This is a genomic window from Nonomuraea sp. NPDC005730 (assembly GCF_040630865.1).
Taxonomy (GTDB): Bacteria; Actinomycetota; Actinomycetes; order Streptosporangiales; family Streptosporangiaceae; genus Nonomuraea.
Window position 1 is genome coordinate 1 of record NZ_JBEXYK010000065.1, and the last position, 53,549, is coordinate 53,549.

The following is a 53,549-nucleotide window of genomic DNA, read 5'->3' on the forward strand; positions in this document are numbered from 1 at the left end:
CTGTAGGCCTCGTCGGGGCCTCTGCTGAGGTTGTCGAGCTGGCTGGAGACCGCCTTGTCGGCGACCGCCGCGGCGAGCGAGGCGGGGTCTGCCGCGGCTTGCGTGGAGGTGCCGGGGTCTTGCGCGGGGGTGGCTCCGGGCGGGGCGGCGCCGGCGGGGGACGCGGGGAGCGTCAGGGTCGCGGCCGTGGCCAGGCCGGCGACCGCCGCGAGTAAGGCTTTGGGTTTCACGCTGTGGTGCTCCTTTCGGCGGGCTCCCTTCGGGCCGTTGCCGCCTTTGGGCGTGCGCGGGTCACCACGCGGTCAGGGGTGTCCTGGATCGCGCGGAGGTGAAGGGGGTCGGGGGGGTGATAAAGGGTGACGGATACAGCAAGTGGACCGTTTCGCCTTGTTGCCGCCAGACGCTAAGCGTTGGTTGACTGCTCGAAAATACGTATGTTCATCGGTAGGCATACCGACATTTCTGTTACCGCTGGTCACACCCCTCCACGTGCGGAAAACGGCCGTAATGCCGGACAATCGGGCAGGGAAAGTCCGGCATTCCGGGCCCCTGGAAGGTGGTATCGGTCGGCGGCGACCGGCTCAGCGACGCCCGTTGGAGGCGGCGGCGTCACCGCTATTCGGCGGGACCGGAACCTGCGTCGGCGCGTCCACCTGCGTCCCCGCAACCTTCGTCTAACCGGCACCGGACGGAAACGTCACGCCCAGGATGCATTCGGCACGGCCGCACGGCGCTCCTGGGGGGCCGGGCTGCTGAACTCGGACTGCGCGGCGCTTCCGGAATGGACGACGGTGGTGACCGCGTCGATGACCCCGGCGGAGGAGGGCGCAGGCGCCGCGAGCTTCTCCAGCACCTCGGACGACGGGACCGCGCGTGCGTCGAGCGCTCCGGCGACGCGGCATCCGGCCGTCAGGCGAGCACGAGCAGGGTCGGTGCGATCCTCGGTCAACGCACCCGGTGATCATAAGGGCGACGGGCGCGGGGCCGCCCTTCAGGATCGTGTGCGGCGAGGCAACCTGATCGCGCCGGCACCGCGTCAGTACGTGTGTGCCAGACAGGAAGCTCTTTCACAACTTCGTGGCCTCGCGGTCCGACCGGTTACTGCGGACGGCGTACCTGCTGACCCGCGACTGGGGAACGGCCGAGGACCTGCTCCAGGAATGCCTGGCCAAGGCGTGGTTCGCCTGGCCGCGCATCGAGGAGCCCGAGGCGTACGTGCGGCGGGCGCTCGTGACGACCTACACCTCGTGGTGGCGACGCCGATGGCGGGGCGAGGTGCCGAGCGGCGCGCTGCCCGACGAGGGGGTGGCCGATGCCGAGCGGTCCGGGCAGGAGGAGCTGTGGGAGGCGGTGGGAAGGCTGCCCGCCAAGCAGCGCGCGGTGATCGTGCTGCGGTTCTACGAGGACCTGCCGGTGCAGGAGGTGGCCAGGATCCTCGGCTGCCATGACGGCACGGTCAAGAGCCAGACCGCCAAGGCGCTGGCCAAGCTGCGCGTGGACGAGTCGATCGTGAAGGAGTACCGATGAGCGTGCAGGACCTGCGGGAGATGTTGCGGGAGCGAGCCGAGGGGCCCGCGCCCGCGATCCCGGACCGCCACGAGCTCATCCGCCACCGCGTGCGCCGTACCTGGCGGCGCCGGGTCCTGGCGTCCGCCGCCGCGACGGTGGCTGCGGCCGCGGTCGTGCTCTCCCTGCTTCCCGGGGGCGCCGTGACGCGGCACGAGCCGGCGACCTCGGCCGACGCCGTCGCCCCGGCCCGCGAGCTGCCGGAACGGTTCACCGCCCACGACGGCACCGCCTACCGGCGACTGGCGACGGCGACGGTCAGGACGGAGGGCACGCGGAAGGCGTCGGTCACCATCCCGGTCACCGGCAGGCCGCTGGACGTGGCCGCGCGGTGCGACGGCTCGTTCGGCGCCACGGCGCCGAGGATCTCCGTGGCGGGTCGCGCCTCCGGGGCCTCCCCGTCCTTCTCCCCCTGTCCGAAGGGCATGGAGCTGGTCCCGTTGCTGGTGCCCGCAGGGGCCGGCCCGGTCACGGTGACGTTCGACACGACCACCAGGGGCGGGGGGTGTACGCGGCAGGAGAAGGGGGCGCCGTGCGTGACCCCGGAGCCCGTCAAGGCGGTCTGGAGCCTGGCCGTCTACGAATGGGACCCTCCCGCGCGGCCGGTCGATCCCGAACCGCTCAAGGCCTTCCCCGCACGGCTGGCGAGCTGGGAGCTGGCCGGCGCGACGCAGGACCGGATCTGGCCGCGGGACAGGACGGCCACGGTCACGGTTCGGGGCGACGGCGGCAAGATCGGCATCGAGGCGCTCTGCACCGGTGACCTGGCCAGGCGGATGTGGTTCACGTACCGGGTCGAGGGCGGCGACGAGATGACGGCCACCTGCGGCCAGTGGAAGAGCGGCCCGTACCCGATGGCGATGACCGAGCTCGCCGTGCCGGAGGGCAGGCGGGTCACCGTCACCGTCCGGGCGGGCATCTGGGGCCAGGACACCAACCGCCCGGTCCGCTGGGCCATGGCCGTCTACCGCAAGCGCACCTGATCGCCGCCATGCGGGTCAGTGACCGGGCGCCTCGGTGACCACCGGGCAAGGGAGCAGGGCCGACGGCGACGGCGCGGCCGCCTGCGTCCGCACCACACCGCAGCCGGCCAGGACGGCCGGCAGCAGGACGGCGACGAAGGCCGTCAAGATCTTCATCATGTGCCCCTCCCCCGGGCGGGCGGTCCCCACCTGATCTGGAAGATCGCGCAGGAGGCCTGTCCCTCGCCGAGCTCCCATCCGGCCACCACGTCGTGACCGGGCCGCTCGGCGATCCACCGCAGGGCGCCCGGGCAGCTCACGGTTCCACGCCTCGGGGACGGACCACACAGACGGATCCTCTGACCCCCAGGTCAACCCGGCGACTGCGACGGGCCGAGGTTGTTGAAGAAGCACGCGTCGGAGATCTCGGTCAGGTGCCCGAGCTTGTCCTTCGTCACCGCCTGCCGATACGTGTCGACGTCGTCGGCACGAAGCGCCTTGAGTGCCTTCTTGGCGGTGTCGACGTCGTTCCGGAGCGCGGTCTTGAGCGCCGGGCGAACCGCCTTGGCCAGATTGGCCTGCTGCAGGTCCACGATCTCGTTGAGGAGGTTCTCGGTCGGCGGAAGCGGCACCGTTCCGCTGACCGGGACCCGGGTCCACTTCTCCATGACGTCGGTCTGGTTCTCGCACCCCGGCGGCATCCCCTGATCTTTCTCGCCGGACTGCTCGGCGGCGGACGCCGTCCGCTCCGCCGCGCCGGACGAGCCCGCCTGCGGGGTCTGACCGCCACCTCCCGAGGTGGCCACGACGACGACGACCGCGGCGATCGCCACGACGAGCCCGGCGCCGCCTGCGATGAGCAGCTTGCGGTTCCGCGGCCCGCCGGGGCCGGGCCGTGACGGGTCGGGGAAGACGGGCGCCTGCTCCAGCAACGTGGGCGGCGGCGGAGGCGGGACGTTCTCGGTGCGGGCCGACGCGCCGGCCGGGGCGAGCGGCGACGCCGGCACACGAGGCTGCCCGAGGGCGTCGATCGTGGCCAGGGCCTGGGCGGCGGTGGGACGGTTGGCCGGGGCCTTGTCCAGCAGCCGGGTGATCAGCGTCCCGAGCCCGCCGGCGTCGCGGGGCACGGGCGCCTCCCCCAGCAGCACAGCGGTGAGCGTCTCCGTCGGGGTGTCCCGGTGGAACGGGGACACCCCCTCCAACGCCTGGTACAGCGTCACACCGAGCGAGTACAGGTCGCCCGCGCCGCCGCTGTCCACGCCGTTGAACCGTTCCGGCGCGATGTACTCCAGCGAGCCCATCAGCCCGCCGCTCTTGGTGAGGGCGGTGTCGCCCTGTTGCACGGCGATGCCGAAGTCGGTGAGGAGCACGCGGCCGTCCCGGGCGATCAGCACGTTCGCCGGTTTCACGTCCCGGTGCACGATGCCGGACGCGTGTGCCGTGCTCAGGGCCTCCAGCAGCCCCTTGGCGGCCGACGTGACGGCGCCGGGGGCCATGGGGCCGTCCCGGGCGATCAGATCGGCGAGGGTGCCGCCGTCGACGAGTTCCATGACGATCCACGGCGCCTGATCCTCGATCACCACGTCGTGCACGGTGACGATGTGCGGATGCGAGCGCAGCCGGGCGGCGTTGCGCGCCTCACGCTCGGCGCGGCGCAGCCGCTGCGCGTGCTCCTCGTCGGAGGTGGCCGACGGGAGCCAGACCTCCTTCACCGCCACGGACACGTCGAGGGACTCGTCGTGAGCCTTCCAGACCCGTCCGAAGCCCCCGCCTCCCAGAACGGACTCCAGCCGGTACCGTCCGCCGATCACACGTCCTGGTCGTGTCTGCGCGGCCACCATGCTCCCTCGTCGATGATCAAGTTGTGGCAGCCTATCCATGCGTGCTCGCGCGTATCTGCCGAATGTCCAGACTCGTGAGCCATTTGGGCGCTCCCGGAGCGGCAGGGCGCCCGCGGGGGCGGGCGCCCTCGGCCGCTGGCTATCCTGTGGCAGGTCGAGCCGGGCACGGCTCCCCCACCACGAGCCCACCGGAAGGCGACGACCGACCGTGACAGCCCCCCAGCGCCGGAGCGCCTGGCCGGCCACGACGGTGGCGGCGCACGCGGTCCCGGCCCTCCTGACGTTGATCATCCTGGCGGGCGCCCGGCACCTGGGCGCGGCCTGGTGGCAGGTCCTCGCCGCGGCGGGCGCCGCCGTCCTGCTCCATGCGGGAGCGGTGGTGGCCGCTCGACGGCCGTGGACCGGGTACGCGATCGGCGCGCTGGCCATGCTCGTCCTGGTGCTGACGCCCTTCCCGGGATGGTCACTGACCTTGCTGCCCTCGGCGGTGTGCTTCCCCCTGGCGTTGTGGCGGCTGACCGGCCTGGTCCCGGTCAGGTCCTCGGTGCCGGCGCTGGCGGTCGCCGCGCTCGGGATCGTCCTGACCGAGCTGGTGGGGTGGGCCCGGCTGCCCGCCGACCCCGTGTGGAGCCGTCTGGTCGAGGGCGGGCTGCTGATGCTCGTGGTCGGCGGTGTGTGGCTCGCGGCCCTGCTGGTACGGCGCAGGCGGGAGGCCGCCCGACGGGCCGAGGGCGAACGGCTGGCCGCGGCGATCGCCGACGAACGGGCCGGCATCCGCCGCGACCTGCACGACGTGATCGCCCACACGGTCACCGTCATGGTCGCGCGGATCGAGGCCGCGGCGGTGACGACGTCGGATGCGGCGACCCGGCGCGAGCTCGGCGACATCGCCGAGACCGGCCGGGACGCCCACCAGGGTCTGCGCGCGATGCTGGCCACCTTGGGCCCGGCCGGCGGGCGCGCGACCACGGTGGCGCCGGGCGCCGGTTCCCGGTCCGGCCAGGTCCCGATCTCGCTCGACGTGCTGCCCGACCTCGTCGCCTCGGCGGCGAGCCCGCTGCACGCGGTGTCCTTCGCCGAGGCGGGTGAGCGACGGCCGCTGAGCCTCAGTGCCGAGGTCGCGGCGGTCCGGACCGTGCAGGAGGGCATCACCAACGCGCTGCGCCACCTCGAACCGCCGGTCGCGGTGCGCGTCGACCTGCGCTGGAGCCCGGCCGAGATGGTGGTGGAGGTCCGCGACGACGGCGGCAGCGCGCTTCGCGGCGCCGGCGGCCAGGGGACCGGCTTGATGGGGATCGAGGAACGGGTGCGTACCGCGGGCGGCACACTGTCGATCGACGACGGGGACGACGGATGGGTGCTGCGGGCGCGGCTGCCCACGAAGGAGGGGGCATGAGCGCGATCCGGGTCATGCTCGTCGACGACCAGGAACTGCTGCGGGCCTCGCTGCGCACGGTGCTGTCGGCCGACGAACGCATCGAGGTCACCCACGACGTCGCCGACGGCGGCGCGGCGGTCGAGGTCGTCCGGCGGCACCGCCTCGACGTGGTGCTGATGGACATCCGCATGCCGCGCATGGACGGCGTCGCGGCCACGGCGGAGATCGTGCGGATCGCTCCGGCGACCCGGGTGCTCATGCTGACGACGTTCGACGACGACGAACTGGTCGTGGCGGCCGTCCGGGCCGGTGCCAGCGGCTACCTGACCAAGGACGTCCGGCCCGCCGCCCTGGCCCAGGCGGTGTGCGACGTCGCGTCCGGCACCTCGGCGCTGGCCCCGGGGGTGGCCGCGACGATCCTCGATCTCGTCCGGCAGACGCCGATGCGCAGGACGGCGGCCCTGGACGGCCTCACCCCGCGCGAGGTCGAGATCTTCGGCCTGCTCGCCCGCGGCAGGTCCAACGCCGAGATCCGCGCGGAGCTGGTGCTGAGCGAGAACACGGTGAAGTCGCACGTCCGGGCCGTCCTGCAGAAGCTGGGCCTGCGCGACCGCGTGCACGCGGTGATCCACGCCTACGAGAACGGGCTCGTGGGCCGCGACGATCTGCCCGGCTGAGATTCCATCCCTGCGGGTGGCGCCGGCCTCACCCCTTGGGGTGATGCGGCCCTGATGAGGGCCGCCCTAGGTTCGACGTCGTGTTCCTGCCTCCTGCGCGCCTTCCTCGCGTGACTCCCCTGCTCGTCCTCGCCGCCGTGGTGGCCGCCGGGCGTCGCGGCGGCCGTGATCGACGGGTCGTCGGCCGAGACGATCGTGCGCGGCCGGGACGGGAACGGCGACGCGGTGACGGCGCGGACCCGGTTCCGGATCGCGTCGATGAGCAAGTCGACGACGGCTACGGCGATCATGCTGCTGGTCGACCGGGACCGCGTCCTGCGGGACGACCCGGTCGTCACCTACCTGCCCGACCTCAGGATGGCCGATCCCCGCTGCACCGCCATCACCGTGCGCCGGCTCCTCAGCCACACCTCGGGGCTGTCGGACAGCACGAACGACGAGTACGTGTTCCCCCCTCCGCGCGGCACGCGGGCGGTCGTGGCCGGGCCGGCCGGCAAGACCCTGGCCGCCGCCCCGGACACCCGCTGGGAGTACCACAACACCAACTACTCGATCGCGGCCAGGATCGTCGAAGTGGTGTCGGGCCGGCCCTTCGACGCCTTCCTGCGCGCCGAGCTGCTCACGCCGCTGGGCATGACAGGAACCGGCTCGACGCCGGGGTGCTCCGATGGTGCCCAGGGCCTGCCGTCCGGGTTCGAGGTCGTGCTCGGGGTCGCCGTCGCGGTGCCGGAGATGCCGGGCACCTGCGTCGGCAACGGCGGGGTGATCTCGACGCTGGAGGACACGGTGCGATGGGTGCGTTTCAACCAGGGCACGTGGGGGGGCGGGCCTGCTGAGCGCCGGCTCCGGTGCTTCCGTCGTGACGGGAGGAAGCCCGTCCAGCTCACCGGCACGGCCCTGGCGGAACGTACCGGCGAGTAGGGGCGGGACGGCGGCCGCGCGGTGTCAGGGCCGGTATCCGATGTGGCGCAACAGATTCCGCAGTCGGTGCTCGATCTGTACGGCGGTCACATCGTCGGCATGCTGGAGCAGGACGGATCCGATCGAGCCGGCCAGGATGTCCTGGATGACGCCCGGGTCGGTGCCCGCCGGAAGGTGACCGGCGTCGACGGCCCGCTGCGCGACGTGGGCCACGGCGTTGAGCCGTGGCCGCAGGTAGCGCTCGGTGTAGGCGGCCACCAGCTTCGGGTAGTCGACCGAGGCGCCGATGACGCGGGCCATCAGCGCGCGGAATCGGGGGCGGCCGAGAAGCTCGGCGACGGACGAGATCAGTTCGTCGATCGACTGCCCGGCGGGGGCGGCGTCCATGTCGGGGGCACGGGCGTGCTCCAAGGCGGCCATCAGGAGGTCCTCCTTGGCTCGCCAGCGCCGGTAGACGGTCAGTTTCGCCACGCCGGCGCGCTGGGCCACCGCTTCCATGCTGGTACCCGCCGCGCCGCGTTCGATCAGCAGGTCCAGCGCCGCGTCGAGGATGGCGGCGTCGTTCTCCGGATCGCGTGGACGGCCGTGGCGTTCTACGCCGGCCACAGCACCTGGTTCAGCCATGCGGTCAGTCTGTCGGGTGCCGGATGGTCGCGCCAACCGATGTGCCCGTCGGGGCGGATCAGCGTCACGTCGGGCGAGCCGGGCTCCACCGGCGTGAGCGCGACGATCAGGTCGGCGCCCAGTTGCGCCGCGGCGGCCTCGGCGTGGCGGGCGGCGACGTGCTGATCACCGGCGAGCACGACCCAGCGTCTGCGGACGGCGGCGTGCAGGGTGGTGCTGCCGCCGTCGGGACGCCGGCAGGTGAGGTCGGGCATCCGGTCGCCGGGACGCAGTCCGGGCATCCACCGGTGGGCGGCCGAGGCCAGCGGTCCTCCTCGGTAGCTGATGCCGAGCTGGGAGGCGGCCAGCCACAGCCGGCGCTGCACCGCGGGCAGCCGGACGACCGGCAGGACGACGTTGTCGCGCAGCAGGCGCTTCCAGGGGGCGTGCGGCAACATGATGTCCACGGCGGTGCTGGTGGCGCGCAGGACCTTGCGGGCCAGCGGCCGTCGTTCGCCTTCGTAGGTGTCGAGCAGCCGCTGGTCGGCGCGGCCGCGGGCGACCAGCACCAGCTTCCAGGCCAGGTTCTCCGCGTCGCCCAGCCCGGTGTTCTGTCCCTGGCCGCCGGTGGGGCTCTGGATGTGCGCCGCGTCGCCGGCCAGGAGGATCCGGCCTCGCCGGTAGGCGTCGGCCAGCCGGCGGTGGATGCGGAACTCGCAGGCCCAGCGGACGTCCGTGACCGTGTCGAGGCCGATCCCGCTGCGGCGGGAGAACTCGCTCAGCACCCGGTCGCCGATCTCGCGTTCGGACAGCTGGTCCGGCAGCTGCGACGGTGGTTCGGTGAACACCCGCCAGGTGTCGTCGGGCAGCGCGGTGACCGACAGCATGTGACCGGCCTCCATCCAGGTCGTGCTGCCGTTCCTGTCCAGCGGCCACTGGGCCCGCACGTCGGCCATCAGCAGGCGTTCGAGGAGCTTGCGGCCGGGGAAGCCGATGCCGGCGAGCTTGCGTACGGTGCTGTGCGCGCCGTCACAGCCGATCAGCCAGTCGGCCTCGATGTGGCGCTCGGCGCCGTCGGCCGCCTGGACGGTGGCGGTGACGCCGGTGGCGTCCTGCCGGGCCGCGGCCAGCCGGGTGTCCCACTCCACATGGCCGCCCAGTTCGGCCAGACGTTGCCGCAGTGTGCCCTCGACCTCGGCCTGTGAGATCAGCAGGGTCTGTTTCGGCTGGTCGGCGACGGCTTGGCCGACGTGCAGGCGCAGCACGGTGCGCGTGCCCTCGTTGTAGGACATGTTGAGCGAGGACCGGGAGCGCCGGGGCAGGTCGCCGAGCGCGCCGATGCGTTCCAGGACCTCAATGCCGCGTGGTTGCAGGCCGAGGGCGCGGGAGGTGGTGGCGGGGGCGGGGGCGGCGTCGATGACGCGGACCGGGATGTCGTGTAAGGCCAGGTGGACGGCCAGGGCCAGCCCGGTGGGGCCGGCGCCCGCGATGAGTACGGCGTCAGTCATTTAGTAAACGATACGGTACCGATTACTAAGTCCGGAAGGGGGATCAGGGTAGGGGATCGCGGTGGGCGAACCACGGGAGCCACCACTGCGGGCTGGACCCCCCTTGAGCCCGGCGGCCGGTGCCCGGCCCTCGTCACGGGCACCGGCCAAGGGCTCGATTACGGAAGGTCCCCCGCGTCGTCGACGATGCCGACGGACACCCGGGCCCTGGAGGTGATCACTTCGCCCTCGGGCAACCCGCTGTAGTACGGGTCGGGCGACTTGGCGCCGCCGACGTAGACGCGGCGTGCCCCGAGCAGGTCGAAGGTGTTGGGGTCGATGATGACTTCCTGACGGACCCCGTCGTCGTCGCGCGTGTAGATCGCCACGCCCTGTCGGCCCAGCAGGTCGCGCACCGTCTCCACGCCGACGTCGTCCAGCTGGGACAGGACGGTGTAGAGGGCGGCCCGCAGGCGAGCCGCCGGAGCGCCTTCCTCCAGGATGCTCAGGATCTGATGGGACACCGCCCGCGCTTGCGGCAGATCGATCTCACTGGTGTCCTGCTTCAGGCGTTCGGCCAGGGCGGACGGCTCCAGCGGGAGCGAGCGCAGATAGGCGGGGTCGAACCGCAGACGGGGATCCGCGCCGCCTCGGCGTCGTTTGATCGTGTTGCTGTTCTCGTCCCGCATGGCCCTTTCTGCGCCGTCCCCCCGCGTCCATCTTTCGACGGTCTCCCGCGAGCGTGTCCTGCCTCCGCCGGCCGGTGGCGCGGTGGCCTTGGCCGTCAGCTTGGGTGAGGTGTAGCTGTCCCATTTGACGTAGACCCACTGGTCGGCCCGCGGATAGACGTCCGGCCGGCCGGCCGCCGCCGCCGTCGCGTGCCTGGCCAGGGTCTGCGCGTTCGCCACCGGCAGCCATGCCGGGGCGCCGGTGGTCCGCGTCCCCCGGTCATCCGTGCCGAGGCTCTGCACCACCGTGACGCCTGCCGCGATCGTGGCGCCGAACGCGCCCACGGCCGCCACGCGCAGCACCATGCGCCGGACCCGGCGGGCCGGTGGCTCCGGAGCCAGCGCGGCCATCATCCGCCGCCGGGCGTGACGCAGATCGCTCGCTTCGCTCTGCCGCACCTCGGACCGCAGGTCGCGGACCATGTCCAGATCGTTCATCAGGCCTCCTCGATCACGTCGGTGGGGTTGCTGCCGCCCAGTGCGCGGGCGATCTTGCGGCGGGCGCGGGACAGCCGGGACCGCACGGTGCCGATGGGCACGTTCAGCGCCTGCGCCGTCTCCTCGTAGCCGAGGTCGCCCCAGGAGATCAGCAGCAGGACGTCGCGCTCGCCCTTGCCCAGCTCGGCCAGGGCGGCCGCGAGCGGTCTGCGGGTCTGCGAGGCGGAGACGCGGGCGACCACCCGCTCGTCGAAGGCGACCGCCACGGGGTCCTCCCCGGTCCGGGCCAGCGCGCGATATCCGCGGGTCTCCGCCCTTCGATGGGTGCCGATGATGTTCGTGGCGATGCCGTACAGCCACGGCAGGGCGTCCTGGCGATCCAGGGCGTACTTGTGCCGCTTCTCGAACGCCCTGGTGAACGTCTCGGCCACCACGTCCTCAGCCTGATCGGGACCAAGACGCCGGACGACGTAGCGATGCAGGACGGCGGCATGCCGCTCGAACAACTCGGCGAAACGCTCCGGCTCGATCAGCGACGCTTCGATGACCGCCGAGTCCTGCGCGGGCACTTCGAAGGCTGTCGGGGCCATCGGCTGGACCGGTGCTGACACGTCCGCCCGAAGCGGCGCTCGCGCGTCCGCCGGAGGACCTGCCAGGACGGGTTCATCGTGTGGAAGGGATGTCACGACGGTACTTATCCGTATGCGGGAGAAAGGTTCCATCCAGCATCTCGTCGGGGCCGCCGGCCCGGATGACGGGGTGCGGTCACTGCTGCCGGTGGATCAGGTCGCCGCCCAGCCGGGTGAGCTGGTGGATGACCATGTTGGCGTGCCGGGTGCTGGTGATGAGCCCGGCCCGCTGCAGCACCTGGGCGTGCGCGCTGGCCGACGACAGCGAGGCGCCGGTCCTGCGGGCGAGTTCGCCGGTGGTGCAGCCGGTGGCGGCGGCGATGCAGCGCAGGACGCGGGCCCGGGTGGCGCCGAGCAGGTCGGGCAGTGCGTCGTCGGGTTCGGGGCCGGAGCCGGGCGTCTCGTGCTGGATGGGGAACACCAGGACGGGCGGCAGGCTGGTGTCGGCCATCGCGACCGGGGCGAAGCGCCCGAAGTAGGAGGGGATGAGCGTCAGGCCGCGGCCTCGCAGGTGGATCTCGTACCGGCCGGTGGCGTAGTCGGCCTCCAGCACCGGGGGCCGCCACCGCATCGACGGCCCGAGGGCGGCGACCGGTCGGGCCGCCGATTTGTGCGAACTATCACATTGATCACGAGTCGCGTGTAGCAGAAGTGAGCCAGTGGTACTCAAGATCACAACACTGGGCAACCGAAGGGATCTTCGTGCGAACACGCAAGCTGGCGACCCTCCTGGCCGGCGCGGCCCTGACCGCCGCGACCACGCTGGCGGCGACCGCCACCCCGGCCGCCGCGGCCGGCCCCTGCGGCAGCGGCTACACCCGGGTCGGCGTCTACAACATCGGCATCGAGAAGTACGGGTACCGTACCGGCATCCTGGAGGTGTACTACAGCTCCGGCACCGGCAAGAACTGCGCACTCACCTATGGCGACGGCCCCTACGCCAACACCACGAGCTGGAAGGGCGTCGTGATCTCCAGGGGCGACGGCAGCGGCAAGGACAGCGACGCCGGAAACTACCAGTACTACGCCGGCCCCGTGTACGTCTCGGCGGCCGGGCAGTGCATCGACGTCGAGGGCATCTCGCCGTCGTGGACGAGCGTCAAGCTCGACAACGTCCACTGCGGCTGAGACCGTCCCGACCGGCCGAGCCCGTACCCCAGGGTCGAGGGCACTGGCGTACACCACGGGCTCCGACGGCTCAGTGCGTCATCGCTGATGAACACGTCGATGACGCACTGAGCGCCGAACCGCACGACCGGGAGCCCGCCCCCGCGGGCTTCCCTCGTCGCGTCGGCTGCACGGCGAGTCAGTCCAGCGACGTCTCACCGACCGCCGCGAGCAGCAGAACGGGGAACTCCGGATCAGCCTGACCGACCGCGAGCGCGAGCCATCGGTCGGCGTCCGGGCGCCGCCAGACCAGCATCGTGTCGCTGAGCTGGCCGAGTTCGCCCAGCGGCGCGGGCGCCGGGTCCTCGTTCTCCACACGGCGCCAGAGATCGACCACCCGGGGAGCGCCCCAGCGCGCCGTCAGGGCGGTCACCAGCTCCTGGAGGGCGGCGTCGATCTCCGCCTGGGCCGCCTCGACGACCTCCTCGCCGCGGTCGTCCCAGAAGTCCCGGCTGGCCGCCAGATAGCACACGTGGTGGTCGGGGCCGCTGGAACGATATCCCTCCCACACGTCCCGCGACGCACTCCCCCGTTCCTCCGTCTCCGGGAAAGGGCGGGCCAGAAGGGCGTCCACGGCGGCGAGTCGATCTTGCAGAGCCATCCCATGAGGATAGAAGCCGGCGCCCATCCCCGCCGGACGAGCATGTACGGGCCCAGCGCCTCGTGCCGCTGGGTGTGCCGGCTCGCCCCGGCCGTCAGCAGGCGCCCGGTGAGCCGTTCAGGAGGGCTCTTCCGAGCGGCGTCAGGGTGTGCAGGACCGAGCTGCCCGTGCGGACGGTCGAGATGAGTCCGGCGTTGCGCAGGACCGTGGTGTGCTGGCTGGCGGAGCCGAGGGAGACACCGACGCGTTCGGCCACGGACGTGGTGGTGGCCGGGCTGCGCAACGTGGCCAGCACCGCCGCACGGGTACGGCCCAGCAGGGGCACGAGCACGTCGTCCGCGCCGGCGGACCGGCCCGTGGCGCGGATCGGGTACACCAGCACCGTGGCCGCGTCCGGCCGGTGCATCACCATCGGCCGGGGCGCGAAGTAGGACGGGATCAGCAGCAGCCCCCGCCCGCACAGCGCGACGTCGTGCTCGCCGTCGATCGGGATGTGCAGGGTCGGCGGCCGCCAACGGCACCCGGGATGCAGCGTGGCCAGCAGGGCGTCCACCCCGCCGCGCAGCAGGGTCTCGGCGCGCAGGGCACGGTCGGCGCCGGCCTCCGTCTGGATCTGCGACCACAGAGGCTCCACCGACGAGCCGAAGTAGCCGCGCAGGTCGTCGGCGAGGGTCTGGCGCGCCCCGCGGCTGCCGTCGGCCAGGTCCCGCGCCCAGCGTCCGGCGCGCTGGGCGGGCGACAACGCGCCCAGATCGACCGCCAGATAGGAGCTCGGCGTCTGACTGGCCAGCTCGACGCCGGCGGCGAAGTCACCGGCGTCCGGCTGGAGCAGGAACGCCGGCACCGAACTCCTCGGCGGAACCAAGGGAGCCAGCACCCCCGCCCGCTCGGCCAGGCTTCCTCCCATCTGCCGGAACAACCGGCGCGCTCCGGGCCGCGTCCGGCTCCTGCTCGTCGGCGCGCCGAGCAGGAGGCGCACACTCAGCACCGTCTCCCACAGAGCATTGGGAGCCGGGGCGAACGTGATCTTGCGCAGGTCGGCGTCGGAGAAGTGCACACGGATCATGACGATGGATTGTCACCGAGCCGGCTCCCTCCGGCCAAGGAGACCGCCTCCCCCGGCGGGCGCGTAGACGTCAGACCGGCTCGCCGTCCGGCGGGAACCACGCCTGCAGGGTCGCCGGGTCGATCGGCACCGAGACGTGCTCATGCGTGATCAGCCACCCCTGTTCCGTCCGCCGGAGACCGAGGGACGACCTGACCCAGATCGAGGTCTGGAGGCCGTTCCTGCGCCTCCCGCTGTCCAGGTGGAGCATGTGCGCGAACGCGACCTCCCCGCCCGCCGCGACCACCAGCTCGCGCGTCTCCAACGCGATCGGGCCGTCGTACTCGTCGAACCAGCGGACGAAGTTACCGCGAACCTCATCCAACCCGGCGAATCTCATCGGCGGGACGACGTCGTAGTAGACGACGTCGGGAGCGTAGAGCCGCAGCAACCGATCGAGGTCCTTCACCTGACAGGCTTCGGCCCGGACCTCCAGCAGCGCCCTGATCTCGGACTCGCTCGACATCATCGCCGCCCGGCCTTGAGCGCGGCCGCCGTTTCGGCGACGCGGCGGGCCTGGTAGCCGGCCGCCTGCAGGGTCACCTCGGCGGGTGGGCCGTCGCCGGCCACGTGGGAGGCGCCGTAGGGATTGCCGGACCGGAACTGGACGGGGTCGGTGTAACCCGGCGGCACGATGATGCCGCCCCAGTGGTAGAAGGTGTTGCTCAGCGCCAGGATGGTGGACTCCTGGCCGCCGTGCGCGGTGTTGGAGGCGGTGAAGGCCGAGTACACCTTGTCGGCCAGCCGGCCCTGGGCCCACAGCGGGCCGGTGGTGTCGATGAAGGCCCGCAGCTGGCCGGCCGGGTTGCCGAACCGGGTCGGGGTGCCGAACAGCACCGCATCAGCCCAGACCAGGTCGTCGTGGCCGGCTTCTGCGACGTCCGCGGTGTCACGCAGGTGCTGGGCCCAGGTCGCCCTGGAGTTGACCGCCTCCGGCGGGGCTGTCTCGGCGACCCGGCGCAGCCGTACGTGCGCGCCCGTCTCCTGCGCGCCCTTGGCCGCGGCCTGGGCCAGCGCGTGCAGGGTGCCGGTGGCGCTGTAGTAGATGATCGCCACGTTCACGTGTTCCATGGCCGGAACGCTAGGCGGCGGCCCCACCGGCCCGAATCCGTGACGCCACGGTAGTCGCCACTGGGGCGCCACTGGGGCCGGTCACATCAGGCCCGCGAGCTCCTGCCGGGACGCCACGCCGAGCTTCGGATAGGCCTTGTAGAGGTGGTACTCCACGGTCCGGTGACTGAGGAACAGCTGCGCCGCGATGTCGCGGTTGCTCACCCCCGCCGCGGCCAGCCGTACCACCTGAAGCTCCTGAGGGGTGAGCGCCGCCAGCGCGTCGGCGGGCGGGCCGTCGGGCGCGCTCTCCCCGGTGGCGCGCAGCTCGGCCCGGGCACGCCCGGCCCACGGCGCGGCCCCGAGCCGATCGAAGATCTCCAGAGCCGAGCGCAGCGGCGACCGCGCCTCGGCCCTGCGCCGCGCGCGGCGCAGCCACTCGCCGTACAGCAGCTCCGTGCGGGCGCGTTCGAACGGCCGGCCGCCTCTCCGGTGCAGCTGGACGGCGTGCGCGTAGTGCTCGCCCGCCTCCCCGGACGGGCCCAGCAGGGCGCGGCAGCGCAGCGCGACCGCCCGGGCCCACGGCTGCCGGCCCGCCTCGGCCCACGCCGCGAACCGGGCATACGCCCCCGCCGCCCGGTCCGCCGCCTCGACCCGGATGGCCGCCTCCACCAGATCGGGCGCGGCGGAGACGGCACCCACTCCGTCCAGCTCACGAAATGCCTGCTCATACCGTCCCGAAGTGAGGTGGAGCAGGCCCCGATGCGCGGGATCGAGACGGTGTTCCGCGTCGCCCTCGATGGCCGCGATCCGGGCGGTGATCGCGGTGAGCTGCCCGATCCGGTGGCTCTGCCCGGTATCCCTGGCCAGTTCCACGGCCTCGGCCGCGGTCGCGGCGGCGTCGCGGTGCCGGCCCGCCATCAGCTGCGCGTGCGCGAGCGCGTGCAGGGTGACCGGCAGCGCGCCGGCCAGGCCCGCGTTCCTGCAGCGGATCACGTCCGCGGCGGCCAGCTCGCCCACGGCCTCGTCGTCGCCGAGGAACAGCGCGACGCCGACGACGAAGATCCGGGCCAGGGCGTCGTCCAGCGGCTTGGCCCGGGCCTCGGCCACCAGCGCGGTCAGGGCGGGCAGCCCGCCGGCGTAATCGTCCTCGACCAGACACGCCAGGGCCGCGACGGCCCGCGCCGTACGGCCGGCGAGGGAGCCCGCGAGCCGGGCCACCTGCCGGACGGCGTCGATCTCGCCGGACGGCCAGGCGTTGCTCGCCGCCATGGTCAGCATCGTCAGGGCAAGATCGGGATCCGCACGCAGGATCGTCTCCGCGCCGTCGGCGAGCAACTGGGCGGCGCCCTTCGGCGTGCCGCGCTCGAACGCGACGCTCGCCCGGGCCATCGCCAGCCCCGCGCTGTGCCCGCCCAGCTCGGCGGCGCGTTCTGCCAGCGCCGCGGCCTGCTCGGTGCGTCCGCCGGCGACCGCGGCCCGCGCGGCCAGGGTCATCCGCCGCGCCCGCCCGGCCCGGTCCGGGCTGAGCAGCGCGGCCTGCTCGAGAATCGACGCGGACGTGGCCATGGCGCCACGGCTGCGCGCCGCCTCGGCCGTCTCCTCCAGCCGGGCGGCGATGGCCTCCTCCGGCCTGGTCGCGGCGGCGGCCTGGTGCCAGACCCGCCGCTCGGCGTCCACGACCCCGGCCAGCGCCTCGTGCACGGCCACGCGCAGGCCGAGCGGGGCACGCTGGTAGGCGGCGGAGCGGAGCAGCGGGTGCCGGAACCCGATCGAAGCCCCGGTGATCCGCAACAGCCCCGCCTTCTCGGCGACCTCCAGGTCCGCGACGCCGGCGCCGAGGGCCTGCGCTGCCCGCAGGACCGTTCCGAGGTCGCCGCTCCCCTCGGCGGCGGCCACCAGCACGGCCAGCCGGGCACGCTCCGGCAGCTCGTCGATCTGGGTGCCGAAACCCGCGATGACACGATCGGTGGCCGGCAGCGCGCCCGGCATCACGTCGCGTCCGGCGCGCTGCTCCGCACTGAGCCCGGCGGGCAGCTCGATCAGCGCCAGCGGGTTCCCGCCCGATTCCCGGATGACCCGATCGCGTACCGACGAGGCCATCCCGGAGAAGCGCTCGGCGAGCACCTGGGCCGCCGCGGCCCCGTCGAGCCCGCCCAGCCGCAGCTCGGGCAGGCCGGGAGCGTCGAAGGCGTCCCGGGCCGCGAACACCATCGCGACGCCGTCGGCCGCCAGGCGGCGCGCCGCGAACAGCAACGCGTCGGCGGAGGCGGCATCCAGCCAGTGCGCGTCGTCGATCAGGCACAGGACCGGCCGCCGCACGGCCAGCTCCGACAGCAGGCTCAGGACGGCGAGACCGACCAGGAACCGGCTCGAGCCGCCGGCATCGGCCAGGCCCAGCGCCCCCCGAAGCGCCGCCGCCTGCACGCCGGGCAGGGTGTCGATGCGGTCGAGCACGGGACGCAGCACCATCTGCAGGCCCGCGAACGGCAGCGGCGTCTCGGCCTCGACCGCGGTCGCCCGCAGGACGCGAACCTCCCCAGCGTGCCGGACGAGCTGGTCCAGCAGGGCCGACTTGCCGATGCCCGCCTCGCCGCGCAGGACCAGGACGCCGCTCTGACCCGCCCGCGCCCGATCGAGCAACCGCGCGACCTCGGCCAGCTCCTCATCCCGCCCCCGCAACATGCGGAAAATCTACCCATACGCCGCGAAGAACCCAGACCCGAGGTGCCACCGGCCAAACAAAAGGAGAGCAGTGCTCTTGACACGGAGCACTCGTCCGCGAGAGCATTGCTCTCATAACGGAGCAACGCCCGCAACGTCCTCCGGCCCGAACTCTCGACGTCAACCCTGGGAAGCTCATGAAGCTCGCACCGCACCTCCACCGGCTCGGTAACGACGTCGTGGCCTGCTACCTCGTCGACACCGACGAAGGCATCACCCTGATCGACGCGGGACTGCCCGGCCACTGGCAGGACCTGCAGGCCGAACTCCGCACGCTGGGCAAAACGGTCGACGACATCCGCGGACTCGTGCTGACCCACGGCGACTCCGACCACATCGGCTTCGCCGAACGCCTGCGCAGCGAACACGGCGTGCCCGTGTTCGTGCACGCCGGCGACGCCGTCCGCACCCGCACCGGAGAGAAGCCCAAAACCGCGCCGGGCCCCATGCGCCTCGGCCCGACCCTCGGCTTCTTCGCCTACTCCATCCGCAAGAACGGCCTGCGCACCCGCTACGTCAGCGAAGTCACCGAGATCGCCGACGGCGACGTCCTGGACCTGCCCGGAAACCCGGTCATCGTGGGCATGCCGGGACACTCACCGGGCAGCGTCGCGGTACACGTGCCCGTCGCCGACGCGATCTTCGTCGGCGACGCGCTGACCACCCGGCACGTCCTCACCGGACGCTCAGGCCCGCAGCCCGCCCCCTTCACCGACGACCCCGCCACCGCCCTGTCCTCCCTGGACCGCCTCGCCGGCCTGTCCGCCTCCTGGGTGCTCCCCGGCCACGGCGCCCCCTGGCGCACCTCACCGGCCCAGGTGAGCCAGGCCGTCAGAGAGGGCTAGCTGTACCGCCACGCCGGGCCTCGGCGGCCCAGTGGGGCGCCTTCCACCGGTCGGCGATGGCCGCGGCCTGGGCGAAGTGGGCGGCGGCCTCGGCCCGCCCCAGGAAGACGGCCAGTTCACCGAGGGTGTGGGCGACCGGGCGCAGCGCCATCGCCAGGCTCTCGGCACCGGCCGGAGGGCCGTCACGGTACGGAAGCAGCACCTCGTAGATCTCCTCGGCGGCGTCGCGATCGTTCAGGGCCACGACGGCCATCGCACGCAACGTGGTGAGGAACGTGAAGAAGAAATCCGGACGAATCGGGCTGGGTGGCGTGCGGACCTCCCGGGCTTCGGCATCCAGGCCGTTGGCATGGAGGGCGAGCGCCAGCAGGTCGGACGTCATGGAACCGAGCACGGCATGAAGGGCGCGCACCTCCTCCAGGTGCCCACCGAGCGTGCCCTCGTTCAGCCAGATCGTGGCCAGGGCCAGCTGGAGAAAACCCGCGGCGTGCACCGAACCGATGCGCCGCATGCCCTCGCCGGCCTCGACGTAGAGGGCTTCGGCGGCGGCGAACCGGCCCTCGATGAGCGCCAGCCCCGCCAGCGTGATCTCCGCGACCGCGATCGCCTCGCGCATCCGGTAGGCACGCGCGAGTTCCAGCGCCTCGGCGATCACCCGGCGCATGGTCACCGGATCGTTGGCGGCAGCGGCGACGCCGGCATGGTTGAGCAGCCCGGACACACGATAGACCGGCAGGTCGTGCTCGACGCCGATCTCCACCAGCTCCCGGCACAACCCGGCATCACCCTGCGCCTCGGCCAGGATCTCCAGCGCCGCCGCCCGCAACCGGGGCCCGGTGGCCAGAGCGAGCGCCTCCCGCGCCGCCTCCACAACGGTCGGATCGTCCTCGCCGACCAGCTCGTGCGCGTACGCCGACAGCAGCCGGGACCGCACCGAAGGGGGCAGATCGCGCTTCAGCAGCCGACTCAGGCGATCGACGACGGGCCGATCCACCGTGCCGTACGTACGGGCCCGCCACGGGGTCGGCTCCGTCCACGCGGTGAACGCGGCGATCATCAGGTCGTCGCGCCCCAAGGACTCCGCGTACTCCACGGCCGCACGGCGCGTCTCACGGGCGGCCGCGACGGCCCCCGACCGGATCTGCGCACGCAGCAGCCTGCCGAGCAGTTCGACGCGTTCGTCCGGCCCGGTCGAATGGGCGACCGCGTCGGCCAGGAGGCCGGCCGCCACGTCGTGGGCATAGCGGGCCTCGGCGAGCTCGGCGGCCTGCACGCAGTAACCGACGGCCTTCGGCGAGCCGGCGCGCGCGAAATGATGGGCCAGCGCCGCGATGTCGTCGCTGCCTTCAAGAGCGGCGGCGATCCGGGCATGCATCCGGGTGGCGCGCAACCTGCTCAGGTCGGCGATGAGCGTGTCCCTGACCAGGGCGTGCACGAAGCGGACCAGGCCGGGACCGGGCTCGTCGAGGAGCCCGGCGATGACACCCGCGTCCAGCGCGTCCAACACCCCGCCCTCGTCGGTGTCGGCGGCCTTGACCAGGACGTCCACCGAGCTCTCCCGGCCCGCCACCGCGGCCAGCCGCAGGACCGACACGCCTCCCTCCGGCAGGCGCGCGAGCCGGCGGCGCAGGACGTCCCGCACGCCTTCGGGAACCTCGGAGAGGGCGACCAGCGCGCCTTCGCCGCTCAGCAACCGGGCGCTCTCACGCACGTAGAACGGGTTGCCGCCGGTACGCTCGGCGATCCCCGCGACGGTCTCGTCATCGGCCGCGCACTCGGCCCGCACGAGCCGCGCGACGGCCTCGCCGTCCAACCCCGGCAGCGCCAGACGGACAGGCGCGGCGCGCGCGAGCGAGGCCAGCGTCTCACTGAGGCGCCCGCCCTCGTCCGCACGGTACGCCGCGACGACCAGGATCGGGGCCCGCAGGCCGAGGCAGCCGCCGAGCAGCTCCAGCGTGGTGGCGTCCGCCCAGTGCAGATCATCCAGCACGACGGCGACCGGACGCCCCGAGGCGACCGCCGCGAGCCACTCCCACACGGCCCGGCGCAGGCGGAACCGTCCAGCGGTGGCGTCGGCGATCACCGGCCCGGCATCGGCGAGCAGCGGCGCGAGATCGTGCCCGAACTCACCCGGGGACGCGGACGCGGCGACGGCTCCCAGCACCTCGGTCCAGGCCCACGCGGGCGGCGCGCCGTCGACCTCCGGGCAGCGGCCCACGGCCACCAGCCACCCGTCACCTTCGAGCCGCCGGCCAAGATGGTCCAGCAACGTCGACTTCCCGAGCCCGGCCTCGCCGGTGACCAGGGCGACGCGGGCTCCGTCGGCGACGGCCTCGTCGGCGGCCGTGACCAGCGCCGACAGCTGTGCCTCACGTCCGACGAACGGCGCCTCGACGACCGGAGCCGTCCCCCCGACAGGGGCCACCCGCGGCAGCGGGGCGGTCAGCGCGGGCACGGTCGCGCGCAGGACCTCCGTGCGCTGGGCAAGGATCGCCTCCTCCAGCGCCGTCAGCTCAGGACCGGGATCGAGCCCGAGCTCCTCGGCGAGAACGCCACGCGCCCGGCGGAGCGTCGCCAGCGCGTCCGCCTGGCGGCCGCCGCTCCACAACGCCAAGGCGTGCAACCGCCAGCCCTCCTCCCGAAGCGGCTCGTCGCGGGTGAGCCGCTCGGCCTCGGGAACCACCGCGGCCGGATCACCGATGCGCAGACCCGCCGCCACATGCAACTCCGCGGCCACCGAACGTAGCTCGTTCAGCCGGGCCGTCTCGGCGGCGGCCCACGGCTCGTCGGCCACCTCGGCGAACGCCGGCCCCTGCCACAGTCCCAGCGCCTCGCCGAGCCGAGCCCGCGCGGCGCGTGGGTCGGTGTCCGTACGCGCTTGGCCCAGCAGGCCCTCGAACCGCCAGGCGTCCACCGCATCCGGTGGCAGCCGCAGCGCATAACCCGGCGCCGCGCTCACCAGCAGCCGGGCCGGCGTGCGCGGCGGACGGCCGGGCTCCAGCAACCGGCGCAGGTTGGACACGTACGCCTGCAGGGACAGCAACGCCCGAGCGGGCGGCTCCCCACGCCACAGATCCTCGATCATCCGGTCGACCGGCACGACCTGCCCGCGCGCCGCCACCAGCAACGCCAGCACACCCCGCTGCCGCGGCCCGCCCAGCGGAACCGGCTCGCCGCCGACCTCGGCCTCGAAAGCGCCCAGAACCCGGATGAAGACCATGATCTGCACATCGTATGCGGACGTTCCAAATGACCTCCAAAGCCCTTCCAAATCCCTTCCAAACACCCAGGAGCAGCCTGAACACATCGCAACCACCCTGACCAGCCTGGACGCCCACATCCCCGCCTCGCAGGCCACCGCGGGCGCCGACGAACGCGACACCCTCTCCGAGCACCGCACGATCCTGCTGGAACACCTCGACGACGAGGAAGCCACCCTGCTCACGCTCTTCGGCACCGCCCTCGAAGACGCGGACCCGGCCGAACGCGTCATCACCCCAACGACCTCTGAACACCCAAGGAGAACGACCATGCCGCCGAAGAAGCTCAACACCGCCCTGGCCGCCGTTGTCGTCCTGTTCACCCTCTACCTCGGGGCGTCCTTCGTCCTGCCCCTCGGGACCACCTTCCCGGGGCTGGCGAACTGGCCCTCTGACGGCAGCGGCTTCTCCATCGTGAAGGGCAGCCGCGAGATCGCCATGGGCCTGGCCATGGGCATCCTGCTGGTGACAGGCCACCGCCGCCCGTTGGGCTGGGTCCTGCTCATGGTGGCCGTGGCCCCGTTCGGCGACATGGTCAACGTCCTGGCCCACCACGGATCCACCGCCGCCGCCCTCGCCATCCACGGCCTGACCTCGGCACTGATCGCGGCCACCGGACTGCTGATCCTCCGCGAGACCCGAAAGACCGCCTGACATCCCCCGACGTCGAGAACCCGAAAAGGAGACAATCATGACGATCAACGACCTGCGCGCCGTCCTGAAGGGGCGCGTGCTCCTGCCCGATGACGACGGCTTCGCACAGGCGTCCACCCCATGGAACCTGACCGTCAGACAGCCCGTGGCCGCCGTGGCCGAGGCCGCGGACGCCGACGACGTGGCCGCACTCGTACGCTACGCACGGCGAGCAGGCATGACGGTGACCGCCCAGCCGAGCGGACATGGCGCCTCCGGCGATGTGGACGGCCTCATCCTGCTGCGCACCGGCCTGCTGAACAAGGTGGAGGTAGGCGCACAAGAGCGCGCCGTCCGGGTGGGCGCCGGCGCCACATGGGGACAGCTGCTCGCGGCGACCGGCCCGCTGGGCCTGACCGGCCTGTCCGGCAGCGCGCCCGGAGTCAGCGTGACCGGCTACACCCTGGGCGGCGGAGTCGGCTGGTTCAGCCGCAAGCACGGTTTCGCCTCCGACAGCGTGCGCGCCATCGACATCGTGGACGCCGACGGCGAGCCGAACCGGGTGACCGCCGAGTCCGACCCCGAACTGTTCTGGGCACTGCGCGGCGGCGGCGGGGACTTCGCGATGGTGACCGCCCTCGAACTCGACCTGTATCCCGCGCCGGCCCTCTACGGCGGACGCGTGATCTGGCCGGAACACCGGACCAGGGACGTGTACGACGCCTTCCTGGAGATCACCGCCGAGGCGCCACGCGAGCTCAGCGTCTGGATCAACCGCCTCCAGCCCCCCGGCGCGCCGCCCATGGTGACACTCGACCTGGCCTACCTGGGCGAAGCAGCTCAGGCACAGGACCTGCTGACACGCCTCGACAAGATCGACGGCGCGATCTCCGACACCCGCGGCCCCGTCCCGGTCGCCGGCCTGGGCACCATCGCCGCCGAGCCCACCGATCCCGCCCCGTCCATCACCCGCGCGGAACTGCTCACCGGCCTGGACACGGACGCGGTGGAGCTCCTCCTCGCCAAGCCGGTCGCACCGCTCATCAACGTGCAGATCAGGCACCTCGGCGGCGCACTCGCCGAGCCCGGAGGCGGAACCGGTGCGAGCGGCGCGGTGGCCGAGCCGTACCTGCTCGGCCTGGTGGGGCTCGGACTGCCGCACACGGCCGACGCGACACGCGCCAAACAGTCCGAGCTCGTGGCCGACCTCGGCGCCTACGTCAGCGGACGCAAGCCGTACACCGTGCTGTCCCCCGGCGAGACGGCCGCGATGTCCTTCTCCGGCGACACGCTCGCGCGCCTGCGGGAGATCAAGCGGGCCCGGGACCCGTACAACGTGTTCCGGGCGAACTACCCGGTGCTCGGATAGTCCGGCGCACCGACCCACCGCCTTTACAATGTAGATCACATCCTTTCGTTACACGTGCGACGGCCACAGTTTTCCCGCCCGCCGGTCGTGATCGAGTGACTCCTCCGCCCGGATGATCGCGCGCATGCTTCTGATCACGACCACCCCATCCCCAGACGGTCAGGAGAACGCCATGCCCGCAACACGCACCAACAGGGCTGCCCGCGGTTTCGCCGCGTGCCTGCTCCTCTTATCGACGGCCATGGCGCTGACCGGCCCCGCCAGGGCGGACGCACTGGCGGTGGCCTGCGGGGACGTCCTGACCGCCGACACCACCCTCACCGCCGACCTGACCTGCACCGGCGACGCCCTGACCATCGGAGCCGACGGCGTCGACCTGGACCTGGACGGCCACACCATCACCGGCTCAGGCACGGGCAAGGGGCTGACGGCCATCAGCCGGGTCGGCTTCACCGTCCGCAACGGCACGATCAGCGGCTTCACGTACGGGATGTACCTGTCGTTCTACTCGGGCATGCCGCGTACCGACGTCACCGCCACGGACGTGCGGCTCCTCGCGGCGCCCATCGACGCCTGGCCCGGCACGATCACCTTCACCGGCACGCGGCGGGACGCCTGCCTGCTGTCCGGTCTGCGGCTGGTCGACGGGTTGATCACGATCGACCGGTGCACGGTGACCAAGCAGACCGTCATGGTGCGCAGCACCGGCTCGGCGATCCGCAACAGCGCGCTCACCGGCGGCAGCCTCACGGTCAGCGCGACCGACCAGGGCACCTTCACCCGCAACGTCTTCGACGTCTTCCCCATGGGCCTGTCGAACGACAGCCGACGCAACCTCGTGCAGGCCAACGTCTTCAAGAACTCGGCCACAGCGGGCCTCGGCGCCGCGGAGACCTTCCTGCCGCAGGACGCGAACACCATCGAGTACAACGTGTTCACCGGCAACGACATCGGCCTGTCCGCCAGCTCCATGCTGCGGCACATCATCGTGCGCAAGAACGTGTTCAACGGCAACAACACCGTCGGCATCCTCGTGGACAACCCGTGGGGGCCCAACCGGGCCGGCCCGGACCCCATCTCCGACAACGTGTTCGTCGGCAACGGCCGGCACCCCAGCGGCCGGGTCGACGGCCAGGGGCACCCGGTTCAGGGCGGCATCCACCTGAGCTCCCGCGCGGCTCTCAGCACGCCGGTCACCTTGCGGAACAACGTCGGCGCCGGCAACGCCGGCCATCTCATCTGGGCGCCCCCGGGCACGGTCACCGACGGCGGCGGCAACCAGGGCCCCTGTGGCCCCACCCCCAACCCCGACCTGACCTGCTGGTGAAAGCACCGGCCCTGACGGTCGTTCCCCGCGCGCGGACCGGCCGAGGTCAGCGGGCGCGCCCGGGTCAGATCCGGTGCCGGTTCTCCCCCGCGTAGCCCACGCCGGGGTGGGGCCGTCGTCGCGGTGGCGTGCCTCCGTACTCCGGATGGTGCTCGAAGTGCCACCACTCGTTGTCGAACATGCGGTAGAGGTCGTAGCGGGCGCCGTGTTCCTCCAGCCAGCGCGCGCCTTCGTGCGGGCGCACGTCCAGGGCGATGCCCTTGACGTGGTTCGACTCCGTCGGCGGCAGGACGAGCATGCGCGCCAAGGCCGGGGAGCCGGTGCGGCGCACCTCCTCGTCGAACATCCGGAGCTGCACGAGTGGATCGCGGTATCCCGAGGTGAGGCCGAGGAGCTGGCCGTGACGCCAGAGCGCCTCGGTGCGCGCCGCGGTGAACGCCGCCAGGGTGCCGTCGGTGAGCCCGGTGAGGTCCTCGGCGGGGAACCGCATCCGTAACGCCCACCGGCAGGCCAGCTCGCGGGCCCGGCCGGGGCGGCGGACGAGCGCCGCGGGCAGCAGGAGCACGGCGAGCACCAGCGTCACCACGGCGAACAGCCGATCTCGGGGCCCAGCTGGGATGGTGCGTGGTTCGTTCATGACGAACTACGATTGGCGCCGAATGTGTGTGGGTCGTCTGCCGAATGTCACCGTTTGTCGACGGCCACCACGCCGGCCCCATCGTGACACAACGATGACACGGCGCTGACAAGGCGGGGACATGCCCGGCCCACAGTGGACGGAGTTGACCGGCGAGCGAGGTTACGGAGCGTGCTGTGGTACTCGGCGGCGTGTCGCGAGTGTTGTTGATCGAGGATGACCCGGCCGTGCGGGAGGGCCTTGAGCTGGCCCTGACCCGGCACGGGCATCGGGTGGGCGCCGTGGAGTCCGGCGAGGAGGGGCTGGAGCGGCTGCGCGCCGACCGTCCCGACGTCGTCGTGCTCGATCTGATGTTGCCCGGCATGAACGGGTTCGAGGTCTGCCGCCGCATCCGGGCCATCGGCGAGGTGCCGATCATCATGTTGACCGCGCGCGGCGACGACATCGACGTGGTGGCGGGGCTGGAGGCGGGCGCCGACGACTACGTGGTCAAACCGGTGCAGCCCAGGGTGCTCGAGGCGCGCATTCGCGCCGTGCTCCGGCGGATCGGCCGCGACCAGGCGGAACTGGAGCGGCACGGTGAGCTGACCATCGATCGGGCCGGGCTGGTGGTCACCAAACGCGGCGCGCCGGTCGGCCTCACCCCGGCCGAGCTGCGCCTGCTGCTGGAGCTCTCCGGCACGCCGGGCCGGGTGCACAGCCGCCAGCAACTGCTGGACTCGGTGTGGGAGCACGGGTACTTCGGCGACTCGCGGCTGGTGGACGCGTGCGTGCAGCGGCTGCGCGCGAAGATCGAGGACGACTCGGCCTCCCCCGTCTACGTGCAGACGGTGCGGGGGTTCGGTTACCGGTTCGGGCCGGTGTGAGCCGGCGGTGACGCCTGGGCCGAGCCTGGGGCTGCGCGCCCGGCTGTTGTTCGCGTTCGCGCTGCTGTGTGTGGTCACCACGGCGGCGGTGGCCGGCGGGCTCTACGTCCAGGCCCGCACCGACATCCTGCAACGGGCCCAGGATGCCGCTCTCCAGGCGACGAGAGGGCGCATGGAGGCGCTCTTCCCGTTGCGGACCCCGGCTCCGGACCGGACGGAGCTCGGCAGGATCGCCGCCACCATGGCCGAACGGGACGGCTACGCGATCGCCGTCTACCGCGAGCTGTACGCGCAGGCGGGGCCGCCGTCCGGTCCGCCGCCGGGCCTGATGCGGGCGCCGGCACCGGGGAGCGGGGGGCGCGACGGGAACGGGTCGGCTCTGAAGCCCGAGGACCTGAGGCCACAGGCCCTTTCCGTGAGCCTGCGGCGGAAAGTGGCCGAAGGCGAGATCGCCTGGCAACGGGTGGTGCGGGAGGGCAGGCCGTTCCTGATCATCGGCGCGCCGTTGCTGATCGCCGAGGGCGACCGGTGGCGGGTGTCCGGCATCGAGGTCTACACCGCGCGCAGCCTGCTTCCCGAGCAGCGCAGCATCGACTGGCTCGCCACCCGGGCCTGGCTCAGCGGCGGGGCGGCCATGGCGTTCGCGGTCGTCGTGGCGTTGCTGGCCACCCGCAGCGTGCTGCGCCCGGTGCGCGAGCTCGGCCGGGCGGCCCGCCTGCTGGGCGAGGGCGAGCTGCGGACCAGGGTCGAGGTCCGCGGCTCCGACGAGCTGGCCGACGTGGCGTGTACCTTCAACGACACCGCCGCGGAGCTGGAACGGCACGTCATGCAGCTGCGTGAGATGGAGGCCGACGCCCGCCGGTTCGTGGCCGACGTCTCGCACGAGCTGCGCACCCCCCTGGCCGCGCTCGCCGCCGTCGCCGAGGTCCTCGACGACGAGGCGGCCCAGCTGCCCGAGCCCGCCGGCCGGGCGGCCAAGCTGGTCAGCCAGGAGACGCTCAACCTCACCGCGCTGGTGAACGACCTCATCGAGATCAGCAGGTTCGACTCCGGCGTCGCGGCCCTGTCGCTGAACGAGGTGGACGTGGCCGAGCTGGTGCCCGCGACCCTGCGCGTCCGGGGCTGGTCGGACTCGGTGCGCACCGAGCTTCCCCCGTCGGTGACGGCGAGGCTGGACCCGCGGCGCGTGGACGTCATCCTCGCCAACCTGGTCGGCAACGCCCTGCGGCACGGCGAGCCGCCGGTGTCGGTGCGGTTGTCGGCCGACCCGCAATGGATCACTCTCGAGGTCCGCGACCACGGGCCGGGGCTGGACGAGGCGGTGCTGCCGCACGCGTTCGACCGGTTCTACAAGGCCAGCGCGGCCAGGGCCAGATCCGAGGGCAGCGGCCTGGGCCTGGCCATCGCGATGGAGAACGCGCGCCTGCACCGGGGCGACCTCACCGTCGCCAACGCCCCGGACGGCGGCGCCCTCTTCACGCTGCGCCTGCCGCGCAGGGCCCCCGAGCAGGACGGAGCAGCCGAGTGAGAGCCGGGCTCCCCCGCCGCGCGCTCGCCGCGAACCTCGTGGCGGCTCTTGTGGCGCTCGTCGTCGTGACGGGCTGCGGTGTGCGTCCCAGCGACGTCATCTCCGTCGGCGAGCCGCCGAAGGGATCCGTCGCGGTGACCATGACGATCGTCCTCTATCTGGTGAAGGACGGGCGGCTCAGCGCCGTGACGCGGCCGAGCGCCCGCCCGCTGTTCCGGACCGAGAGGCTCGCGCTGCTGGCGGCCGGACCCACCGCGGAGGAGCGGGCGTTCGGGCTCGGCACCGAGGTGCCGCCGGAAGCCGACCCGTTCCTGGTGACCGCCAAGGCGCGCGGCCGCATGGTGCTGACTCCGTCCGCTCCGGGCGGTGACCTGTCCCCCCTGGCCGTGCGGCAGATCGTGTGCACGGCCGCCGCGTTGCCGGACAGCCCTGCCCGCATCGCCGTCGCCGGGGCACGGACGAGCGTCGACCCCCGCGACTGCCCGGCGTGACGCGGGAGACCGAGCGCCTGCGGCGGCATTCGCACGGAACCGGGGTCGATGTGCGGACACAGATGAATCGTGAGCACTGATCTGGAATTGTGGTGCCGCGCGGCCGAAGGGGACGGCGAGGCTTTGGGGGCCTTGTTCGACAGGTACGCGCGCGATGTCTACAACCACTGCTTCCGCCGTACCGCGGACTGGTCGGCCGCCGAGGATCTCACCTCGGTGGTGTTCCTGGAGGCGTGGCGACGGCGTGGCGAGGTGCGGATCAGCCGCGAGAGCGCGCTCCCCTGGCTGCTCGGCGTGGCCAACAACGTCCTGCGCAACCGGCGCCGGTCGCTGCGCCGACACAAGGCGGCGCTGGAGCAGCTCCCGGCGCAGGCGTACGAGCCCGACCCGGCCGAGGACGTCGCCGGGCGGATCGACGACGAGCGCCGGATGCGGAAGATCCTGACGGTGATGGACCGGCTGCCGCCGGCGGACCGCGAAGTCCTCACCCTCTGCGTCTGGTCGGAGTTGACCTACGAGGAGGCGGCCGTCGCCCTGGGCGTCCCGGTGGGCACGGTGCGGTCGCGCCTGTCCCGGGCGCGAAGCCGCCTGAAGGAGCACCTGGAGAAGGAACCCGGAGCACGGCTCGGACACAGATGGAGTGAGCGTCTCCCGGCGCTCCGCAAGAAGGGAGAGGAGCTGTGACGAACCACGAGCTTCCAGAGGAACGCGACCTTCCTGCCGCCCGGCACTCGCTCAGAAGGGCCCACCTGATGACCGTGATCGAACAGCAGACCGCGGCCGCGCCGGTACGCCGGCGCCGGCGGAGCCTGGTCGTCCTGGGCACGGCGCTCACCGCCGCGCTGGTGGTCGGCTTCCCCGTGCTGCTGGGCCAGGGCGCCACCCCGGCGAACGCGGTGATCCGCGAACCGGACGGGTCCATCAAGATCTACATCAGGGACTACAGACGTCCCGAGGTGATCGAACGCCAGTTGCGCAGCCTCGGCGTGCAGGCGGACGTGATCTTCCTGCCGACCGGCAAGCAGTGCAGGGAGCCCAGGGGCACGTACCTGCCGGACAATCCGGCGCTGCTCACCACCGACCCGCCGGCTGACGGCGAGGACGGCTATTGGCGGCTGCATCCGGAGCAGATCAAGCCGGGGCAGACCTTCGTCTACACCATGTGGTACGAGGAACGCGGCGACAACAGCATGGCCAGCGCCAGTTACCGGGTCGCGACCGGCCCGGTGGCGCCCTGCGACGTCGTTCCCGGCGGCCCCGTGATGAAGGAGGGCCCCGACGGCGGGATCGGCGGCTGACGCGGGTGCAGGCAGACCTGGTCAGTGCGTCTCGCCGGCCGCCCCCACCGGTTTCCGGCCTGTGGCGGGGTTCGTCACCATGCACCCCTCGTCGTGGACGTGCTGTGGGCCGGCCGCGCTCTCGGCCAGGCGTTGGTAGTCGGGGCAGCGGGTGAAGTCGTCCGCCCTGCACTGCATGAGGTGCTCGATGAGCGCCTTGGAGGCCGATATCTCGTGCAGCCGGCGTTCCAGCTCCTCATGGTGCTGCTGGAGGATCGCCCGGCGCTCGGTCCGGCCCGAGACGGTGAGGACGTCGCGGATCTGCTCAAGGCTCATGCCCGCCGCCTTGGCGCGAATGATCGTCAGGACCCGGATGACGTGGTCGCGCGTGTAGCGGCGGCGGCCGTTGACCCTGGTCGCCGGGGTCAGCAGGCCCATGGCCTCCCAATGGCGCAGGACGTGCGGCGCCAGGCCGAACTGCTCGGCGAGCTCCCCGATCCGCATCGAGCCACTTGACTTCATGTTGACATTAACTTGCAGACTTGCCTCCACGTCAAGTCATGACCATTCATGGGAGGCAGGAGATGTTCGACGTCGTCATCGTGGGCGGGGGCCCGGCCGGCATGGCCGCCGCGCTGGCCCTCGGCCGGGTCCACCGGCCGGTGCTGCTGATCGACGGTGAGGAGGGCCGCAACGCCGCCGCCGCGAACGTGCACAACTTCCTCACCCGGGACGGCACGCCACCCGCCGAGCTGCGCCGCATCGGCCGCGCGGAGCTGGCCGCATACCTGGCGGTGCAGACCAGGACGGGGGCCGTCACCCAGGCCCGCCCGCTGGACGGGGACGGCTTCCACCTGGAGCTGTCCGACGGCGGCACCGTGTCCGCGCGGCGCCTGCTGCTGGCCACCGGGCTGGCCGACGACCTTCCCGGCCCGCGCGGGGTCGAGGCGCTGTGGGGCCGTTCCGCGTTCCACTGCCCCTACTGCCACGGCTACGAATGCACCGGCAAGCGGGTCGCGGTGCTCGGCGCGGATCCGTCCCGGGTGCGGCTGGCGCTGCAGTTGAGCCGCTTCGCCGCCGACGTCGCCTGCTGCACCGGCGGCCTGCCGCTCGATCCGGCGGCGCGGGCCACCCTGGAGGAACACGGCGTGTCCGTGCGCTGCGAGCCCGTCGTCCGCCTGGAGGGGACGGACGGCCGCCTGGAACAGATCGTGTTCGAGAACGGCGCACCCCTGGCCCGGGAGGCGGTGTTCGTCGTCAACGTGCCGCGCCAGCGCTCCGACCTGGCCGACCGGCTGGGCTGCGCGGTCTTCGCCGACGGCTGCGTGGAGGTGGACGAGTTCGCCAGGACCAGCGTGCCCGGCGTGTACGCGGCCGGCGACATGGCGCGGCGGGCCAGTGTACCGGTGCCGCTGGCCGCGGTCGTCGCCGCGGCGGCCGGCGGCACGGTCGCCGCGGCGGTCATCGACCAGGACCTGCTGTGCGTCGACTTCGCCCTGCCCAACCCGTTCGCGCGGGCAGGGGGCTGACCGTGTCCGCAGACCTCGTACGGCCGGCCGCCGTTCCGCTGACGGGCGGCAAGGTGCCGCTGGCCACGGCCGGCCTGCTGATCGGCATGCTGCTGTCGGTCCTGGACCAGACGGTGGTGGCCATCGCCCTGCCCGACATCGCCGCCGACCTGGGCGGCATGGACGCGATCGGCTGGATCGTCACCTCCTACATACTGGCCTCGACCGCGACCGGCGCGCTCTACGGCCGGATCAGCGACCGGTTCGGGCGGCGTCCGGTGTTCGTCACGGCGGTCGCCGTCTTCGTCGTGGGCTCCGCGCTGTGCGGCCTGGCCCAGACGACACCCCAGCTGATCGCCGCCAGGACCCTGCAGGGCGTCGGCGCCGGGGCGCTGTTCGTGCTGCCGACGATCGCGCTGTCGGAGCTGTACCCGCAACGTCTGCGCGGCAGGGTCCAGGGCTTCACCGGCGGCGTCTTCGCGCTGGCCGGCGTGGGCGGCCCGCTCGCCGGTGGCGCGATCACCGACGCCTGGGGGTGGCGCTGGATCTTCTACGTCAACCTGCCCCTCGGCCTGCTCGCCATGGCGCTCACCGCCTTCGCGCTGCGGCTGCCCAGGCAGGGCGGGGACGGGAAGGTCGACCTGGCCGGGGCCGCGCTGATCGCGGGCGCGACGGTGAGCCTGCTGCTGGTGGCCGAATGGGGAGGCCGCACCTTCGCCTGGACGTCCGGCGCGATCCTGGCGCTGGCCGGCGCGGTGGTGGTGCTGGCGGCCCTGTTCGTGTGGCGGGAACGGCGGGCGGCCGACCCGCTGCTGCCGCCGCGGCTGTTCACCGACCCCGTCCTGCGCGTCGTGCTGCCCGCCACCGCGCTGCTCGGCGCGCTGCTCGGCGGCTCGATCGTGTACCTGCCGACCTACCTGCAGGCCGCGTACGGCATGGGGGCCACCCAGGCGGGGCTGGCGCTCAACCCGTACGTGCTGACGTTCATGGCGGTCTCCTCGCTCGCCGGCGCCCGCATCGGCGCGAGGGGCCGGTTCAGGCCCTACCTGATCGCCGGTGCGGCGGTCGCGGTGCTGGGGTTCGCGCTGCTGAGCCGGCTCACCCCCGGCACCCCCTACGCGGTGCTGGCCGTGGAGATCGCGGTGCTGGGGGTGGGGTTCGGGCTGTTGATGCAGAATCTGGTGGTCGTCGCGCAGAACGCGGCCTCCCCCGCGGACCTGGCCGCCACCACCTCGGCCGTGGTGTCCGTCCGGGGCCTGGGCCTCTCCCTCGGCGTGGCCGTCTTCGGCACCCTGCTCAGCCGGGAACTGCAGGGCCGGGCCCCGGGCCCGGCGGCGACCGTCGCCGCCGTCCCGGACGTCCTGTTCTGGGGTGCTCCGGCCGCCGCCGTCCTGGTGGCGCTGATGGTCCTGCTGCCCCGCAAGGGCCGGCGCGCCGCGCCGGAGGAGGCGACGGCCTGAGCTCCGTCAGGCGAACGGTCGGCGGGACGTGACTCCGGTCAGGTCTTGGCGGGGATGCGCTTGCCGAGGTTGACGAAGAACAGGATCAACCCGACCGTCAGCACGATGTGCCCCAGCCCCGCGATCCCGGAAATCGCCGGGCTGGTCTCGGCGCCCAGCACCGTCTGGGTGCCGTGCACGATCATCATCGTCACCGTCAGCGCCAGCCCGCCGTTGTAGACCCAGAAGAACCAGGTGAACAGCTTGCCGCCGGCGCTCAGCGTGAACACCTTCTCCAGCACCAGCACGATCAGGAAGAACAGCATGCCGAGGGCGAGCAGGTGGGTGTGCACCACACCGAGCTGGGTGTCGCCGGTGAAGTCGTTGAGCTTGGTGATCTCGCGATAGTACAGGCCGCTGACGACGCCGACGATCATGTAGATGTGCGCCGCATGGTAGATCTTTCTCACGGTTGAGACCTTAGAGGGTTGTTTGCCACCATTCGTACCGGCGGTCCGGAAGCGTCCCGCCGCCGGACGGGCTCTCAGCCCTGCCAGGCCCGGCGGAAGCTCGCCCGGGCCCGGTGCAGCCGGGACTTGACCGTGCCCGACGGCACCCGCAACATCCGCGCCGCGACGTCCTCCGGCACCCCTTCCAGGTCGCGCAGCACCAGCACCGCCCGATGCTCCGGCGACAGGCGCTCCAGCACGTCCCGGATGTCCACGGCACGCTCGACGTCGTGCGGCGAGGGCACGCCGGTCAGTTCCGCCGGGCTGGAGCGGCCGTCGCGCCGGGCGATCCGGACGGCCTCGCGCACGGCTATCGCCCGGGCCCAGCCGAGCAGTGCCTCGGGTTCACGCAGGTCACGCAGATGCCGGAAGATCGCGATCAGCGCCTCCTGCACGGCGTCGGGCCCGCTGTCCAACGCGATGGGCCCGCAGATCCGGCCCAGGTACGGCGTCAGCTCGGCGAGCAGGTCGTTCATGGCCATCGTGTCGCCCCGCTGGGCGGCGAGCACCCGGGCCGCCGTCATGACGCGCCCCCGGCGTCCCGGACCACGGGCCCGCCGGCGTCCCGGGCCGCGACCCGGGACGCGAGCCTGGCCAGCGCCCGCTCCCCCGCCACCCGCACGCCCCAGGGCACCAGCGCCGCGCGGCCCGGGACGCGCACCCCGCCCGTCTGCGCGACCAGCGTCCCCTCCGGCACGGCCGTCGCGGCCAGGCCGACGAGCAGGAACCGGCTCTGCATCCAGCACCACCCCGGCCGCAGGTCGACGTCGAACCGGGCGCGCATGCCGTACCGGCTGCGGGCCCTGGCCACGAGGCGGCCGTCGTCCGGGCCCGTGGACTCGACGGTGAGATGCCGCATGTCGGGTTCGAACGTGCCGAACTCCTTCTCCAGATCGCTCACCACGGCCCAGACAGCCGCGAAGGGTGCGGGAATGACGCGCTCGGCGACGGACGCCCCGGGAATGGCCGCGGCCAGCGCGCGCAGGCGGCGTACGGGGTCCAGATCGGCAACAGGCCAGCTCATGTCCATCCAGAGGCGGGAGAGGCGCGAAAGGTTCCATGGAACCATCGCGAACTTCGCCGCCTCCTGCCGGGCATGAACATCTCACGCCTCGGCACCCTGACCGCCTCCGTCCTGCTCACCGACGCCGCCGCGCACCTGTACTGGCTGACCGGCCGCACGTGGCCCGCCCACGACGTCAGATCCCTGTCCCTGGCGGTGCTGAACTTCGAGGTGCCGTTCACCCCGCGCGTGCTGGTGCCGCTCGTCGTCGTGCTCGGCACCGGGGCGGCGGCGGTCCTCGCGTGCTCGCGCGGCCGCGGCGGCCTGCCCGCCCGTCTGATCACGGCCGCCGTCGCCGCCGGGACCCTGGTGCGCGCGGCGGCCGGCCTGGTGTGGATCGCCGGCGTCGGCGCGGACACCGCGACGCCGTTCTACTGGCTCAACCTGTTCCTCTACACGCCCCTCTGCGTGGTCATGGCCGCGGCGGCGGCCGTCGTCGCGGCCCGCCGCGGCTCCCGGCGGCTCTAGTCCGAGCAGAGCTGGGCGTGCAGGGTGCGGAAGGCCCATTGCTCCCAGCGCTCGCGCGGCCAGCCGCGGGCGTGCACGAACAGCAGGTACAGCTCGGGGCTGAGCAGGCCGTACAGCAGGTCGGCGGCGTCCTGCGCGGACACCTCGGCCCGCGCCCCGGGCTTGCCCACCAGGGCCTCGGCCGCGTCCCGCTGGACGACGTAGCGGGGATCGACGTCGTCCGGCCACAGCGCGGCCACCTCGGGGTCGCTCGCGACCGCCCCCTCCAGGACCTTGCCGATCGGCGCGACGCGCTCCAGGACGGAGCTGGTGCCGGCGACGTAGGCGCGCAGCAGGTCCTGGGCGGTGCCGGCGGCCAGCGCCGCCGCGTACCAGGGGCGGTCCATGGTGGCCACCGGCTCGTCGTCGCCCGCGATCGTGACGTCGACCAGCTCCTTGAGCAGGGCGCGCTTGTTGCCGAAGACGAAGTAGATCGTCTGCACCGCGACCCCGGCCTTCTCGGCGACGTCCTGGAGGTTCGTGGCGCCGTATCCGTCGCGTACGAACAGCTCCAGCGCCGCGTCGAGAATGCGCCTTCGCGTCTCCTTCGCCTTCTGGGCCCGCTTGCTCGTCCGCTTGACATCGCTCATGGCTAGAGTCTATCTCTAGATTCAGTCACTAGAAGTCAACTCTAGAGAGCAGGTCTAGCCATGACGGTCATCAGCGTCACCCGTTTCCAGGCCGATCCCGCGGACGCCGAGGAGGTCCAGGCCCGGCACGCCGCCCTGGTCACCGCCATCAGAGCCACCGAGCCCGGCCTCACCGAGGCACGCCTCGGCCGCCTGGACGACGACACGTGGGTCGGCGTCTGGCGGTGGAACTCGGCCGCCGCCCTGCAGGCGGCCCGCCAGGCCGCGCCCGGCACCCCCGCGGCCGTCGCCGCGTTCGCGGTCGTCCGCGACGTCACGTCGCAGGACATCGAGGTCCTGGCCGAGCTCTGACGGCCTGCCCCGGCTCCCGGCCCGACGCCGTGAGCCGGGGTTCCCCCGAATCGAGGAGATGACATGATCGAGATCGACGCGTTGACCAAGGTGTACGGATCGGCGCAGATCCGGGCGGTCGACGAGGTGTCCCTGCACGTCCCCGCCGGGTCGGTCGTCGGCTTCCTGGGCCCCAACGGCGCGGGCAAGACCACGACCATCAAGATGCTGGCCGGGCTGCTGACCCCCACCTCCGGCCGGGTCCGGCTGGCCGGGTTCGACGTGACCCGGCAGCGCCGGTCCGCGATGGCGCGGTTCGGCGCGGTGCTGGAGGGCTCCCGCAACGTCTACTGGACCCTGTCGGCCTGGCAGAACCTGATGTACTTCGGCCGGCTGAAGGGTCTGCGCAAGGCGAGGGTCGCCGAGCGCGCCCAGGACCTGCTGACCGATCTGGGCCTGTGGGAGCGCCGCCACGAGAAGGTGGGCGGCTTCTCCCGCGGCATGCAGCAGAAGGTCGCCATCGCCGTCGCCCTGATCGCCGACCCGCCCGTCGTGCTGCTGGACGAGCCGACGCTCGGCCTGGACGTCGAGGCCACCCGTACCGTCAAGAACTGGATCGCCGAGCAGGCCCGCGAGCTCGGCACCACCGTGTTGCTCACCACCCACCAGCTCGACATCGCCCAGGAACTGTGCGACCGGGTGGCCGTCATGCGCCAGGGGCGGCTCGTGGCCGACCTGCCCACACGCGAGTTGCTGGCCCGCTTCCGCGAACGCGACCGGTACGAGATCCGGGTCGAGGGAGCCGCGCCGCCCGGCTTCGACGCCGAGACCCGCGACGGCGTCACCACCATCAGCGTGCGGGTGAGCGATCCGGCCGAGGTGTACGACGTGGTCGGGCGGCTGCGCGCGCACGGAGCCGTCCTGGAGTCGCTGACGCAGGTCCAGCCCGGCCTGGAGGACGTGTTCCTCGCCCTGGTGAACGAGCCGTCCCATGCTGCCTGACATCCTGCGCGCCGAGATCGGCAAGGGCCTGCAGGTGCAGCTCGCCCACCCGGCCGGGCACGTCGTCACGCTGCTGATCAGCACCATGATGTACCTCGGCCTGCAGTTCGTGCTGGGCCAGGGCGAGCTGCGCCAGGACCTGCTGCCGCCGACCCTGGTCGCGATCGGCGGCTACTGGTTCCTGCAGTACGCGGGCCTGGTGATGGTGGCCGACCTCGTCGAGGAGATACGCGCCGGCACCTTCGCCCAGTCCCAGATGAGCCCGGCGCCCCCGTGGTTGCCGATGCTCGGCCGCCTGCTCACCGCGTCGATGTTCGGGCTGGCCGTGGCCGCCGTCGCCGCTCTCGTGCCGATGCTCACGGCCCAGATCGCCGTCCCGTTGCGCTGGGCCGCGCTCCTGCCCGCCGTGCTGCTCGGGGTCAACGCGCTGGCCTTCACCTTCCTGCTGGCCGCCCTCGCCCTGGTGCCGGGCTGTGGACCGGCGGCGCGCTGCCCTGGCTGCTGGTCCACACCCTGGCCCTGGCCGCCGTCGCCGGTCTGCTGTTCGTCCGCAACCACCGACGAGCCCTGGAGGCGTCATGACCTTCGTCCGCGGATTCGCCGCCGAGGTCCGCAAGGGGCTGATCGGCCTGCTCGCCGGATGGCGCGAGGTCGTCCTGGAGATGATCACGTTCCCGCTGTTCTACCTGCTCATCGTGCTGTTCATGGGACGCGGGCAGCTGCGCGCCGACCTGCTGCCGCCGGTGTTGCTCGGCATGGTGGCGCTGACCTTCGTCCACGAGCAGGTCAACCGCGTGTTCTGGAGCTACCTGGGCGACATCCGGTCCGGCGTGCTGGAGCAGACCTACCTGACCCCGCTGCCCTCGGCCGCGAGCATCCTCGGCCGCCAGGTGGCCGCCGTGATCGCGGCCGTGCCCGCCGCGCTGGCCGTGCTGGTCACCGGCGTCACCGCCGTCGCCCTCCAGGGCGGACGGCTGCCCGTCGACGCGCAGATGATCGTGCCGCTGGCCGCGATCGTGCTGGGCACCTGCGGGCTCGCGCTCATCCTGTGCGGCCTGTGCCTGGTGTTCAGGCGCATCGAGATCATCACCCAGCTGTCCGTGGCCGTCTACGCCATCGCGGGCGGCACCCTGGTCCCGCTGGCCGCCATGCCCGAACCGGTCGCCTTCCTCAGCCGGCTGGTCGTCCCCATCGCGCCCGGCATCGAGGCGATGCGTGACATCCTGCTCGGCGGGCATTCCCTGGCCGCCCTCCCGACCGGCTGGGGCCTCGGCTGGCTGCTGGCCCAGCCGCTGCTGATCACGGCGGCCGGGGTGGTCCTGTTCCACCGGCTGGAGAACGTCGCCCGGCATCGCGGCACCCTCGCCCGCTCCTAGGGACGCCGCCCGGCCCGCCGCACGGTGATCTCGTACTGGTCCACGGCGCCCTCCCACCGGGCCACCAGGGCGTCGCCCTCCTCCCTGGCCCCGCGCATGTCCTGACGGCACAGGGCTGGCGCCGGCGGTCGGAACCGGCGAGCTGGACGGCCACCAGCTCTTCCCCGAAGCCCGCCGGGAACCGCGCCGCGGCGTCGATCTCGAACAGCGACCGGCTCGGGTCGAACCGCAGCTCGGGGTAGCCGCTCCCGTCGAGCAGCAGCAGGTTCTCGCTGGACACTGTCGCGCGGGCGGCGAGGGCGGCCGGCTCCAGCCACGCCGGATCCCTGTTGAACCCCGTCCCGTAGAGCCAGTCGCCGCTGTAGCAGGCCGCGTACTCCGCCTCGGGGTCGAAGCCGGAGACGGGGTGGTCCAGCAGGACGCCGAAGGCCTGCCCCAGCGACGACTCCCGGTCGTCACCGGTGGTGGGGGCGGAATCACGTTCGCGCCTTTCCCCAGTGGGGGGACCGTGACACGCGGCGCGCCCGCCGTCTGGCGTCACTTCTCATGATCGATTGTAGAGTGAGGCATTCGTCCCCCTCTCCCTCCGGGAAGCGTCCGTGTTACGTCGTCACCGTTCGGCCCTGCCCGCCCTGCTCCTCACCGGTCTGTACGGTGCCGCACTGACGGTCGCCGCCGTCTTCGCCCTGGTCTCCGGTGAGCTGGGCCCGTTGTGGGGGCTGACGCTGTTCTCGGCCGTGGCCGAAGGCGTCGCGGCCACCGGGCAGCACCTGTTCCTCCTGGTCGTGGCCGGGTTGTCCTGGTCCTGGGGGATCTGGCAGATCCTGCGCGGGCCGTCGGCGGGGCCGCCGCCCCGGCAGGACCCCGACACCCTGCGGTTGCGCCTGGCGCTGTACGCCTCGGCGGCCACGACGTTCCTGCTCCACCACGCCACGTCGATCTGGGCGGACACGACGGTGATCGACTCCGCGGTGATGTGCGTGGTCGTGGTGCTGTTCATGCGGGTGCTGGGCCGCGGCCGGCCGTACATGCGGGGCGCCGGGCTGCTGGGGTACGGCGGATTCACCGTCATCGGCGCGCTCGACCTGCTGGGCCGGTCCGTCCCGGAGGGGGTGGAGCTGGTCTGCGGCCTGGCCGGTCTGGTCTGGACGATGCTGGTCCTGCGGGCCCAGGGCTCCGACGACCGCTGGGGGACGGCGACCGTCGCGTACGGCATCGCCGCCCTGGTGACGCCGCTGGTCCTGGTGCCGGCGGCGTTGCCGTTCACCGGCGAGGAAGGCGCGATGGAGGCGCTCGGCGTGGTCCCGAGCGTCCTGGCGATGATCTGGCTGGCCCGCTCCGCCCACGACCTCGCCGCCCCGCGCCGCCGACCGGCCCCCGAGGCCACGCTGGAGGCATGAGCTCCGGGCGGGCCGGTGACCGCGGGCCGGTGACCGCGGCTCAGCGTCGGCGCTGCCTGGTCCTCTCGGTCCTCACGGTCGAGGGGGCCTCCCGCGGCAACGACGGTCTGGCCAGGGGCGCCAGCGCCGGTCCCTGCCACTGCGACCTCGCCGGCCCCGACCCCTTGTCGTCGTCAGGACCCCCGCCGTCGATGGACAGGATGCGGCCCCTGAACTTGGGGTGCTTGGTCTCCCAGTACCGCCAGCCCTCCACCCTGGCCGGCACGTTGGCTATCCCCGAGCCGATCTCGACCTGCTTGCAGGTGCCGAGCACCGACCAAGCCGACCACCCGATGCGGTAGCCGAAAACGCGGTACCACATATTGCCGTACATCCCTTTGGTGATTGTCCGGCTGTATTCATGGCCGGTGAAGACCATATGCCGCTCTTCGAGGTGTGGCACGCCCATCTTGCGCAGGTTGCGCACCAGATCTCCGGTCGTGATCACGAGTTGCTGTTCGTTCTCCGTCTCCCGGAACGCCCTCACCTCGTATTCCCGGGTCACCGTCACCGTGATGGTGCCGCCGGGGCCGTCAATGTAGCGGGTACGGGGAATGAAGAAGTTTCTCGGCGAGAGCGAACGGATTTTGAAGAAGGTGTGCGGGTCGCACCGCCCGTCGCCGTCCGCGTACGCGGCCAGGGTCACGCCGGGGGTCATGGCCAGGACGAGGGCCGTCGAAAGCGAGCCGCGCACGGCCGCTCGTGTCATGGTCCGCCCAAGACGAGGCGCCGTCGGCCGGGTGGGGTTGCTGAAGGCTTTTGCTCGTATATTGGGTGAGAACATGTACCGTTCCTTCCGGAAATGCAGCCCGTAGTCGCTATCCGAAGCCGTAGACCGGAATGCAGCCTTTCCGCACGCCGAGCAGGGCATCTAGACCGGTACGATGTTTACACTTGCCACGAATCACTCATCGACGCCACACCGAAACCGCATTCCCGGTGACCGGCAAGATTCAGTTGTCTGAATGCCATGGCTCAGGGGTGCCGCTCGGCGGGATCGTTCTCCGCGGCCCGCGACCGCGTGAAGGCCCGGATGCGTTCGGCGACGACCTCGGGGGCGTTCAGGTCGGGGGCGTTGTGGTCGAGCCCGGCGATGATCTCGTGCCGGGCGTCGGGCATGAGGCGGGCCAGACGAGCCGGCACGCCGGTGAGGTAGCCGGGGGATCTGTCGCCGCCGAGCAGCAGCGCCGGGGAGCCGACGCCGGCGTACCTGCTGCCGTCGGAGTCCAGGCGGACGATCTCACCGATCTCGGCGGGGGTGGTCGCCATCATCGCCCGCGTGTCGCGCCCCTCCGCCCCGCGCAGCATCAGGAACGCCAGCGCGCGGAACACCGGCGCCGGCGCGTCGCCGACCGGAACCAGGCGGGTGGCCTTGAGGAAGCCCGCCATCGCCGCGGTGTGCCTGCCCTCCCCCAGTAGGCGCTCGAACGCCGGCAGCCACCGGGCGGGGAAGGAGCCGTCGATGCTCACGCCCGGTTCGTAGACCATGAGCGCGGCCACCCTGCGCCGCAACCCGAGGTGCAGGGCGACGAGACCGCCGTAACTGTGCCCGAAGACCAGGCGCGCGCCCGTGCGCTCCATGACCGCCAGCGCGTCGTCGACCTCGGTGTGCACGCCGTACGCCGGCCCCTGCGGGCCGCTGGCGCCGCGTCCGCGCCGTTCGATCACGTGCAGGCTGTGCGTGCCGGACAGTTCTCGCGCCAGCGCCTCGTAGTGGTGGGCGCGCCGGTTGTTCCCGGGTATCACCAGCAGCCCTGGCCCCCGCCCCGCGCTGAGCACGGCGATCGTCGTGCCGTCCTTCGAGGTCACGTCCGTGCGCTGCCATCGCATCGACTGCTTGCCGCCCATCACGCCCTGCCTTCACGTCGGTGAGACAGCAGCCTGGCCGCCGAGGCTGTCACCCGGCTGGCAGAACGCTGGCATCGACCCCCAGGACGAGGAGGACGGGACCGCTCGCCTCGAAGGGCATCAGGCAGCACGGGTCGGCCGCCGGATCAGGCCCAGTGGTCGCCGTCGGGCAGCCGCAGGTACGTGGCCGGTTCCGTGAGCGAGCGGGCGTCGGCCGGGCGCAGCCCCGCGCCGGCGAAGCAGTACGCCTCGGCGCACCCGTCGTACAGGTACTTGCGCAGGATCTCCGCCGGCGAGTCCTCCGGGGACGCGTCGCCGCCGCCCGGATGGGTGTCCCATTCCTCGACCTCGCCGTCGCGGAAGACGCTGCCCTGGTTGCCGCTCTTGGGATTGGCGTACATGCCGTAGGCGACCGTGCCCGCCGACAGCGCCTTCATGACGCCGGGCGTGGCGGCCATGTACCCCCACTCCTGGAAGACGACGCAGCCGCCGGGCACGTCGGTGACGCCGACGAACCGCATCGCGTCGTCGTCGAAAGGATCTTCCTCGACCTCTTCCAGCTCCTCCTCAGTGGCAGGTTCGGCGGCCAGCAGGCGCGCCGCCTCGGCCGCGCTGACACCGCGCACGCACGTCAGGCTGAAACCGTCGCCGTCGACGCCCTCCAGTACGCCGACCAGGCGCGCCGCCTCCGCCACGGCCGCCGTCTCGGCCTCGGTCAGCCGGGCGTGGCCGGGCGGGAACGGGAAGAACAGGCCGGGCGTCGGCCCGGCCAGGCTGAGCCGGCCGGGCGACCAGCCGCCCATCATCGGCCGCCACGGGTCGGCTCCGGCGGAGACCAGCGCAAGGGCGTTGTCCGGCTGGTCGCGGAAGACCGCCTCCCAGAGCGCGGTGCGGCCCTCGCACTCGGCGTCGACGTCGGCGACCCGGCCGGCCAGCTCGGCGACCACCTCCGGCGAACCGCGCTCCGCCGCCATGTGCAGGGGACGCCCGAAGAAGTTCGTGCCTTCGTCCGGATCGGCGCCGGCGGCCAGCTTGGCGCGGACCAGGGCGAGGTTCTTCCAGGAGTCCCATCCCAGATCGGACCAGCCGGGGGTTTCCTGCGCGATCATGACAGCTCCTTCAAGATCCGTTATGCGGGGACGAGCGGTGCCATCATGGCGCAGGGCACGGACAATTTTCGAAGATCGTCGAGACGGCGCGCAGCCGCCCCTCTCCGGGGGCGCCCACACAGGGAAACCCTTGTCCCCGGCGCCCCACCGAGGACACGGGCGGGGCCGGATCAGGGCTGGTCGTCGAGCCATTCCTGGAAGGTCGGGCCGGCCAGCGTGGCGTGCGGGCCGGGCAGGAACGCGCCGGCGGCGGCCAGGTCGGCATCCGGCATGCCGGCGCCGTCGACGCCGACGACCTCGACACCCCGGCGGGCGCCCAGGAGCCGGGCCGCCTCCGCCAGCGTCTCCCTGCGAGGACCGGCGATCTCGGGGATCGGCGTGCCGGGCCCGGTGGGGGCGGCGGGGGCCGCGGCCAGGTCGGCCAGCTCCTCGGCCACGGCGCGGCAGGCCACGAGCTGGGTGGGCAGCTCCGGTACGTGGGCGACGTCACCGGGCTGCCAGTCCAGCAGCTGGCCCACGAACTCGTGGAACTGCGCCGCCCGCAGGACGCGGACGGGAAGCGGCCCGGCCAGCAGCAGCTCCTCGTGCACCTTCTTGGCCGCGACGAAACCGGCGGTGGCCTTGTCGGCCCCGATGATGGACGCCACGGCGATCCGCGCGACCCCGGCCTCGCGGCCGTACTCGTGCAGGTTGCGGGCCGAGGCACGGAAGAACTCCGTCGCCGCCTCCTGGTCGGAGGAGTGCCAGGAGGCGACGTCGATGACGACCTGCGCCCCGCTCAGCGCCTCGGCGAGGCCCTGACCGGTGACGACGTCCACCCCGGTGGCGCGGGACATCGGCACGACCCGGTGCCCCCTCTCGATCAGGACCTCGACGACGTGGCGGCCCAGCCGGCCGGTCGCCCCGGCCACCGCGAACGTGGTGATGCTCATGTGATGTGCCCTTCTCACTCGCTGTAGTTCCGGCCGGGGGGCATGCCGGGGACCGGCTTGGCGATGAGGGCCGCCGGGGTGAAGAAGCCGATGTGGGCGATCGCCATGACGAGCGACCACATCGCCCTGTCGTCGTGGAGCGCCGACGCCCTGGCGTACAGCTCGTCCGGGACGCGCTCCCCCGACGGGTTCGGGGTGAGGACCGCCTCCACCAGCTCCAGCGCGACGCGTTCCGCCTCGGTGAAACAGGTGGCGTCCCGCCAGGTGGCCACGGCGGTGATGCGCTCCTCCGGCTCCCCCAGCCCGCGCAGGTTGGCGGTCTCCCTGACGGTGAAGTACGTGCTGCCGAGCAGCTGCCCGGCGCGCAGCTGCAGCAGGCCGATGGTCGCCGGGGGGATCACCCCGTTCTGGAGCGCCTTGTGCAGCCCCTCGCCGACCACCGCCATCTCGGGGAGGAAGGGGAGGGGGTTGGGCATACGCGACCGCCGGCCGGTCGTCGTGGAGGTGGACATGAGGAAGACTTCCCTTCTCGTTCTGGACTCGTCGCGCCGTGCGGATCGTCCGCGCGGCGTCACGACCACGAGACGCCGCCGCCCCGGCCCCCGTAACAGCGACGGCCCTGTGACGTAGGCCACTGGCCGGAGGTGTTACGCGGCGGTGCAGGGCGGCGTCTTGTGCGTGTGGCAGTGGGGAGAACGGACAGGCAGGAGCGGGACATGACCGATCAGAACGAACACGGCGGGCCGCCTGGCCGGGCCGACTCCGCCACCCAGGTGTTCGTCGCCCACCGCAACCTGCTGTTCACCGTCGCCTACGAGATGCTCGGCTCCGCCGCCGACGCCGAGGACGTCCTGCAGGAGACCTGGCTGCGATGGGCGGACGTCGATCACGGCAGCGTGCGGGAGGAGCGCGCCTACCTGGTCCGGATCGTCACCCGGCAGGCGCTCGACCGGCTGCGCGCGCTCGGCCGGCGCAAGGAGTCCTACGTCGGGCCGTGGCTGCCCGAGCCGCTGCTGACCGCCCCTGACGTGGCCGAGGACGTCGAGCTCGCCGAGAGCGTCTCCATGGCGATGCTGCTGGTGCTGGAGACGCTGCAGCCGACCGAGCGGGCGGTGTTCGTGCTGCGCGAGGTGTTCGAGCTGGACTACGACGAGATCGCCGAAGCCGTCGGCAGGAGCCCGTCAGCGGTCCGCCAGATCGCCTACCGGGCGCGGGCACACGTCGCCGCCCGCCGGCCGCGCGGCAACGCCTCCCCGGCCGAGACGCGCGCCGCGCTCCAGGCCTTCCAGCGGGCGGTCGAGACCGGCGAGCTGCAGAGCCTGCTCGACGTCCTCGCGCCGGACGTCGTCGCCCTGAGCGACGGCGGCGGCCTCAGGCACGCCCTGCTGCGGCCCGTCGTGGGCATCGACAACGTGGCCCGCCTGCTGGCCGTCGGCTGGTGGAAGCACGACGCGGACCGATCGGTCGAGCTGGTGCAGATCAACGGCGGGCCCGGGCTGCTCGTGCGGATCGACGGGGAGATCGACGGAGTGGTGGCGGTGCGCGTGGAGAACGGCTACGTCACCGGCGCCTATCACGTGCGCAATCCCGAGAAGCTGTCGCGGATGGCGCGGGAGACCGCCGTGACCCGCTGAGCCCGGCGGGTCAGCGCGGGTCAGCGCGGGTCAGCGCGGGTCAGCGCGGTGCGCCGAGGACGCAGAACTCGTTGCCCTCGGGGTCGGCCATGACGACCCACGGGACGTCGCCCTGGCCCACGTCGGCGGGCTTCGCGCCGAGCTTCGCCAGACGGGCCACCTCCACCGCCTGATCGGCACCGCGGTGCGGCAGCAGATCGATGTGCACGCGGTTCCACACGGTCCTCGGGCCGGGCGTCGTGCGGAGGAACTCCAGGTAGGGCCCGACGCCCTCGGCCGCGCGCAGCCGCGCGTGATCGTCGCCGGCCTCGTGCACGGTCCAGCCCGCCGCCTCGCCCCAGAACCGGGCCATGGCCCGCGGGTCGGCACAGTCGACCACCACCGCGGCGATCGGCCCGGTGTCCCGGTAGATCTCCCGGGGCTCCAGCACGCAGAACACGTTGCCCTCCGGATCGGCCATGACCGTCCACGGGACGTCGCCCTGGCCCACGTCGGCGGGCGTCGCGCCGAGCTTCTCCAGGCGGGCGACCAGCTCCGCCTGATGGGCCTCGGAGGTGGTGGCGAGATCGAGGTGCAGGCGGTACCGCACCGTCTCGGGGTCGGGGACGGCGACGACGTCGACGCAGACGGCGCTGGGATCGGGCCAGGCGAAGCCCACAGGCTCGACGTTGGTCACGCCGGGGCCCTCGCTGGAGACGCCCCAGCCGAGCGCGTCCGCCCAGAACCGGCCGAGCGCCGCGTCGTCCCGAGCCTTGAAGTTCACCTGAACCAGCCGCGATGCCATGCGATTCACCCTATGCCCGACGGCCGGGCCGCCGTCTCCGCGCCGGTCAGCCGGCGAGGACGACGTCCAGGAGCCGTTCCGGCGCGCGCAACGGCAGGTAGTGGTCGGCCGCGGCCACGATCTCCAGACGGGCGCCGGGGATGCCCTCGGCGAGCCGGCGCGCGATCACGCCGATCTCCGGGTGGTCGTGGTCGCCGACCACCACGGTCGTGGGCACCGTGACCCGGTCGAGGAGCTCGACGGCGCCCACCTCCGCGAAACGGGCATGGCCCTTCTCGGCGGCCGCCCGCATCTTGGCGTTCTCGGTCACCATGTCGCAGATCGCGGCGTATCCCGGCGCCCGGTCGCCCAGCGACGCCCACAACGTGAGCTCCATCTCGGCCAGCCGGGCGGCGTCACCCTCGCGGTCGGCCGCCGCGTAGGCGTCCAGCTCGGGAGAGCGCGGCCAGTCGTGGCCACCGGCCGACGCCGCGACCAGGGTCAGGGAGCGCACCCGTGCCGGGTGCTCCAAGGTGAAGTCGAGCGCGACCTCGCCGCCCATGCTCAGCCCCACCAGCGCGGCACGCTCGACGCCGAAGTGGTCGAGGACCGCGAGCAGGTCGTCCTCGTAGCGGAACGGCGCGGTCGGCGGCGTCGAACGGCCCAGGCCCCGCGCGTCGTACCGGATCACGGTGCGGTGGCGCGCGAGTTCGGGGAAGACGCCGTCCCAGAGGCGGCTGTCGTGCACGGAGCCGTGCAGCAGGACCACAGGGGCTCCGTCGCCGGCCTTCTCGGCCCACAGGCGGCCGTCACCGGAGACGGGGAGGTACTCGATCGTCATGGGAGCGATTCGACCACACTCCAGGAGAAGGACGTCCTGGCCGCGGAAATCATCCCCGAGGGGGACGGGGAGTCAAGGACCGCTTTGACGACCGCGGAAAGGGACGACTTCTACCGTTCGACCCATGGTTATCAACACGAACACATTCCGCCGCGCCGCGGCCGGCGTCGGACTTGTCCTGGCCACCCTCGCCTTTCCCGCCGCGGCCCAGGCGGCCACGGCGCAGACCGCCACCACCCCCGTCCTGGTCGGCGTCTACCCGACGTCGGACGCCTGCGCGCGGGCGGCCGCCCCGTACACCGCCGCCGGGAAGACCGCGTCCTGCCGTCTGAACAGCATCTACGCCAAGCCCCCCTACTGGCTGTTGTACGTCTCGTAGACCGCACATCGAACGGCGGGATTCTCGGCCCGGCGCCCTGGGATCATGGAGGGATGCCCGAGCCGAGAATCCGCGTCGCCGCCTACGTCGTCCGTCACCGGGCCACCCCCGAACTCCTCGTCTTCGATCATGTCGACGCGCCCGAAGCCGGCACCCAGGTGCCGGCGGGCGGAGTCCTGCCGGACGAGAGCCTGGAACAGGCCGTGCTGCGGGAGGTCGCGGAGGAGACCGGCCTGACCGAGGTCGCCGTCGTCGGGCCCATCGCGGTCGACCACAAACCTCGTGAGGACAACGGCCGGCCCCGGCGCACGACGTTCTTCCACCTCACCGCCACCTCCGACAGCGCCGACAGCGCCGACGCCTGGCGCCACCGTGTCCACGGCGACGGCTCGGACGCCGGCCTGGAGTTCGCGTGCCGCTTCGTCCCGCTACCGCTGGCAGAGGGGCTGGCCGACGCCCAGGACGCCTGGTTGGGCCGCCTCTAGAGATGAGACCCGTCCCGGACCTCGCGCTCTCGCGGGCGGCGGGGCCGGGCATGGACACCGGCCGGGGCATCTGACACGATCGCCGTCCGGCTCCGGCCCCGCCGTGAGGGGGGAACCCGTGCTCCGACCCGTCGCCGTCGTGACGGCGCTCGCACTCGGCCTGGCGATCGTGCTCACCTCCGCCCACAGGATGGCTCCCCGGTGGCAGGTGTGGGCAGCACTCGCCCTGGCGCTGACCGCCGCCTCGGGCGCCGTCCCCGCCGGCCAGGCCGCCGGATCGTCCACATAGCAAGGACGATCGAGAGGGATGCGGGGGGGGGAGGCGACGCCTCCCGCCCCGCATCCCGGATCAGCGAGCCCCTGTCAGGACGGCTGAGGCGCGGCGGACGGTCGTCAGGTGGTGGAGCAGCGCCACGGTCGTGACGCCGGCGGCCGGCAGCCCCAACGCGGCGGGCACGACGGCGAACCACTCCTGGACCAGCCCGCCCAGCCCGCCGCCAAGAGCCATCCCGATGTAGATGGCCGAGGAGTTGAGGCCGAGCAGGACCGGCGCCGCGGCCGGGCCGAGGGCGATGAGCCGATGCTGCTGGGGCACGACGACGACGCCCAGGGCCGCACCCCAGACCGCGGCCCATACCAGGGTCGACACGAACGTGCTGGTCGCCACCGACGTGAGCGCCAGTGCGACGGCGGCGACGACGAGGGGCCCGGTCAGCACGCGCGCGGGGTCGTACCGGTCGACCAACCGTCCGGCGACGATGTTTCCGGCCAGGACGCCCACCCCCCAGACCAGCAGGATGGCGGCGAACAGCGGCTCGGAGCCGCCCGTCGCCGCCCGCAGGGCCGGGCCGATGTAGGTGTAGAGGGTGTAGGCGCCGAGGAAGACCAGCGTGGTGACGGCCAGCAGCGCCACGACCCGGCCCTCCCTCAGCGGACGCAGCCGGTCACCCAGCGAGGCGGCGGGAAGCCGCACCTTGGGCAGCCCGGCGGCGATCCCCAGGGCCGCGACCAGGCCGACCCCGGCGACCGCCCACAGGGTGACGCGCCAGTCGGTACGGCCGATCAGCGTGCCGAGCGGAAGGCCCAGCGCCGTCGCCGCCGTGAGCCCGCCCAGCACGAAGGCCAGAGCCCTGCCCCGGCGTTCCGGAGGCGCGATGGCCCCCGCGGTGCTGGAGGCAGCAGAGTTGATCATTCCGGCCCCCGCCGCGGTGACGACACGGGCGATCATCACCACCTCGTAACCGGTGCCCAGGGCGGTGACGGCGTTGCCGGCCACGAACACGCCCAACGCGATCAGCAGCGCGGTCCGCCTGTCCAGCCCACCGGTGAGCGCACCCATGATCGGCGCCGACAGGGCCATCACCAGGGCGAACACCGTCACCAACTGCCCTGCGAGCGGAGTGGAGACCCCCAGGTCGGCGGCGATGGCCGGGAGCAGGCCCGCGATGACGTAGCTGTCGGTGCCCACGGCGAAGGTCGCCAGGGCCAGAGGGAGAAGTCGTCGCAACACCGGACGATGCCACCTTTCCATAGGGACCTCGGACGTATCGAGGGGAACCCTACGAAATACATTGATGCTTGTCCATATATCCATCTATTGGTAGCGTGACGGGTGTGCGGAACACAGGGGGCGACCATGCGTGAGGTGTCACAACCGGCCACCGAGGCCATCCGGCTGGTGGAGGTCCTGCGCGCCCTGGCCGACCCCGTGCGCCTCGACCTCGTCCTGCGGCTCGACCGGATGGGCGAGGACTACTGCAACGCCATCGGCGCCGACATCGACGTGCACCAGACGACGCTGTCGCACCACTACCGGGTGCTGCGCGAGGCCGGTGTGACGTGGACGAAGGTGCAGGGCCGATCCCGGCTGGTCCGGCTGCGCCGGGAGGACCTCGACACACTCTTCCCCGGCCTGCTCGACTCCGTGCTCGGCGCGCAACGCCGCACCCGCGACGCCCACGGGTGACCTGAGATCTCCGGCGTTCAGGCTCACCCGCATGCCGGAGACCTCGCTCCTCGGCGATCTACAACGCGAACACCGCCACGGCGGCGACCGCTAACACCACCACGCGGTCAGGTAGGAGACGGCGCCCCCCTTGGGGCGCGCGCCGGCCCGCATGCAGACGGAGGAACTGGAGCTGGTCCGCAATCCGTTGCCGTAGTTCCTGCCGCCGCTGATCGTCCGCAGGTCGCACTGCCGCCAGTTGGCCCCGCCGTCGATCGAGTAGTCGACCCAGATGGCGTCGCCGTCGATGGAGTTGACGATGCGCGTCCACGCGTACTGGTAGCCGTTGATGTTCCCGGAGCGCAGCTCCAGTATCTGCCCGTTCGGCATGGTCTTCTGCTGTCTGGTCGCGGTGCTCGTGGCACCCGACGGATTGGTCATGGACGGGCACGAGGACGGCGGGGCCGCCGTCGTGGCCTGAGCGGCGCCGACCGTGGCCGCGGACGTCAGCACCACCATGGCCGCCGACAGCACGACCGTCTTCAGAGCGGTTCCCGTTACGTTCATCGCGAGCGTGTCCCTTCGGTGGGGAATTCCTGCCACGACGATGTTCGAACGGCAGCCCCGACCGCAGATAGGGCCTTCGAGCATGGTCGAAAGCCCGAGGTGACAGCCCGCCGAGCCGCCCGGCTCAGTTCGCCGGGGGCAGAGCCCCGTTCTGCAGGGACAGTCCGAGCGGCGTCAGCAGGTGCAACACCGAGCCACCCTGCCGGCGCGAGACGACCAGGCCGCTGTCCCGCAGGACCGACACATGATGGCTGGCGGTCGCGGCGGAGATCGACAACCTCCTGGCCAGATGCGTCGTCGTGCAACCGCGGCCGACCTCCTCCAGCACGGCCGCCCGGGTCGGGCCCAGCAGGGCGGCCAGCGTGCCCGCCCGCCGCGACGAGCCCGCGACGCCCCGCCCCCACAGGGCGAAGGCGTCGGCGGGATCCCGCAGTGCCGGGTAGAACAACACCGGCGCGTCGTCCGGACGGAAGCCGTCGCAGCTGAACAGCGGCAACCGGCAGAACACCGACGGGATCAGCACGAGCCCTCGCCCGTTCAGGTGCACGTCGATCGTCTGCGGCGTGAACCGGGTGCGCACGTCCAGTGTCATGTCCCGCCAGACCAGGTCAGGGTGGAGCGTGGACAGCAGGCGTTCGGCGCCTCCCCGCGCCATGACGCCCGCGCGGGTGGCGACCTCCGCCTCCAGGTGCGCGCAGCGGGTCACGGTACGGGCCGAGCAGCGCGGTGCACGTCTCCCGCACGGCCGCCACGAAGTGCCCGCGCGCCTCGGTGTCGTCAGGCAACCGCCGCGACCAGGAAGGCAGATCTCCGTACTGCCCCCACGAGTCCAGCTCGGCCCGCACCGAACCGGCCAGCAACCGAAGCGAGTCACGGGGCGTCACCCCACGCCGCCACGGCTCGAACAGCGCCCCCGGCCGCCGCCTGGCCATGACGTTCAGCGCGAACCAGGACTCCATGACCGGGCCGGGCGACGCCTCGAACCGTAACCGGGCCAGATCCTCACCCGTGAAATGAAAGCGCCACATACTCCATCCATCGTCCGAAGCGAACGTTCACCAGCACGGCCAGGAGGCGAGCAGGCCCGCGGCGCCGCCGAGCGTCGTCCCGAGCAGCAACCCCGAATACCAGGGCACGTCGGTCGGCCCCACGACGAACGCGACGGCCACCCCTGTGGCGAAACCGGCGACGGCGGGACCCCCACTGGGCCTTCTCGCCATGAACCGGGTCAACCACGCGCCATAGCGGGTCAGCCTCTCCGGCCCCACGCGTCGAAGTAGCCGAAGTCCGCCACGAACGGAGCATAGAAGCGGGCCACGGCGACGCCTAGGTCTGTCGGTGCCTGGTTCTTGCCAGCAGGATGTTGTGAGTGGACCCTGGATGGCGCCTTTACATTGTAGATTCGTTGAGGATGCCGGCGCTCAGCCGGGCGCAGAGGTCCCACACCGCGTTCTGGTTGCGTTCGTCGAGAGCGCTGGCCGGCAGCGGCTTGCGGCGGCACCGGTCGTCGAAGTAGGCGCCGGTGAGGCCCTCCACCTCCGTGCTCGCGGCCAGATGGATGCTGGAGCGAGCCGATCGGGTCAGGTCCGACAGGAAGAGCGGCGCGACGACCTTCAGCACCAGGGGCGCGATCGGCCGGTAGAGCCGCGGGAACGCGCTGATCGGGGTCGCCCTGTTCATCGGCGTGTAGCCGTGCCCGGGGTAGACCACGTTGGCCGTCACCCCCGTGCCGCGCAGTTCCCGGGCGAGCCGGGCGGTCAGCGCCATCGTCATGGTCTTGGTGTGGTTGTAGTGGCTGAACGTCCATCCGAGGAAGCGCCGCTCCCCCAGCAGGTTGTCGTGCTCGATGGGGCCGCCGGGGATGCCGCCCGTCAGGTTGACGACCCGGGCGCGGCCGGCGCGCCTGAGCTGCGGCAGCAGCAGGTGGGTGAGGGTGAACGGCGCGAGGACGTGCGCGGCGAACATCTTCTCCACGCCGTCGTCGGTCAGCTCGCGGTGCGGCCGGTTCAGGCCGACGTTGTTGACCAGGACGTCCAGCGTGTCATGGCGCTCGGCGACCTGGGCCGCGATCTGGCGCAGGCCGTTGAGGCCGGTGAGGTCGGCGGCGAGGGCGTCCACGCGATCGTGTCCGGCGCCGGCGCGGATCTCCTGCGCGGCGCGCTGCGCCTGGATGCGGTCGATCCCCACCAGGATGACGGAGTCTCCCAGTCCGGCCAGGCCGCGCGCGGTCTCCATGCCGATGCCCCCGGTACTGCCGGTGATCAGGGCGGTCCTGCCCGTCATGTCGTTCGATGTCATCTGCGCTTGTCTCCTTTCGGTCGGGACGCCGGTGTCAGCGCGAGATCAGTTCCTGCGTGAGCTCATGGAGGCGTAGTGCGTCGTCCCGGTCGAAGGCGCGGCCGTCCAGCGGCAGCCGGCGCCTGCCCCAGTGGGCGGTGAAGGGCTCGGCCGGCGGGTCGTCCAGGAGCGCGATCATGGGCACCGTCGCCTTCGGCACCGATGTGGCGAACAGGGCGAAGAACGCCCGCGTCCCCGCCCGTAGCGGTTGCGGCAGGCTCGCGGGCATGCCGGTGGAGACCACGCCGGGGTTGTAGCCGACGTAGGAGACCCCGCTGCCGGCGTGCAGGACGCCGAAGGCGACGCCGAGGAGGTCGTTGGCCCGGAAGGACTGCAGGATGGCCTTGGTGCCGCTGTAGGCCCGGGTCAGCTGCAGGTCGTCCCAGTGGATGCGGCCCAGCGGCACGCCGGGTGTGCCCACGTTCATGACGACCGGGCGCCGCGCGGCCCGCAGCACGTCGTGCAGGCCGTGGCTCAGCAGGAAACGACTGAGGTAGGCGAGCGCGAAGTTGTGCTCGAAGCCCTCGCTGGTGGTCGCGCGGCCGCCGAGGAGCCGGTAGCGCTGGGCGCAGAGGATCAGCTTGTCCACGACCGGATGGTCCGCGGCGAGGCGTTCGACGACACCGCGGCAGGCGGCCGGCGAGGTGAGATCGGCGCGTACGAACGTGGCCCGTCCGGCCGCCAGGGCCTTGGCCTCCGCGAGCAGGGCCGCTCCCTTTGCGGCGGTGCTGCCGAGGGCCACCACGTGAGCGCCCTGCCGGAGGTGGTGAAGGGCCAGCCCCTTGCCGAGCCCGTCGGTGCCGCCAGTGATGATCACGGTCTGCATGTTCACCTGC

62 protein-coding genes are annotated in these 53,549 nt (G+C 72.5%); 27 read left to right on the forward strand and 35 right to left on the reverse strand.

Features of this window, described 5'->3' with window-relative positions; translation table 11 throughout:
* On the reverse strand, positions 1–230 hold a 230-nt coding region (locus tag ABZ444_RS42700), incomplete at its 3' end, for a hypothetical protein (protein WP_358009800.1).
* A 467-nt stretch (positions 231–697) separates the two neighbouring features.
* Positions 698–949, reverse strand: coding sequence for a hypothetical protein (locus tag ABZ444_RS42705; protein WP_358009802.1), 252 nt, complete (start codon positions 947–949; stop codon positions 698–700).
* A gap of 98 nt (positions 950–1,047) precedes the next feature.
* Here ABZ444_RS42705 and ABZ444_RS42710 point away from each other — a divergent pair, with 98 nt between their 5' ends.
* Both ABZ444_RS42710 and ABZ444_RS42715 read left to right on the forward strand, forming a co-directional pair.
* Complete coding sequence (locus ABZ444_RS42710) at positions 1,048–1,527, forward strand: SigE family RNA polymerase sigma factor (RefSeq protein ID WP_358009804.1); 480 nt, start codon at positions 1,048–1,050, stop codon at positions 1,525–1,527.
* The gene (locus ABZ444_RS42715) at positions 1,524–2,549 is read left to right on the forward strand and encodes a hypothetical protein (protein WP_358009806.1); all 1,026 of its coding nucleotides are present in this window, start codon (positions 1,524–1,526) and stop codon (positions 2,547–2,549) included. Before ABZ444_RS42710 ends, ABZ444_RS42715 begins: the two co-directional genes overlap by 4 nt.
* A gap of 15 nt (positions 2,550–2,564) precedes the next feature.
* Here the strand turns inward: ABZ444_RS42715 and ABZ444_RS42720 are convergent, their stop codons facing one another.
* A complete protein-coding gene (locus ABZ444_RS42720; protein WP_358009808.1) occupies positions 2,565–2,708 on the reverse strand; it encodes a hypothetical protein in 144 nt (47 codons plus the stop codon).
* A 191-nt stretch (positions 2,709–2,899) separates the two neighbouring features.
* The gene (locus ABZ444_RS42725) at positions 2,900–4,339 is read right to left on the reverse strand and encodes a serine/threonine-protein kinase (RefSeq protein ID WP_358009810.1); all 1,440 of its coding nucleotides are present in this window, start codon (positions 4,337–4,339) and stop codon (positions 2,900–2,902) included.
* A 238-nt stretch (positions 4,340–4,577) separates the two neighbouring features.
* Here ABZ444_RS42725 and ABZ444_RS42730 point away from each other — a divergent pair, with 238 nt between their 5' ends.
* The 3 genes from ABZ444_RS42730 (at position 4,578) to ABZ444_RS42740 (ending at position 7,345) form a co-directional block, all read left to right on the forward strand.
* Positions 4,578–5,765 (forward strand): histidine kinase, encoded by a 1,188-nt coding sequence (locus ABZ444_RS42730; protein ID WP_358009812.1) that lies wholly within the window; start codon positions 4,578–4,580, stop codon positions 5,763–5,765.
* Positions 5,762–6,424 carry a response regulator transcription factor gene (locus ABZ444_RS42735; RefSeq protein WP_358009814.1) on the forward strand — a complete coding sequence of 221 codons (663 nt, stop codon included), beginning with the start codon at positions 5,762–5,764 and terminating at the stop codon, positions 6,422–6,424. The genes ABZ444_RS42730 and ABZ444_RS42735 overlap by 4 nt, the downstream gene beginning before the upstream one ends.
* A 165-nt stretch (positions 6,425–6,589) precedes the next feature.
* Positions 6,590–7,345, forward strand: a complete 756-nt coding sequence (locus ABZ444_RS42740) for a serine hydrolase domain-containing protein (RefSeq protein WP_358009816.1) — start codon at positions 6,590–6,592, stop codon at positions 7,343–7,345.
* Positions 7,346–7,369: 24 nt separating this feature from the next.
* On the opposite strand, the gene ABZ444_RS42745 is transcribed toward ABZ444_RS42740, so the two are convergent.
* The 5 genes from ABZ444_RS42745 to ABZ444_RS42765 form a co-directional block, all read right to left on the reverse strand.
* A complete protein-coding gene (locus tag ABZ444_RS42745; RefSeq protein ID WP_358009818.1) occupies positions 7,370–7,969 on the reverse strand; it encodes a TetR/AcrR family transcriptional regulator in 600 nt (199 codons plus the stop codon).
* Entirely contained in the window at positions 7,939–9,456 is a 1,518-nt protein-coding gene (locus tag ABZ444_RS42750; RefSeq protein WP_358009820.1) for an FAD-dependent monooxygenase, read from the reverse strand. Before ABZ444_RS42750 ends, ABZ444_RS42745 begins: the two co-directional genes overlap by 31 nt.
* A gap of 158 nt (positions 9,457–9,614) precedes the next feature.
* On the reverse strand, positions 9,615–10,601 hold the full coding sequence (locus tag ABZ444_RS42755) for a CU044_5270 family protein (protein ID WP_358009822.1): 987 nt from the start codon (positions 10,599–10,601) through the stop codon (positions 9,615–9,617).
* Positions 10,601–11,191 (reverse strand): RNA polymerase sigma factor, encoded by a 591-nt coding sequence (locus ABZ444_RS42760; RefSeq protein ID WP_358009824.1) that lies wholly within the window; start codon positions 11,189–11,191, stop codon positions 10,601–10,603. The genes ABZ444_RS42755 and ABZ444_RS42760 overlap by 1 nt, the downstream gene beginning before the upstream one ends.
* A 175-nt stretch (positions 11,192–11,366) precedes the next feature.
* The gene (locus tag ABZ444_RS42765) at positions 11,367–11,801 is read right to left on the reverse strand and encodes a helix-turn-helix domain-containing protein (RefSeq protein ID WP_358009826.1); all 435 of its coding nucleotides are present in this window, start codon (positions 11,799–11,801) and stop codon (positions 11,367–11,369) included.
* A 131-nt stretch (positions 11,802–11,932) separates the two neighbouring features.
* On the opposite strand from ABZ444_RS42765, the gene ABZ444_RS42770 reads away from it, so the two are divergent.
* Positions 11,933–12,358 (forward strand): spore-associated protein A, encoded by a 426-nt coding sequence (locus tag ABZ444_RS42770; protein WP_358009828.1) that lies wholly within the window; start codon positions 11,933–11,935, stop codon positions 12,356–12,358.
* 178 nt (positions 12,359–12,536) lie between these two features.
* Here the strand turns inward: ABZ444_RS42770 and ABZ444_RS42775 are convergent, their stop codons facing one another.
* From ABZ444_RS42775 to ABZ444_RS42795, 5 genes are all read right to left on the reverse strand, one after another.
* Entirely contained in the window at positions 12,537–12,998 is a 462-nt protein-coding gene (locus tag ABZ444_RS42775) for a hypothetical protein (protein ID WP_358009830.1), read from the reverse strand.
* 94 nt (positions 12,999–13,092) lie between these two features.
* Complete coding sequence (locus tag ABZ444_RS42780; protein WP_358009832.1) at positions 13,093–14,064, reverse strand: helix-turn-helix domain-containing protein; 972 nt, start codon at positions 14,062–14,064, stop codon at positions 13,093–13,095.
* A 70-nt stretch (positions 14,065–14,134) separates the two neighbouring features.
* On the reverse strand, positions 14,135–14,572 hold the full coding sequence (locus ABZ444_RS42785) for a nuclear transport factor 2 family protein (RefSeq protein ID WP_358009834.1): 438 nt from the start codon (positions 14,570–14,572) through the stop codon (positions 14,135–14,137).
* Complete coding sequence (wrbA, locus tag ABZ444_RS42790) at positions 14,569–15,174, reverse strand: NAD(P)H:quinone oxidoreductase (RefSeq protein ID WP_358009836.1); 606 nt, start codon at positions 15,172–15,174, stop codon at positions 14,569–14,571. Before wrbA ends, ABZ444_RS42785 begins: the two co-directional genes overlap by 4 nt.
* Before the next feature lie 81 nt (positions 15,175–15,255).
* Complete coding sequence (locus ABZ444_RS42795; RefSeq protein ID WP_358009838.1) at positions 15,256–17,838, reverse strand: AAA family ATPase; 2,583 nt, start codon at positions 17,836–17,838, stop codon at positions 15,256–15,258.
* A gap of 176 nt (positions 17,839–18,014) precedes the next feature.
* On the opposite strand from ABZ444_RS42795, the gene ABZ444_RS42800 reads away from it, so the two are divergent.
* Positions 18,015–18,722, forward strand: coding sequence for an MBL fold metallo-hydrolase (locus tag ABZ444_RS42800; protein ID WP_358009840.1), 708 nt, complete (start codon positions 18,015–18,017; stop codon positions 18,720–18,722).
* Here the strand turns inward: ABZ444_RS42800 and ABZ444_RS42805 are convergent.
* A complete protein-coding gene (locus tag ABZ444_RS42805) occupies positions 18,709–21,942 on the reverse strand; it encodes a BTAD domain-containing putative transcriptional regulator (protein ID WP_358009842.1) in 3,234 nt (1,077 codons plus the stop codon). The two genes, ABZ444_RS42800 and ABZ444_RS42805, sit on opposite strands and share 14 nt — an antisense overlap.
* On the opposite strand from ABZ444_RS42805, the gene ABZ444_RS42810 reads away from it, so the two are divergent.
* The 3 genes from ABZ444_RS42810 (at position 21,941) to ABZ444_RS42820 (ending at position 25,311) form a co-directional block, all read left to right on the forward strand.
* Positions 21,941–22,636, forward strand: a complete 696-nt coding sequence (locus ABZ444_RS42810) for a DUF4267 domain-containing protein (protein WP_358009844.1) — start codon at positions 21,941–21,943, stop codon at positions 22,634–22,636. The genes ABZ444_RS42805 and ABZ444_RS42810 overlap by 2 nt on opposite strands.
* Before the next feature lie 37 nt (positions 22,637–22,673).
* Positions 22,674–23,984, forward strand: coding sequence for an FAD-binding oxidoreductase (locus tag ABZ444_RS42815; RefSeq protein ID WP_358009846.1), 1,311 nt, complete (start codon positions 22,674–22,676; stop codon positions 23,982–23,984).
* A gap of 172 nt (positions 23,985–24,156) precedes the next feature.
* Positions 24,157–25,311, forward strand: coding sequence for a right-handed parallel beta-helix repeat-containing protein (locus tag ABZ444_RS42820; protein ID WP_358009848.1), 1,155 nt, complete (start codon positions 24,157–24,159; stop codon positions 25,309–25,311).
* Between the two features lie 64 nt (positions 25,312–25,375).
* Here the strand turns inward: ABZ444_RS42820 and vanY-N are convergent, their stop codons facing one another.
* The gene (gene vanY-N / locus ABZ444_RS42825; RefSeq protein ID WP_358009850.1) at positions 25,376–25,948 is read right to left on the reverse strand and encodes a D,D-peptidase/D,D-carboxypeptidase VanY-N; all 573 of its coding nucleotides are present in this window, start codon (positions 25,946–25,948) and stop codon (positions 25,376–25,378) included.
* A 191-nt stretch (positions 25,949–26,139) separates the two neighbouring features.
* On the opposite strand from vanY-N, the gene ABZ444_RS42830 reads away from it, so the two are divergent.
* From ABZ444_RS42830 to ABZ444_RS42850, 5 genes are all read left to right on the forward strand, one after another.
* The gene (locus ABZ444_RS42830; RefSeq protein ID WP_357986639.1) at positions 26,140–26,814 is read left to right on the forward strand and encodes a response regulator transcription factor; all 675 of its coding nucleotides are present in this window, start codon (positions 26,140–26,142) and stop codon (positions 26,812–26,814) included.
* Positions 26,815–26,821: 7 nt separating this feature from the next.
* Positions 26,822–28,342: a HAMP domain-containing sensor histidine kinase gene (locus tag ABZ444_RS42835; RefSeq protein WP_358009852.1), complete on the forward strand. Its 1,521-nt coding sequence runs from the start codon at positions 26,822–26,824 to the stop codon at positions 28,340–28,342.
* Positions 28,339–28,833 carry a hypothetical protein gene (locus ABZ444_RS42840; RefSeq protein ID WP_358009854.1) on the forward strand — a complete coding sequence of 165 codons (495 nt, stop codon included), beginning with the start codon at positions 28,339–28,341 and terminating at the stop codon, positions 28,831–28,833. Before ABZ444_RS42835 ends, ABZ444_RS42840 begins: the two co-directional genes overlap by 4 nt.
* 69 nt (positions 28,834–28,902) lie before the next feature.
* Complete coding sequence (locus ABZ444_RS42845) at positions 28,903–29,517, forward strand: RNA polymerase sigma factor (RefSeq protein WP_358009856.1); 615 nt, start codon at positions 28,903–28,905, stop codon at positions 29,515–29,517.
* Positions 29,514–30,131: a hypothetical protein gene (locus tag ABZ444_RS42850; RefSeq protein ID WP_358009858.1), complete on the forward strand. Its 618-nt coding sequence runs from the start codon at positions 29,514–29,516 to the stop codon at positions 30,129–30,131. The genes ABZ444_RS42845 and ABZ444_RS42850 overlap by 4 nt, the downstream gene beginning before the upstream one ends.
* 21 nt (positions 30,132–30,152) lie before the next feature.
* Here the strand turns inward: ABZ444_RS42850 and ABZ444_RS42855 are convergent, their stop codons facing one another.
* A complete protein-coding gene (locus tag ABZ444_RS42855; RefSeq protein ID WP_358009860.1) occupies positions 30,153–30,614 on the reverse strand; it encodes a MerR family transcriptional regulator in 462 nt (153 codons plus the stop codon).
* A 56-nt stretch (positions 30,615–30,670) separates the two neighbouring features.
* Here ABZ444_RS42855 and ABZ444_RS42860 point away from each other — a divergent pair, with 56 nt between their 5' ends.
* Together ABZ444_RS42860 and ABZ444_RS42865 are read left to right on the forward strand one after the other, a co-directional pair.
* Complete coding sequence (locus ABZ444_RS42860; protein ID WP_358009862.1) at positions 30,671–31,639, forward strand: NAD(P)/FAD-dependent oxidoreductase; 969 nt, start codon at positions 30,671–30,673, stop codon at positions 31,637–31,639.
* A 2-nt stretch (positions 31,640–31,641) separates the two neighbouring features.
* Entirely contained in the window at positions 31,642–33,078 is a 1,437-nt protein-coding gene (locus ABZ444_RS42865; RefSeq protein ID WP_358009864.1) for an MDR family MFS transporter, read from the forward strand.
* A gap of 38 nt (positions 33,079–33,116) precedes the next feature.
* Here the strand turns inward: ABZ444_RS42865 and ABZ444_RS42870 are convergent, their stop codons facing one another.
* The 3 genes from ABZ444_RS42870 to ABZ444_RS42880 all read right to left on the reverse strand — a co-directional run bounded on the left by ABZ444_RS42870 (position 33,117) and on the right by ABZ444_RS42880 (position 34,590).
* The gene (locus ABZ444_RS42870; RefSeq protein ID WP_358009866.1) at positions 33,117–33,527 is read right to left on the reverse strand and encodes a DUF2871 domain-containing protein; all 411 of its coding nucleotides are present in this window, start codon (positions 33,525–33,527) and stop codon (positions 33,117–33,119) included.
* A 74-nt stretch (positions 33,528–33,601) separates the two neighbouring features.
* Positions 33,602–34,090, reverse strand: coding sequence for a sigma-70 family RNA polymerase sigma factor (locus ABZ444_RS42875; RefSeq protein WP_358009867.1), 489 nt, complete (start codon positions 34,088–34,090; stop codon positions 33,602–33,604).
* On the reverse strand, positions 34,087–34,590 hold the full coding sequence (locus tag ABZ444_RS42880) for a hypothetical protein (RefSeq protein WP_358009869.1): 504 nt from the start codon (positions 34,588–34,590) through the stop codon (positions 34,087–34,089). Before ABZ444_RS42880 ends, ABZ444_RS42875 begins: the two co-directional genes overlap by 4 nt.
* Before the next feature lie 72 nt (positions 34,591–34,662).
* Here ABZ444_RS42880 and ABZ444_RS42885 point away from each other — a divergent pair, with 72 nt between their 5' ends.
* On the forward strand, positions 34,663–35,097 hold the full coding sequence (locus tag ABZ444_RS42885; RefSeq protein WP_358009871.1) for a DUF3995 domain-containing protein: 435 nt from the start codon (positions 34,663–34,665) through the stop codon (positions 35,095–35,097).
* On the opposite strand, the gene ABZ444_RS42890 is transcribed toward ABZ444_RS42885, so the two are convergent.
* A complete protein-coding gene (locus tag ABZ444_RS42890; RefSeq protein WP_358009873.1) occupies positions 35,094–35,726 on the reverse strand; it encodes a helix-turn-helix domain-containing protein in 633 nt (210 codons plus the stop codon). The genes ABZ444_RS42885 and ABZ444_RS42890 overlap by 4 nt on opposite strands.
* A gap of 60 nt (positions 35,727–35,786) precedes the next feature.
* Between ABZ444_RS42890 and ABZ444_RS42895 the strand changes: the two genes are divergently transcribed.
* Both ABZ444_RS42895 and ABZ444_RS42900 read left to right on the forward strand, forming a co-directional pair.
* Entirely contained in the window at positions 35,787–36,077 is a 291-nt protein-coding gene (locus ABZ444_RS42895; protein WP_358009875.1) for an antibiotic biosynthesis monooxygenase, read from the forward strand.
* 63 nt (positions 36,078–36,140) lie between these two features.
* Positions 36,141–37,058 (forward strand): ABC transporter ATP-binding protein, encoded by a 918-nt coding sequence (locus tag ABZ444_RS42900; RefSeq protein WP_358009877.1) that lies wholly within the window; start codon positions 36,141–36,143, stop codon positions 37,056–37,058.
* Between the two features lie 171 nt (positions 37,059–37,229).
* Here the strand turns inward: ABZ444_RS42900 and ABZ444_RS42905 are convergent, their stop codons facing one another.
* On the reverse strand, positions 37,230–37,616 hold the full coding sequence (locus ABZ444_RS42905; protein ID WP_358009879.1) for a hypothetical protein: 387 nt from the start codon (positions 37,614–37,616) through the stop codon (positions 37,230–37,232).
* Positions 37,617–37,636: 20 nt separating this feature from the next.
* On the opposite strand from ABZ444_RS42905, the gene ABZ444_RS42910 reads away from it, so the two are divergent.
* Positions 37,637–38,434, forward strand: coding sequence for an ABC transporter permease (locus ABZ444_RS42910; RefSeq protein ID WP_358009881.1), 798 nt, complete (start codon positions 37,637–37,639; stop codon positions 38,432–38,434).
* A 599-nt stretch (positions 38,435–39,033) separates the two neighbouring features.
* The gene (locus ABZ444_RS42915; protein WP_358009883.1) at positions 39,034–39,834 is read left to right on the forward strand and encodes a hypothetical protein; all 801 of its coding nucleotides are present in this window, start codon (positions 39,034–39,036) and stop codon (positions 39,832–39,834) included.
* A 40-nt stretch (positions 39,835–39,874) separates the two neighbouring features.
* Here ABZ444_RS42915 and ABZ444_RS42920 read toward each other — a convergent pair whose 3' ends face one another.
* From ABZ444_RS42920 to ABZ444_RS42940, 5 genes are all read right to left on the reverse strand, one after another.
* The gene (locus tag ABZ444_RS42920; RefSeq protein ID WP_358009884.1) at positions 39,875–40,567 is read right to left on the reverse strand and encodes a hypothetical protein; all 693 of its coding nucleotides are present in this window, start codon (positions 40,565–40,567) and stop codon (positions 39,875–39,877) included.
* Between the two features lie 281 nt (positions 40,568–40,848).
* Positions 40,849–41,721 carry an alpha/beta hydrolase gene (locus ABZ444_RS42925; RefSeq protein WP_358009886.1) on the reverse strand — a complete coding sequence of 291 codons (873 nt, stop codon included), beginning with the start codon at positions 41,719–41,721 and terminating at the stop codon, positions 40,849–40,851.
* A 146-nt stretch (positions 41,722–41,867) separates the two neighbouring features.
* The gene (locus tag ABZ444_RS42930) at positions 41,868–42,830 is read right to left on the reverse strand and encodes a DUF6461 domain-containing protein (protein WP_358009888.1); all 963 of its coding nucleotides are present in this window, start codon (positions 42,828–42,830) and stop codon (positions 41,868–41,870) included.
* A gap of 170 nt (positions 42,831–43,000) precedes the next feature.
* Positions 43,001–43,762: an NAD(P)H-binding protein gene (locus tag ABZ444_RS42935; protein WP_358009890.1), complete on the reverse strand. Its 762-nt coding sequence runs from the start codon at positions 43,760–43,762 to the stop codon at positions 43,001–43,003.
* A gap of 14 nt (positions 43,763–43,776) precedes the next feature.
* Complete coding sequence (locus ABZ444_RS42940; RefSeq protein WP_358009891.1) at positions 43,777–44,274, reverse strand: carboxymuconolactone decarboxylase family protein; 498 nt, start codon at positions 44,272–44,274, stop codon at positions 43,777–43,779.
* Positions 44,275–44,478: 204 nt separating this feature from the next.
* Between ABZ444_RS42940 and ABZ444_RS42945 the strand changes: the two genes are divergently transcribed.
* The gene (locus ABZ444_RS42945) at positions 44,479–45,396 is read left to right on the forward strand and encodes an RNA polymerase sigma-70 factor (protein ID WP_358009893.1); all 918 of its coding nucleotides are present in this window, start codon (positions 44,479–44,481) and stop codon (positions 45,394–45,396) included.
* Positions 45,397–45,436: 40 nt separating this feature from the next.
* Here ABZ444_RS42945 and ABZ444_RS42950 read toward each other — a convergent pair whose 3' ends face one another.
* Positions 45,437–46,180: a VOC family protein gene (locus tag ABZ444_RS42950; RefSeq protein WP_358009895.1), complete on the reverse strand. Its 744-nt coding sequence runs from the start codon at positions 46,178–46,180 to the stop codon at positions 45,437–45,439.
* Between the two features lie 46 nt (positions 46,181–46,226).
* Positions 46,227–47,000 (reverse strand): alpha/beta fold hydrolase, encoded by a 774-nt coding sequence (locus ABZ444_RS42955; RefSeq protein WP_358009897.1) that lies wholly within the window; start codon positions 46,998–47,000, stop codon positions 46,227–46,229.
* Positions 47,001–47,124: 124 nt separating this feature from the next.
* On the opposite strand from ABZ444_RS42955, the gene ABZ444_RS42960 reads away from it, so the two are divergent.
* The 3 genes from ABZ444_RS42960 (at position 47,125) to ABZ444_RS42970 (ending at position 48,153) form a co-directional block, all read left to right on the forward strand.
* A complete protein-coding gene (locus ABZ444_RS42960) occupies positions 47,125–47,379 on the forward strand; it encodes a hypothetical protein (protein WP_358009899.1) in 255 nt (84 codons plus the stop codon).
* Between the two features lie 53 nt (positions 47,380–47,432).
* The gene (locus ABZ444_RS42965; protein WP_358009901.1) at positions 47,433–47,864 is read left to right on the forward strand and encodes an NUDIX domain-containing protein; all 432 of its coding nucleotides are present in this window, start codon (positions 47,433–47,435) and stop codon (positions 47,862–47,864) included.
* Positions 47,865–47,982: 118 nt separating this feature from the next.
* Positions 47,983–48,153, forward strand: coding sequence for a hypothetical protein (locus ABZ444_RS42970; protein WP_358009903.1), 171 nt, complete (start codon positions 47,983–47,985; stop codon positions 48,151–48,153).
* A gap of 60 nt (positions 48,154–48,213) precedes the next feature.
* Here ABZ444_RS42970 and ABZ444_RS42975 read toward each other — a convergent pair whose 3' ends face one another.
* Positions 48,214–49,371, reverse strand: coding sequence for an MFS transporter (locus ABZ444_RS42975; protein ID WP_358009905.1), 1,158 nt, complete (start codon positions 49,369–49,371; stop codon positions 48,214–48,216).
* Between the two features lie 129 nt (positions 49,372–49,500).
* Between ABZ444_RS42975 and ABZ444_RS42980 the strand changes: the two genes are divergently transcribed.
* A complete protein-coding gene (locus tag ABZ444_RS42980; RefSeq protein WP_358009907.1) occupies positions 49,501–49,830 on the forward strand; it encodes a helix-turn-helix transcriptional regulator in 330 nt (109 codons plus the stop codon).
* A gap of 90 nt (positions 49,831–49,920) precedes the next feature.
* Here the strand turns inward: ABZ444_RS42980 and ABZ444_RS42985 are convergent, their stop codons facing one another.
* The 5 genes from ABZ444_RS42985 to ABZ444_RS43005 form a co-directional block, all read right to left on the reverse strand.
* A complete protein-coding gene (locus ABZ444_RS42985; RefSeq protein ID WP_358009909.1) occupies positions 49,921–50,376 on the reverse strand; it encodes a hypothetical protein in 456 nt (151 codons plus the stop codon).
* A 124-nt stretch (positions 50,377–50,500) separates the two neighbouring features.
* The gene (locus tag ABZ444_RS42990) at positions 50,501–51,082 is read right to left on the reverse strand and encodes a winged helix-turn-helix domain-containing protein (protein ID WP_358009911.1); all 582 of its coding nucleotides are present in this window, start codon (positions 51,080–51,082) and stop codon (positions 50,501–50,503) included.
* Between the two features lie 349 nt (positions 51,083–51,431).
* Positions 51,432–51,596, reverse strand: coding sequence for a hypothetical protein (locus tag ABZ444_RS42995; RefSeq protein ID WP_358009913.1), 165 nt, complete (start codon positions 51,594–51,596; stop codon positions 51,432–51,434).
* Between the two features lie 169 nt (positions 51,597–51,765).
* On the reverse strand, positions 51,766–52,674 hold the full coding sequence (locus ABZ444_RS43000; protein WP_358009915.1) for an SDR family NAD(P)-dependent oxidoreductase: 909 nt from the start codon (positions 52,672–52,674) through the stop codon (positions 51,766–51,768).
* A gap of 34 nt (positions 52,675–52,708) precedes the next feature.
* Complete coding sequence (locus tag ABZ444_RS43005) at positions 52,709–53,539, reverse strand: SDR family NAD(P)-dependent oxidoreductase (protein WP_358009927.1); 831 nt, start codon at positions 53,537–53,539, stop codon at positions 52,709–52,711.
* Between the last annotated feature and the right edge of the window lie 10 nt (positions 53,540–53,549).

Coding starts and splice junctions, on each gene's coding strand:
- ABZ444_RS43005 (WP_358009927.1), bottom strand. CDS start 53,539: ATGCAGACCGTGATCATCACTGGCGGCACCGACGGGCTCGGCAAGGGG.
- ABZ444_RS42765 (WP_358009826.1), bottom strand. CDS start 11,801: ATGCGGTGGCGGCCCCCGGTGCTGGAGGCCGACTACGCCACCGGCCGG.
- ABZ444_RS42795 (WP_358009838.1), bottom strand. CDS start 17,838: ATGTTGCGGGGGCGGGATGAGGAGCTGGCCGAGGTCGCGCGGTTGCTC.
- ABZ444_RS42985 (WP_358009909.1), bottom strand. CDS start 50,376: ATGAACGTAACGGGAACCGCTCTGAAGACGGTCGTGCTGTCGGCGGCC.
- ABZ444_RS42860 (WP_358009862.1), top strand. CDS start 30,671: ATGACCATTCATGGGAGGCAGGAGATGTTCGACGTCGTCATCGTGGGC.
- ABZ444_RS42780 (WP_358009832.1), bottom strand. CDS start 14,064: ATGATCCGTGTGCACTTCTCCGACGCCGACCTGCGCAAGATCACGTTC.
- ABZ444_RS42895 (WP_358009875.1), top strand. CDS start 35,787: ATGACGGTCATCAGCGTCACCCGTTTCCAGGCCGATCCCGCGGACGCC.
- ABZ444_RS42875 (WP_358009867.1), bottom strand. CDS start 34,090: ATGACGGCGGCCCGGGTGCTCGCCGCCCAGCGGGGCGACACGATGGCC.
- ABZ444_RS42815 (WP_358009846.1), top strand. CDS start 22,674: ATGACGATCAACGACCTGCGCGCCGTCCTGAAGGGGCGCGTGCTCCTG.
- ABZ444_RS42955 (WP_358009897.1), bottom strand. CDS start 47,000: ATGACGATCGAGTACCTCCCCGTCTCCGGTGACGGCCGCCTGTGGGCC.
- ABZ444_RS42715 (WP_358009806.1), top strand. CDS start 1,524: ATGAGCGTGCAGGACCTGCGGGAGATGTTGCGGGAGCGAGCCGAGGGG.
- ABZ444_RS42935 (WP_358009890.1), bottom strand. CDS start 43,762: ATGAGCATCACCACGTTCGCGGTGGCCGGGGCGACCGGCCGGCTGGGC.
- ABZ444_RS42750 (WP_358009820.1), bottom strand. CDS start 9,456: ATGACTGACGCCGTACTCATCGCGGGCGCCGGCCCCACCGGGCTGGCC.
- ABZ444_RS42880 (WP_358009869.1), bottom strand. CDS start 34,590: ATGAGCTGGCCTGTTGCCGATCTGGACCCCGTACGCCGCCTGCGCGCG.
- ABZ444_RS42805 (WP_358009842.1), bottom strand. CDS start 21,942: ATGGTCTTCATCCGGGTTCTGGGCGCTTTCGAGGCCGAGGTCGGCGGC.
- ABZ444_RS42820 (WP_358009848.1), top strand. CDS start 24,157: ATGCCCGCAACACGCACCAACAGGGCTGCCCGCGGTTTCGCCGCGTGC.
- vanY-N (WP_358009850.1), bottom strand. CDS start 25,948: ATGAACGAACCACGCACCATCCCAGCTGGGCCCCGAGATCGGCTGTTC.
- ABZ444_RS42760 (WP_358009824.1), bottom strand. CDS start 11,191: ATGGCCCCGACAGCCTTCGAAGTGCCCGCGCAGGACTCGGCGGTCATC.
- ABZ444_RS42950 (WP_358009895.1), bottom strand. CDS start 46,180: ATGGCATCGCGGCTGGTTCAGGTGAACTTCAAGGCTCGGGACGACGCG.
- ABZ444_RS43000 (WP_358009915.1), bottom strand. CDS start 52,674: ATGACATCGAACGACATGACGGGCAGGACCGCCCTGATCACCGGCAGT.
- ABZ444_RS42995 (WP_358009913.1), bottom strand. CDS start 51,596: ATGGCGAGAAGGCCCAGTGGGGGTCCCGCCGTCGCCGGTTTCGCCACA.
- ABZ444_RS42785 (WP_358009834.1), bottom strand. CDS start 14,572: ATGATGTCGAGCGAGTCCGAGATCAGGGCGCTGCTGGAGGTCCGGGCC.
- ABZ444_RS42965 (WP_358009901.1), top strand. CDS start 47,433: ATGCCCGAGCCGAGAATCCGCGTCGCCGCCTACGTCGTCCGTCACCGG.
- ABZ444_RS42940 (WP_358009891.1), bottom strand. CDS start 44,274: ATGTCCACCTCCACGACGACCGGCCGGCGGTCGCGTATGCCCAACCCC.
- ABZ444_RS42960 (WP_358009899.1), top strand. CDS start 47,125: ATGGTTATCAACACGAACACATTCCGCCGCGCCGCGGCCGGCGTCGGA.
- ABZ444_RS42810 (WP_358009844.1), top strand. CDS start 21,941: ATGATCTGCACATCGTATGCGGACGTTCCAAATGACCTCCAAAGCCCT.
- ABZ444_RS42945 (WP_358009893.1), top strand. CDS start 44,479: ATGACCGATCAGAACGAACACGGCGGGCCGCCTGGCCGGGCCGACTCC.
- ABZ444_RS42755 (WP_358009822.1), bottom strand. CDS start 10,601: ATGAACGATCTGGACATGGTCCGCGACCTGCGGTCCGAGGTGCGGCAG.
- ABZ444_RS42775 (WP_358009830.1), bottom strand. CDS start 12,998: ATGGCTCTGCAAGATCGACTCGCCGCCGTGGACGCCCTTCTGGCCCGC.
- ABZ444_RS42890 (WP_358009873.1), bottom strand. CDS start 35,726: ATGAGCGATGTCAAGCGGACGAGCAAGCGGGCCCAGAAGGCGAAGGAG.
- wrbA (WP_358009836.1), bottom strand. CDS start 15,174: ATGGAACACGTGAACGTGGCGATCATCTACTACAGCGCCACCGGCACC.
- ABZ444_RS42735 (WP_358009814.1), top strand. CDS start 5,762: ATGAGCGCGATCCGGGTCATGCTCGTCGACGACCAGGAACTGCTGCGG.
- ABZ444_RS42930 (WP_358009888.1), bottom strand. CDS start 42,830: ATGATCGCGCAGGAAACCCCCGGCTGGTCCGATCTGGGATGGGACTCC.
- ABZ444_RS42800 (WP_358009840.1), top strand. CDS start 18,015: ATGAAGCTCGCACCGCACCTCCACCGGCTCGGTAACGACGTCGTGGCC.
- ABZ444_RS42900 (WP_358009877.1), top strand. CDS start 36,141: ATGATCGAGATCGACGCGTTGACCAAGGTGTACGGATCGGCGCAGATC.
- ABZ444_RS42925 (WP_358009886.1), bottom strand. CDS start 41,721: ATGGGCGGCAAGCAGTCGATGCGATGGCAGCGCACGGACGTGACCTCG.
- ABZ444_RS42980 (WP_358009907.1), top strand. CDS start 49,501: ATGCGTGAGGTGTCACAACCGGCCACCGAGGCCATCCGGCTGGTGGAG.
- ABZ444_RS42910 (WP_358009881.1), top strand. CDS start 37,637: ATGACCTTCGTCCGCGGATTCGCCGCCGAGGTCCGCAAGGGGCTGATC.
- ABZ444_RS42745 (WP_358009818.1), bottom strand. CDS start 7,969: ATGGCTGAACCAGGTGCTGTGGCCGGCGTAGAACGCCACGGCCGTCCA.
- ABZ444_RS42855 (WP_358009860.1), bottom strand. CDS start 30,614: ATGCGGATCGGGGAGCTCGCCGAGCAGTTCGGCCTGGCGCCGCACGTC.
- ABZ444_RS42885 (WP_358009871.1), top strand. CDS start 34,663: ATGAACATCTCACGCCTCGGCACCCTGACCGCCTCCGTCCTGCTCACC.
- ABZ444_RS42720 (WP_358009808.1), bottom strand. CDS start 2,708: ATGATGAAGATCTTGACGGCCTTCGTCGCCGTCCTGCTGCCGGCCGTC.